The 57,210-nt window shown below is 71.4% G+C and carries 51 protein-coding genes and 3 pseudogenes (1 of these 54 only partly in view); 30 read left to right on the top strand and 24 right to left on the bottom strand.

Annotated features, from left to right (window positions below; all coding sequences use genetic code 11):
- Window positions 1–806, bottom strand: the 5' portion of a protein-coding gene (locus tag ABZ464_RS00270; protein WP_359268641.1) for an endonuclease/exonuclease/phosphatase family protein. Its footprint begins 151 nt before the window's first position; the window shows 806 of its 957 coding nt (coding positions 1–806); the start codon lies at window positions 804–806; its stop codon lies off the left edge, out of view.
- A 302-nt stretch (window positions 807–1,108) separates the two neighbouring features.
- Here ABZ464_RS00270 and ABZ464_RS00265 point away from each other — a divergent pair, with 302 nt between their 5' ends.
- Window positions 1,109–1,765, top strand: coding sequence for a DUF899 domain-containing protein (locus ABZ464_RS00265; protein WP_359268638.1), 657 nt, complete (start codon window positions 1,109–1,111; stop codon window positions 1,763–1,765).
- 154 nt (window positions 1,766–1,919) lie between these two features.
- Window positions 1,920–2,096, top strand: coding sequence for a hypothetical protein (locus ABZ464_RS00260; protein WP_359268636.1), 177 nt, complete (start codon window positions 1,920–1,922; stop codon window positions 2,094–2,096).
- 3 nt (window positions 2,097–2,099) lie between these two features.
- Here the strand turns inward: ABZ464_RS00260 and ABZ464_RS00255 are convergent, their stop codons facing one another.
- The 3 genes and pseudogenes from ABZ464_RS00255 to ABZ464_RS00245 form a co-directional block, all read right to left on the bottom strand.
- Window positions 2,100–3,962 (bottom strand): ABC transporter ATP-binding protein, encoded by a 1,863-nt coding sequence (locus ABZ464_RS00255; RefSeq protein ID WP_359269589.1) that lies wholly within the window; start codon window positions 3,960–3,962, stop codon window positions 2,100–2,102.
- 273 nt (window positions 3,963–4,235) lie between these two features.
- Window positions 4,236–4,676: a hypothetical protein gene (locus tag ABZ464_RS00250; protein ID WP_359268633.1), complete on the bottom strand. Its 441-nt coding sequence runs from the start codon at window positions 4,674–4,676 to the stop codon at window positions 4,236–4,238.
- 758 nt (window positions 4,677–5,434) lie between these two features.
- Window positions 5,435–6,127 (bottom strand): annotated as a pseudogene (locus tag ABZ464_RS00245) (ATP-binding protein); the annotation flags it as partial.
- A gap of 282 nt (window positions 6,128–6,409) precedes the next feature.
- Here ABZ464_RS00245 and ABZ464_RS00240 point away from each other — a divergent pair.
- The 3 genes from ABZ464_RS00240 (at window position 6,410) to ABZ464_RS00230 (ending at window position 8,429) form a co-directional block, all read left to right on the top strand.
- A complete protein-coding gene (locus tag ABZ464_RS00240) occupies window positions 6,410–7,270 on the top strand; it encodes a helix-turn-helix transcriptional regulator (protein WP_359268630.1) in 861 nt (286 codons plus the stop codon).
- Window positions 7,271–7,525: a DUF397 domain-containing protein gene (locus ABZ464_RS00235; protein ID WP_055638138.1), complete on the top strand. Its 255-nt coding sequence runs from the start codon at window positions 7,271–7,273 to the stop codon at window positions 7,523–7,525.
- Window positions 7,526–7,616: 91 nt separating this feature from the next.
- Complete coding sequence (locus ABZ464_RS00230; RefSeq protein WP_359268628.1) at window positions 7,617–8,429, top strand: SAM-dependent methyltransferase; 813 nt, start codon at window positions 7,617–7,619, stop codon at window positions 8,427–8,429.
- A gap of 39 nt (window positions 8,430–8,468) precedes the next feature.
- On the opposite strand, the gene ABZ464_RS00225 is transcribed toward ABZ464_RS00230, so the two are convergent.
- The 4 genes and pseudogenes from ABZ464_RS00225 to ABZ464_RS00210 all read right to left on the bottom strand — a co-directional run.
- Window positions 8,469–8,885 carry a hypothetical protein gene (locus ABZ464_RS00225; protein ID WP_359268625.1) on the bottom strand — a complete coding sequence of 139 codons (417 nt, stop codon included), beginning with the start codon at window positions 8,883–8,885 and terminating at the stop codon, window positions 8,469–8,471.
- Window positions 8,882–9,622 (bottom strand): hypothetical protein, encoded by a 741-nt coding sequence (locus ABZ464_RS00220; protein ID WP_359268622.1) that lies wholly within the window; start codon window positions 9,620–9,622, stop codon window positions 8,882–8,884. Before ABZ464_RS00220 ends, ABZ464_RS00225 begins: the two co-directional genes overlap by 4 nt.
- Entirely contained in the window at window positions 9,619–9,936 is a 318-nt protein-coding gene (locus tag ABZ464_RS00215) for a PEP-utilizing enzyme (RefSeq protein ID WP_359268619.1), read from the bottom strand. The genes ABZ464_RS00220 and ABZ464_RS00215 overlap by 4 nt, the downstream gene beginning before the upstream one ends.
- A gap of 591 nt (window positions 9,937–10,527) precedes the next feature.
- Window positions 10,528–10,724, bottom strand: a pseudogene (locus ABZ464_RS00210) (PLP-dependent aminotransferase family protein); the annotation flags it as partial.
- 33 nt (window positions 10,725–10,757) lie between these two features.
- Between ABZ464_RS00210 and ABZ464_RS00205 the strand changes: the two are divergent.
- Entirely contained in the window at window positions 10,758–11,228 is a 471-nt protein-coding gene (locus tag ABZ464_RS00205; RefSeq protein ID WP_359269587.1) for a carboxymuconolactone decarboxylase family protein, read from the top strand.
- 67 nt (window positions 11,229–11,295) lie between these two features.
- On the opposite strand, the gene ABZ464_RS00200 is transcribed toward ABZ464_RS00205, so the two are convergent.
- The 3 genes from ABZ464_RS00200 to ABZ464_RS00190 form a co-directional block, all read right to left on the bottom strand.
- The gene (locus ABZ464_RS00200) at window positions 11,296–12,783 is read right to left on the bottom strand and encodes a glutamate synthase subunit beta (RefSeq protein ID WP_359268616.1); all 1,488 of its coding nucleotides are present in this window, start codon (window positions 12,781–12,783) and stop codon (window positions 11,296–11,298) included.
- 126 nt (window positions 12,784–12,909) lie between these two features.
- Window positions 12,910–13,389 carry an anthrone oxygenase family protein gene (locus ABZ464_RS00195; RefSeq protein ID WP_359269584.1) on the bottom strand — a complete coding sequence of 160 codons (480 nt, stop codon included), beginning with the start codon at window positions 13,387–13,389 and terminating at the stop codon, window positions 12,910–12,912.
- Window positions 13,390–13,446: 57 nt separating this feature from the next.
- Window positions 13,447–14,193: a DUF2293 domain-containing protein gene (locus ABZ464_RS00190; protein ID WP_359268613.1), complete on the bottom strand. Its 747-nt coding sequence runs from the start codon at window positions 14,191–14,193 to the stop codon at window positions 13,447–13,449.
- 122 nt (window positions 14,194–14,315) lie between these two features.
- Here ABZ464_RS00190 and ABZ464_RS00185 point away from each other — a divergent pair, with 122 nt between their 5' ends.
- The gene (locus ABZ464_RS00185; RefSeq protein ID WP_359268610.1) at window positions 14,316–14,957 is read left to right on the top strand and encodes a uridine kinase; all 642 of its coding nucleotides are present in this window, start codon (window positions 14,316–14,318) and stop codon (window positions 14,955–14,957) included.
- A 121-nt stretch (window positions 14,958–15,078) separates the two neighbouring features.
- Window positions 15,079–15,513, top strand: coding sequence for a CBS domain-containing protein (locus ABZ464_RS00180; protein WP_359268608.1), 435 nt, complete (start codon window positions 15,079–15,081; stop codon window positions 15,511–15,513).
- A 39-nt stretch (window positions 15,514–15,552) separates the two neighbouring features.
- On the opposite strand, the gene ABZ464_RS00175 is transcribed toward ABZ464_RS00180, so the two are convergent.
- Entirely contained in the window at window positions 15,553–16,680 is a 1,128-nt protein-coding gene (locus ABZ464_RS00175) for a magnesium and cobalt transport protein CorA (protein WP_359268605.1), read from the bottom strand.
- 257 nt (window positions 16,681–16,937) lie between these two features.
- Here ABZ464_RS00175 and ABZ464_RS00170 point away from each other — a divergent pair, with 257 nt between their 5' ends.
- The gene (locus ABZ464_RS00170; RefSeq protein WP_359269581.1) at window positions 16,938–17,732 is read left to right on the top strand and encodes a methyltransferase domain-containing protein; all 795 of its coding nucleotides are present in this window, start codon (window positions 16,938–16,940) and stop codon (window positions 17,730–17,732) included.
- A 223-nt stretch (window positions 17,733–17,955) separates the two neighbouring features.
- Here the strand turns inward: ABZ464_RS00170 and ABZ464_RS00165 are convergent, their stop codons facing one another.
- The 4 genes from ABZ464_RS00165 to ABZ464_RS00150 form a co-directional block, all read right to left on the bottom strand.
- The gene (locus tag ABZ464_RS00165; protein ID WP_359268602.1) at window positions 17,956–18,966 is read right to left on the bottom strand and encodes a PfkB family carbohydrate kinase; all 1,011 of its coding nucleotides are present in this window, start codon (window positions 18,964–18,966) and stop codon (window positions 17,956–17,958) included.
- 26 nt (window positions 18,967–18,992) lie between these two features.
- Window positions 18,993–19,901 (bottom strand): pseudouridine-5'-phosphate glycosidase, encoded by a 909-nt coding sequence (locus ABZ464_RS00160; protein ID WP_359268599.1) that lies wholly within the window; start codon window positions 19,899–19,901, stop codon window positions 18,993–18,995.
- Between the two features lie 149 nt (window positions 19,902–20,050).
- Window positions 20,051–20,605: a methylated-DNA--[protein]-cysteine S-methyltransferase gene (locus tag ABZ464_RS00155; RefSeq protein WP_359268597.1), complete on the bottom strand. Its 555-nt coding sequence runs from the start codon at window positions 20,603–20,605 to the stop codon at window positions 20,051–20,053.
- A 36-nt stretch (window positions 20,606–20,641) separates the two neighbouring features.
- Window positions 20,642–21,514 carry a glycerophosphodiester phosphodiesterase family protein gene (locus ABZ464_RS00150; protein ID WP_359268594.1) on the bottom strand — a complete coding sequence of 291 codons (873 nt, stop codon included), beginning with the start codon at window positions 21,512–21,514 and terminating at the stop codon, window positions 20,642–20,644.
- A gap of 274 nt (window positions 21,515–21,788) precedes the next feature.
- On the opposite strand from ABZ464_RS00150, the gene ABZ464_RS00145 reads away from it, so the two are divergent.
- The 7 genes from ABZ464_RS00145 to ABZ464_RS00115 all read left to right on the top strand — a co-directional run bounded on the left by ABZ464_RS00145 (window position 21,789) and on the right by ABZ464_RS00115 (window position 30,587).
- Complete coding sequence (locus ABZ464_RS00145) at window positions 21,789–22,652, top strand: MHYT domain-containing protein (protein ID WP_359268591.1); 864 nt, start codon at window positions 21,789–21,791, stop codon at window positions 22,650–22,652.
- 82 nt (window positions 22,653–22,734) lie between these two features.
- Window positions 22,735–24,879, top strand: coding sequence for an excinuclease ABC subunit UvrB (gene uvrB / locus ABZ464_RS00140; protein WP_359268588.1), 2,145 nt, complete (start codon window positions 22,735–22,737; stop codon window positions 24,877–24,879).
- A 160-nt stretch (window positions 24,880–25,039) separates the two neighbouring features.
- Window positions 25,040–25,618, top strand: a complete 579-nt coding sequence (locus tag ABZ464_RS00135) for a TerD family protein (RefSeq protein ID WP_358987516.1) — start codon at window positions 25,040–25,042, stop codon at window positions 25,616–25,618.
- Window positions 25,619–25,672: 54 nt separating this feature from the next.
- Window positions 25,673–27,742 carry a TerD family protein gene (locus ABZ464_RS00130; protein WP_359268585.1) on the top strand — a complete coding sequence of 690 codons (2,070 nt, stop codon included), beginning with the start codon at window positions 25,673–25,675 and terminating at the stop codon, window positions 27,740–27,742.
- A 232-nt stretch (window positions 27,743–27,974) separates the two neighbouring features.
- The gene (locus ABZ464_RS00125; RefSeq protein WP_359268582.1) at window positions 27,975–28,976 is read left to right on the top strand and encodes a TerC/Alx family metal homeostasis membrane protein; all 1,002 of its coding nucleotides are present in this window, start codon (window positions 27,975–27,977) and stop codon (window positions 28,974–28,976) included.
- A gap of 126 nt (window positions 28,977–29,102) precedes the next feature.
- Complete coding sequence (locus ABZ464_RS00120) at window positions 29,103–29,420, top strand: hypothetical protein (RefSeq protein WP_359268579.1); 318 nt, start codon at window positions 29,103–29,105, stop codon at window positions 29,418–29,420.
- A gap of 66 nt (window positions 29,421–29,486) precedes the next feature.
- Window positions 29,487–30,587: an ionic transporter y4hA gene (locus ABZ464_RS00115; protein ID WP_359268576.1), complete on the top strand. Its 1,101-nt coding sequence runs from the start codon at window positions 29,487–29,489 to the stop codon at window positions 30,585–30,587.
- 14 nt (window positions 30,588–30,601) lie between these two features.
- Here ABZ464_RS00115 and ABZ464_RS00110 read toward each other — a convergent pair whose 3' ends face one another.
- Window positions 30,602–31,873: an MFS transporter gene (locus ABZ464_RS00110; protein ID WP_359268574.1), complete on the bottom strand. Its 1,272-nt coding sequence runs from the start codon at window positions 31,871–31,873 to the stop codon at window positions 30,602–30,604.
- Window positions 31,874–32,069: 196 nt separating this feature from the next.
- Here ABZ464_RS00110 and aroQ point away from each other — a divergent pair, with 196 nt between their 5' ends.
- Window positions 32,070–32,543 (top strand): type II 3-dehydroquinate dehydratase, encoded by a 474-nt coding sequence (aroQ, locus tag ABZ464_RS00105; RefSeq protein ID WP_359268571.1) that lies wholly within the window; start codon window positions 32,070–32,072, stop codon window positions 32,541–32,543.
- Between the two features lie 39 nt (window positions 32,544–32,582).
- On the opposite strand, the gene ABZ464_RS00100 is transcribed toward aroQ, so the two are convergent.
- The 5 genes from ABZ464_RS00100 to ABZ464_RS00080 all read right to left on the bottom strand — a co-directional run bounded on the left by ABZ464_RS00100 (window position 32,583) and on the right by ABZ464_RS00080 (window position 36,787).
- Window positions 32,583–33,335 carry an amino acid ABC transporter ATP-binding protein gene (locus ABZ464_RS00100; RefSeq protein WP_359268569.1) on the bottom strand — a complete coding sequence of 251 codons (753 nt, stop codon included), beginning with the start codon at window positions 33,333–33,335 and terminating at the stop codon, window positions 32,583–32,585.
- Entirely contained in the window at window positions 33,332–34,249 is a 918-nt protein-coding gene (locus tag ABZ464_RS00095) for an amino acid ABC transporter permease (RefSeq protein ID WP_359268566.1), read from the bottom strand. Before ABZ464_RS00095 ends, ABZ464_RS00100 begins: the two co-directional genes overlap by 4 nt.
- Entirely contained in the window at window positions 34,246–35,130 is an 885-nt protein-coding gene (locus ABZ464_RS00090; RefSeq protein ID WP_359268563.1) for an ABC transporter substrate-binding protein, read from the bottom strand. The genes ABZ464_RS00095 and ABZ464_RS00090 overlap by 4 nt, the downstream gene beginning before the upstream one ends.
- 303 nt (window positions 35,131–35,433) lie before the next feature.
- Complete coding sequence (locus ABZ464_RS00085; RefSeq protein WP_359268561.1) at window positions 35,434–36,090, bottom strand: MBL fold metallo-hydrolase; 657 nt, start codon at window positions 36,088–36,090, stop codon at window positions 35,434–35,436.
- Between the two features lie 10 nt (window positions 36,091–36,100).
- Window positions 36,101–36,787 (bottom strand): maleylpyruvate isomerase family mycothiol-dependent enzyme, encoded by a 687-nt coding sequence (locus ABZ464_RS00080; RefSeq protein ID WP_359268558.1) that lies wholly within the window; start codon window positions 36,785–36,787, stop codon window positions 36,101–36,103.
- A 227-nt stretch (window positions 36,788–37,014) separates the two neighbouring features.
- Here ABZ464_RS00080 and uvrA point away from each other — a divergent pair, with 227 nt between their 5' ends.
- The gene (gene uvrA / locus ABZ464_RS00075; RefSeq protein WP_359268555.1) at window positions 37,015–40,014 is read left to right on the top strand and encodes an excinuclease ABC subunit UvrA; all 3,000 of its coding nucleotides are present in this window, start codon (window positions 37,015–37,017) and stop codon (window positions 40,012–40,014) included.
- Between the two features lie 103 nt (window positions 40,015–40,117).
- On the opposite strand, the gene ABZ464_RS00070 is transcribed toward uvrA, so the two are convergent.
- Both ABZ464_RS00070 and ABZ464_RS00065 read right to left on the bottom strand, forming a co-directional pair.
- Window positions 40,118–41,029, bottom strand: coding sequence for a carbohydrate kinase (locus ABZ464_RS00070; protein WP_359268552.1), 912 nt, complete (start codon window positions 41,027–41,029; stop codon window positions 40,118–40,120).
- Window positions 41,030–41,130: 101 nt separating this feature from the next.
- Complete coding sequence (locus ABZ464_RS00065) at window positions 41,131–42,102, bottom strand: hypothetical protein (RefSeq protein WP_359268550.1); 972 nt, start codon at window positions 42,100–42,102, stop codon at window positions 41,131–41,133.
- A gap of 295 nt (window positions 42,103–42,397) precedes the next feature.
- On the opposite strand from ABZ464_RS00065, the gene uvrC reads away from it, so the two are divergent.
- From uvrC to ABZ464_RS00005, 12 genes and pseudogenes are all read left to right on the top strand, one after another.
- Entirely contained in the window at window positions 42,398–44,533 is a 2,136-nt protein-coding gene (uvrC, locus tag ABZ464_RS00060) for an excinuclease ABC subunit UvrC (RefSeq protein WP_359268548.1), read from the top strand.
- Complete coding sequence (gene rapZ, locus ABZ464_RS00055; protein ID WP_359268544.1) at window positions 44,530–45,531, top strand: RNase adapter RapZ; 1,002 nt, start codon at window positions 44,530–44,532, stop codon at window positions 45,529–45,531. Before uvrC ends, rapZ begins: the two co-directional genes overlap by 4 nt.
- On the top strand, window positions 45,528–46,595 hold the full coding sequence (gene yvcK / locus ABZ464_RS00050) for a uridine diphosphate-N-acetylglucosamine-binding protein YvcK (protein WP_359268541.1): 1,068 nt from the start codon (window positions 45,528–45,530) through the stop codon (window positions 46,593–46,595). Before rapZ ends, yvcK begins: the two co-directional genes overlap by 4 nt.
- Window positions 46,586–47,575, top strand: a complete 990-nt coding sequence (gene whiA / locus ABZ464_RS00045; protein ID WP_359268538.1) for a DNA-binding protein WhiA — start codon at window positions 46,586–46,588, stop codon at window positions 47,573–47,575. The genes yvcK and whiA overlap by 10 nt, the downstream gene beginning before the upstream one ends.
- A 165-nt stretch (window positions 47,576–47,740) precedes the next feature.
- Entirely contained in the window at window positions 47,741–50,695 is a 2,955-nt protein-coding gene (locus ABZ464_RS00040) for a M14 family zinc carboxypeptidase (RefSeq protein WP_359268535.1), read from the top strand.
- Window positions 50,696–50,923: 228 nt separating this feature from the next.
- Window positions 50,924–51,934: a type I glyceraldehyde-3-phosphate dehydrogenase gene (gene gap / locus ABZ464_RS00035; RefSeq protein ID WP_055634811.1), complete on the top strand. Its 1,011-nt coding sequence runs from the start codon at window positions 50,924–50,926 to the stop codon at window positions 51,932–51,934.
- Between the two features lie 133 nt (window positions 51,935–52,067).
- A complete protein-coding gene (locus ABZ464_RS00030) occupies window positions 52,068–53,279 on the top strand; it encodes a phosphoglycerate kinase (protein ID WP_359268533.1) in 1,212 nt (403 codons plus the stop codon).
- A 6-nt stretch (window positions 53,280–53,285) separates the two neighbouring features.
- The gene (tpiA, locus tag ABZ464_RS00025; protein WP_359268530.1) at window positions 53,286–54,062 is read left to right on the top strand and encodes a triose-phosphate isomerase; all 777 of its coding nucleotides are present in this window, start codon (window positions 53,286–53,288) and stop codon (window positions 54,060–54,062) included.
- Window positions 54,063–54,169: 107 nt separating this feature from the next.
- Window positions 54,170–54,406 (top strand): preprotein translocase subunit SecG, encoded by a 237-nt coding sequence (secG, locus tag ABZ464_RS00020; RefSeq protein ID WP_359268528.1) that lies wholly within the window; start codon window positions 54,170–54,172, stop codon window positions 54,404–54,406.
- 210 nt (window positions 54,407–54,616) lie between these two features.
- Complete coding sequence (locus ABZ464_RS00015) at window positions 54,617–54,952, top strand: RNA polymerase-binding protein RbpA (protein ID WP_003957010.1); 336 nt, start codon at window positions 54,617–54,619, stop codon at window positions 54,950–54,952.
- Window positions 54,953–55,074: 122 nt separating this feature from the next.
- Entirely contained in the window at window positions 55,075–56,331 is a 1,257-nt protein-coding gene (locus tag ABZ464_RS00010) for an MFS transporter (protein ID WP_359268525.1), read from the top strand.
- Window positions 56,332–56,404: 73 nt separating this feature from the next.
- A pseudogene (locus ABZ464_RS00005) lies at window positions 56,405–57,210 on the top strand (glucose-6-phosphate isomerase); the annotation flags it as partial.

Genomic DNA, 57,210 nt, shown 5'->3' with positions numbered 1-57,210 from the left:
TGGCTCGTCAGGATGTGGTCGATCAGCTCGCGGCGCCCCGCGTTGATCCGCGAGTGGCGCCGGTCGGCGGGGATCAGCGGCGCCACGTCCCACAGCCGGGCCGCGTCGCCCTTGTCCGGTGTCTCGAAGCCGGGCGTGCCGATCTCCGAGCCGGGCGGACCGAGCGGGATCTGCGTGGTCGCCGCCTGCACCTCGTCGTTCAGATCGCCCACCACCGCCACATCGCGCGCCCGGCCGTCACCGGCCAGCAGGACGTCGGCGAGCGCCCGCAGCGCCGTCGCCTCGGCGGCCCGGCGGTGCAGGGCGTACGCGCCGTAGCGGGCCCGTTCGCCCTCGTCGCGCGGGAAGAAACGATCCCCCGGGTACGACAGCAGCTTGGACTTCAGATGTGCCACCGCCACCCGCAGCGGCCCCGCCTCCGTCACCGTCTCCACCGCCAGGAACCCGCGCCCCGCCCCGTCCGAGACCGCGCCGGAGTCGTCCGACTGCACCGGCCGCACCTTCGGCGGGAACGCGCGCGTGTCCGCCAGCACCTCCAGCGGCGTACGGCTGATCACCCCGACCCGGATGCCCCGGCCGTCCGGGAGTGCGGAGAGCGCCACGTGCCAGGTGCCGCCCACCGTCTCCAGCAGGTCCGCCAACGCCTCCGGCTCCCCGACCTCCTGCACCCCGAGCACCCCCGGGTCGAGCGCGGTGACCACGGTGGCGAGCGCCGCGAGCTTCGCCTCGTACGCCGCCTTGTCCTTCGGGCCGAAGGGGCCGCCGGGCCGGTACAGGTTCTCCAGGTTCCAGGTGCCGAGGAGCATGCCGGGATCCCTCCGGGAGGTGTCGTGCCGTCAGGGTGCCCGGCCGCCGCGCACGGCGACAGGTTCGCGACACGATGCGGGCCACGGCTCACCCGCCGGCACGACACCGTCGTACGTCGACACGATGACGCCCTCTCCGACGCCCGCCCCGGATTCCGTCCGGGAGCCCGACGCATGGACCCCGTACGCCCTGCGGCTCCTGCGAAAAATGCCCCGCACGCGAGAAATTCCCGGCGCCGCCGATGAGTTCCGAACCGCCCGCGGGTCACCCCTTCGAGCCGACCGCTGCACAGGAGGGGCCCATGGCGCATCCGGAGCTTCCGGGACTGCCGGAGATCGTCTCGCGTGAGGAATGGCGCGCGGCACGCGAGGAACTGTCCGCCGAGGAGGAGGCGGTGGCCCGGGCACGGGACACGCTGACCGCCCGGCGGCGGCGCCTGCCCATGGTCGAGATCGGCGCGGAGTACGTCTTCGAGGGCGGCGACGGCAAGGCGACCCTGCTCGACCTCTTCGACGGGCGCGGGCAACTCGTGCTGTACCACTTCATGTTCGCCCCGGAGTCGGAGGCGGGCTGCCCCCGCTGCTCGGCCTTCCTCGACCAGCTCGGCCACCTCGCCCACCTCACGGCGCGCGGCGTGTCCTTCGCGGCCGTCTCCCGGGCGCCGTATCCGCGCCTGCTGCAGTTCAAGGCCCGTATGGGCTGGACGCTGCCCTGGTACTCGTCGTACACCAACGATTTCAACCGCGACTTCGAGGTCACGCGGGAGCAGGACGGCGGCCTCGTCGAGCGGCCCGGGCTGAGCTGCTTCCTGCGGGACGGCGACCGCGTCTTCCACACCTACTCGGTGTACGACCGCGGCCTCGACGGGCTCGGCTCCACCCCCGGCCTCCTGGACCTCACGGCCCTGGGCCCCCTGGCCGGCGAGCCCGTCCGCCCTCACGACGAGTACGAGTTCTGACACGTACGGTGCCGGAGATGTCCGTAACGTGACCGGATCCTCACGATCCGCGCCGAATCCGTGTCAACTACGTCTCAGTAACGCAACCGAGCGAGCTTCCCGGCCTCCGGAAGGCGTTAACTCCTACGAGTACGACGCTTTCTGGAGGTGCGAGATGGTGAACGGGCGAACCGTGCTCGAGTGCTTTCCCGCAGGCGGGCCGCGCGGATCGTGGCCCGCGGAGGAGTTCGCGCACGCGCGCCGCCTGGAGGGACTGGCCGCCGAGGTCGTCATGGACCTCGCGACCGACACCTTCCTGGTGATCGTCCGGGGCGGCAACGCCGCGGACTGACCCTCAGCCGACGCTCGACGTGGGCGCCGTCGGGCTGAACTGCTCCGCCTGGAGCGCGTACAGCTCCGCGTAGACGCCGCCGCAGGCCAGCAGCTCGTCCGGGGTCCCGGACTCCACCAGCCGGCCCTGGTCGAGGACGTGCACCAGGTCCGCGTGGCGCACCGACGCCAGCCGGTGGGTGATCAGGACGACCGTCTGGCCGCTGCCCGCCAGCGCCCGGATCTTGTCGAACACCTCCAGCTCCGCGCGGGCGTCCAGGGCCGCCGTCGGCTCGTCCACGATCAGGATGCGGCCCCGCCGGTACGCGGCCCGCGCGATGCCGAGCCGCTGCCACTGGCCGCCGGACAGCTCGTGCCCGCCGCTGAAGTTCCGGGCCAGCAGGGTGTCCAGACCGCGCGGCAGATCCCCGACCACCTCCTCGGCCCCCGCCTCCGCGATCGCGTCGGCCAGCCGCTCCTCCGTCAGCGGCGCCGACGAGCGCCCCACGGCCACGTTCACCCGCGCGGTGAACGGCCACCGCTTGAAGTCCTGCGCCACCATCGCGATCCGCTCGGCCAACTGGTGGCGGTCCGCCTCCGCCGCGTCCACGCCGTCCCACAGGATCCGCCCCCGGTCCGGCCGGTACAGCCCGGCTAGCAGCTTCACCAGGGTCGTCTTGCCGGAGCCGTTCTCCCCGACCAGCGCGATGATCCGGCCCAGCGGGAGGGAGAGCGTGACCTCTTCGAGAGCGGGCCTGGGCGACTCGCCCGGATAGCCGAACGTCACGTTCTCGAAGCGGATCTCCCGCGGATCCTCCGGCAGGGCCACCCCGCCCTCGGGGATGGCCCGTTCGGCCGCCTCGACGTACAGCCGCTGCAGATCGCCCACGAACAGGGCCTCCTCGTGCAGCTGGTTGACCTCCAGGACCAGCGTGTTCAGGCTCGCCGAGCCGCTGCGGATCGCGATCACCGCGGTGCCCGCGACCGCCAGCGCCATCGTCCCGGTGAGCAGCAGCCCGCCCAGCGTGGCGTACGTCGCCACCGTCGCCAGCCCCGTCCAGACGGCCGCGATCAGCCCCGTGCGGGCGGCGAGCCGGGCCAGCCGGGCCTGCTCCGCCTCCGCGGTCTCCGACATCGCCCGGAAGTGCCGCAGCAGGAACGGGCCGACTCCGTGCACCCGGATCTCGGGCGCCGCCTCCGGCTCGGTGAGCAGAGCGGCGATGAGATGACCCGCGCGCTCGTGCTGCACCCACGTGTGGAACGACTCGTAGCGGCGCCGTGCGTTCGTCAGCGCGCTCCAGGCGCTCGGCAGTGTCATCGTGATCAGCAGCGGCAGCAGCAGCGGATGCAGCACCGTCAGCACCCCGGCCGCCGCCACCAGCGAGATCATCGCGTTCACCACACGCGTGCCGTACATGATCATCCGCCGTGCGGACGAGGCGCCGTACTGCGCCGTGTCCAGCAGCTTGTGGAAGGCGTGGTCCTCGATCGCGGCCAGTTCGACCGCCGCGGCCCGTTCCAGGTACAGCTCGGTCGCCACCCGCGCCACCTTGGGCTCCAGCCGCCCGGTGGCGTACGTCGACGCTGCCCTCAGCAGCGCTCCGACGAGGAGTACGACGGCCATGACGACCAGCGCGGGAAGGGCGCCGTGCAGCCGGTCCTCGATCGGGCCGCCGCCGATCAGCCTGCTGAGCACCGAGTTCACCGCGAGCAGCCCCACCGCCTGGGCCACGCCCCGGCCGGCCTCGGCGGCCAGTACGGTACGGGCGGCCCGCGGGTCGGCCTGCCGGGCCAGCCGCAGGCTCACGGCCAGCAGGGAGGGCAGCCGGGTCACCATGGCGCGGAAGCTCAGTTCCAGGAAGGCGTCCCTGTGCTGGTTCCAGCCCATGTCGTAGCGGAGCGGGCCACCGAAGAGCAGCCGTTCCGACTCGGACACCTCGCGCTCGTCGGACCCCTTCGGATTGTGCGCCTCTCCCGCCTGCCCCAATGTCTCCGCCTCCCGCGATCGTGGACGAACGGCCACTATCCCGGGAGGCGACGGGTCAGGACAGGGCGCGGGACGTGGAAGAGGGATGCGCGGGGGCGTACGCCGGGGGTGGCGGATGCGGGCCGCCTGTGGAGGGGCGGGACGGTCGGCCGAGGAGCCCGGCGGAGCGGCCCGCTAGGCGCTGATCGGGCGTGACCAGGTGGGCGTCGTGCCCGTGAGGCGGCACAGGGCCAGGTAGAGCGGGATCGGCGGGGTGTACGGAAGCGTGCCGTCCGGCCGGTGGACGAGGTCAGGGACGGGCAGGGACTCCGGGACGATCGCACCCGGGGTGTAGCGCGCGGGGGCGGGCCACTCCAGGGCGTAGTCGGAGTCCGACGGGACGAGCCACCACCAGTGCGCCTCGTCGGCGTAGACGCAGCCCACGCGGGGCAGCCGGGGCATGAGCAGCGGGCCGATACCGGCCGGTACGGCCACGGCGTCACAGCCCAGCGGGGCGATCATGCCGTCCGGCACGGTGAGCCGGCGGGGAGGTTCCGGGACGGGGCCCAGGTCGCGCCGCAGCCGGACGAGTGTGTCGAGGGAGCGCACCGGCCTGCGGCCGGGCGCGCCGCTCATGCCCTCCCCCGCTCTCGGCTTCTCTCCAGCGGCGGGAGCCCCGTGCCGCCCCCGACACCGGGGAACGGCCGCGGGACGGAGGCCTCGCCGACCGGGGGGACCGGAGCGACGGGGGCGAGTGGCGCAAGCGGGGCGACGGGAGCGGGGGTGTGGCTCGTGGCCTGGTGGACCGCGGTGCGGTGATCCGGGCCGCGCTCGTCCGCGCGGTGGGCGTCGACGGTGCGGTGATCCGCTGCACGGTGATCCGCTGCACGGTGATCTGTCGTGCGGTGATCCGCCGTGCGGTGTTCCGGCGCGCGGTGGGTCAGCGGGCTGTGGGCCAGCGGGCTGTGGCCGTGGCTGTGGCCCACGGAGGTGTGGCCGAGAGGGGTGTGCCCGAAGGCGGTCTGGTCCAGGGCGTGATGGCTCGGGCCCTGGTGCTCCAGCACGCAGAGGTCGGACACCCGCTGTTCGGGGGTGCGGCGGTCCGGGCCGAAGGGGTTGGCCGCGCGCTGCTCCGGGCCGTGGTGCTCCTTGCCCGAGGGCCTGACCGGAGTGGCCGAGGGCTTGACCGGAGTGGCCGAGGGCTTGACCGGAGTGGCCGAGGGCTTGACCGGAGTCTGGCCGGGGGGCTTCGGCAGGCCGGCCGGTGCCCTGCGCATCAGCTCGGCCGCGTACGCCTCCGCAGCACCGCGCGAGGGTGCCGGACGCATCGCGCGTGAGTCGCCCCGCGGCCCGTGGTCGCGGGGGGTCCGGTCGCGGTGGGACTGCTCCACCGGCTCGTCCTCGTCCCCAGGGCCGTCGGCCGGGCCGGGCTTGGGGCGGACGCCCCAGCCGAGATCGTCGCGCGGCTCGGCGTGCTCCCCGGCGGCATGACCCTCGCCGGAGCGGCCCGCACCAGCACGGTCCCCACCAGCGCGCTCCGCACGGTGGTCCTCCGTGACTTCGGCGTCGGCACCGTCCCGCGGTTCGGCCGCCTCGGCCGGCCCGTCCGCGCCGCGCGGCAGGTCCGCCCAGACCAGCAGGCCGGAGCCGTGCTCCTGGGCGCCCCAGGAGTGACAGAGGGCCTCGACGAGGAGCAGTCCCCTCCCGTGCTCCTCCTCGGGACGCTGCGGGGAGGGATGCGGATCGTCGGGCGCGCAGCCCTGATCGCGCACGGCTATGCGCAGCACGTCGTCACCGTCGAGCAGCTCGCACACGACGACATCGCTGGCCGTGTGCACGATCGCGTTGGTGACCAGCTCGGATATGACGAGAGCCGCGGTGTCGCAGGTGTCCTCGCACACCGACCAGCCGGTCAGCCGGGCCCGTGCCAGGCGTCTGGCCTGGGCTGGGGAACCCGGATGGGCGGCCAGTTCGAATCGGAACCGGCGCTCGGCAGCGGCCTGGTCGGGGCCTGCTCCCGGGGCGGCACCGAGACCCTGGGGGCGGCCTGCGGCGGCGTCTGTTCCTAAGGGCGCGGACGGAATCACGCTTGCCACTATCGCCGCGCCGTGAACACTTGGCAAGTGTCACTCTGAAAAATGCAGAGTGCTGTGTGACGCGGTGGAGCGCCGTGGCACACTGCTCGCAACAGCATGTTGAGCGGCGCCAGTTGGGATCGCCGGAGATCCGTACGCGGTCGTACAGATCTTCGAATAGGTCTTCGAATGGCGCCGTAAGGCTGTCAGGATTCGTTCCGTCACCGGCCGGTCGGGGGCTGCTCAGCGCGGCCGAGACGACCGGGCGGCCGGGGCTCTTCGTGGAGGTGGAGCGTGAGCGAACCGCGGTCCGCGCCGACCGTCGGACAGGTCGTCCTCGGCCGGCGCCTGCTGGATCTGCGGGAACGCGCAGGGCTCAAGCGCGAGGAGGCCGCCAAGATCCTCCGGGTCGCCCCCGCCACGGTCCGCCGTATGGAGATGGCCGAGGTCGGCCTCAAAATCCCGTATCTCCAACTGCTGCTGAAGGCCTACGGCATCACCGACGAGGAGGCCGAGGGGTTCGTGCAGTTGGCCGAGGAGGCCAACAAGCCCGGCTGGTGGCAGCGTTTCCACGACGTCCTGCCCGGCTGGTTCTCGATGCACGTCAGCCTGGAGGGCGCGGCCGCCCTGATCCGCCAGTACGAACCGCACTTCGTCCCCGGTCTGCTCCAGACCGAGGACTACGCGCGCGGGGTCCTGAAGTCGGGCGCCATCGGCCAGACCCGGCCGGAGGACATCCAGCGTCTCGTCGACCTGCGCATGCAACGCCAGGAACTGCTCACTCGTCAGGACGCGCCCCGGTTGTGGGTCGTGATGGACGAGACGGTGCTGCGCCGCCCGGTGGGCGGTCCGGAGGTGATGCGCGCGCAGATCGACAAACTGCTCGAGGCGACGAAGCTGCCCCATGTGACGCTTCAGGTGGCCCCGTTCTCGAACGGGCCGCACCCCGGCACCTACGGGCCCTTCGTGCTGTTCCGATTCGCCATGCCGGAGCTTCCGGACATGGTCTACAGCGAGTACCTGACCGGCGCCGTCTATCTCGACGCGCGCACCGAGGTGGCGACCCATCTCGAGGTCATGGACCGCATGGCGGCGCAGGCCGCTACTGCACATCGCACGAAGGAGATCCTCAGGGATTTCCGCAAGGAGCTGTGAATGGATCGCATCAAGCCGCGCAAACGGGTCTACAACGGAATGCCCGCGCGGGACTTGGGCAGCGAAGGCTGGCACAAGCCCTGGAGCGGCGGCAACGGAGGCAACTGCCTCGAGGCGATGAAGCTCGCCGACGGCCGGATAGCCGTCCGTCAGTCGACCGACCCGGACGGTCCGGCGCTGATCTACACCACCGACGAGATGACGGCCTTCATCGAGGGGGCCAAGGCGGGGGATGCCGACTTCCTGCTTTCATGACCTGGGGATTTGCCGTTTGTCACCTTCTCGTTTCTCGACTTCCTTGATTTGGCACCGACTTGATTATTCATTGCGTCTTACGGAGCGTTTCATGACCGGGCAGGACCCCGCCCCCGTTATCGAGATCGACACCGGTAAGCCCCATCCCGCACGGATGTACGACTGGTATCTCGGCGGCAAGGACAACTACCCCGTCGACGAGGCCATGGGCCGCCAGATGCTCGCGCTCGACCCGCGCGTGCCGGTGATGGCACGAGTCAACCGCGCCTTCATGCACCGCGCCACGCGCTGGCTGGCCGGGAACGGCATACGCCAGTTCCTGGACATCGGCACGGGCATCCCCACCGAGCCCAATCTGCACCAGGTCGCCCAGGAGATCGCGCCGGACGCCCGCGTCGTCTACTGCGACAACGACCCGATCGTGCTGGCCCACGCGGCGGCGCTGCTGCGCAGCACGCCCGACGGCGTCACGGAGTATCTGCAGGCGGACGTCCGCGACCCGGCCACCATCGTCGAGGGGGCCAGGAAGATCCTGGACCTCACCCGGCCGGTGGCCCTGTCGCTGGTCGCGCTGCTGCACTTCGTCCCCGACGAGGACGGCGCGCACGAACTCGTCGACCGGCTGCTCGCCGAGCTCCCCTCGGGCAGCTACCTGATGATGACCCACGCCACCGCCGACTTCACCCCGGAGGAGTCCGCGGCGGCCACGGAGAAACTCAAGGCCGCGGGCGTCACACTGGCCCTGCGCTCCCGCGAGGAGTTCGGCCGCTTCTTCGACGGCCTCGAACTGGTCGACCCGGGCGTGGCGGTCGTACCCGACTGGCATCCCGAGCTCGGCGAGCCGGTCCCGGGCCAGGAGGACGGGGTCATCCCGGGGTACGGGGCGGTGGCCCGCAAGCCGTAGCAGGGACCCCCGGCATCCCCTGGGGACCGGCCCAGAAGGTCAGAACCAGGTCATCATGCGCCGTGGGGCGTCCACCAGACGGCTCACGGCGACGATCGCCGGCGGCGGCTGGTCGGCCTCGCTGTGTTCGAGATGCAGCCCGTAGTAGATCTGTTCGATCGACGGCGGTCCGACCGCGAGATTGCGCCGGACCGCCGCCGCGGGGGACTCCTGTCCGGTCTCCACCAGGTACGCCGCGGCCATCGTGCCGGTACGGCTGGTCAGCCGCAGCCGGTCGTGCTCGGTCAGCGCGGGCCGTACGGTCCCGGCGAACAGGCCGTCGCCGAGGTCGCCGAGGGCCGCGTGACGCAGCGGCACGGACGTGGAGTCCCGGCAGCGCTCCCAGACCTGCTGCGCGGCCAGCGACCGCCGCGCCGCCGTCATGTCCGGGCCCCGGATGTCGACCCGGACGATCACGGAGGTCGCCTCGTTCCGGTTCTCCTTCTCCTCGCGGGTCTGCGTGAGCCGCGCGATCCCCACGACCAGCCCGGCGAGCAGGGCGACGCAGATGACGTAGATCGCGGCCACGCGCGCGCGACGCCCACCGGAGGGCCGGGGCCGCCCGGCAGCGGAAGATCGTCCGGGTCGCGGCCGTCGCGGCCGTCCCGGTCATCGCCGTTGTCCAGGTCATAGCGGCTGTCCCGGTCGTAGCGGGTGTCCAGGCCGTAGTGGCCGTCCCGGTCATAGCGGGCGTCCGGACCGGGCGCGGCCAGGACGGCCAGCCGCCCCGCCAGTCGGCGTTCCGCCGGCCGCGCGGTGGCGGACGCGACCCGCTGGACCACCCAGGCCAGCCCGGACAGCAGGACACCGGTGACCATGAGGACCGGCACGAAGACATACGTACGGTCCGCCGGGTCCTCCAGCCAGCTGAACCGGGCCTCCTCCCGCTCGGCGGCGGGCCGCCGGAGCCGGGCGAGCACGTCCTCCTGCCGCGCGTCCAGCTCCCGCTGCCGCCGGTCGGTGTCGCGCAGCCGCTCCTCGATCCGGGCCAGCCGCCCCAGCAGGACGACACCGAGCAGCATCACCTCCACGACCAGCAGCAGCACTCCGCAGATCAGCGCCCGCTGCCACTGCCACCAGTACAGATAGACGACGAGATAGGTGGCCGCCCCGGCCGCGGCCAGGCCGGCGAGGACGTACGCGACCCTCCTCACGGCGCGTCCCCCAGCCGTACGTCCCCCGTCGTCCCGTCGACGGCAAGCCGGGAGCCGATCGGGAAGCGGCGTACGGCGTCGGTCGCGCCGACGACCGCCGGCAGCCCGAACTCCCTGGCCAGGACTGCCAGATGCGACAAGGGGCTGCCGGTCTGCGCGACCAGGCCCGTGAGCCCGGGCAGCAGCGGGGCCAGCGCGGGGTCCAGGGTGCGCACGACGAGCACCGGGTCGGCGGGCCGGGCGCCCGTCCAGTCCCAGACGGTCCCCACCGGGTGGCCGTTCGCCCCGGGCGGGATCACGAATCCGGGGAGCACGGGCAGTCCGGCGCGGGCCGCGCGGGCCAGGTGCGCGGCCTTGGATCCCGCCAGGCGGGGAATTTCGGCGCGGGTGCATCCAGGGGGACGGTGGCCGGGCCGTGGACCCCCACCGGGCCCAGGGCCCCCACCGGGCCGAGGGTGACCTCGCCCCGGGGGCCTTGCCCGCCGTGGGCACCATCTCCGTGACGTTCGTCGAGCGTCGTCATCGACACCCTCCAGGACCGACCGCCAACAGGGGGGACGCGCGGGATCGGCCCTGCGCCTGACGGCGGAACGAAGGATGGGGTGGGCCGCCGCCGATCCGGACCGGGGTGCCGCCCGGTTCCGGACACGGCGACAGCACACCTCCTGTTCCGATGATCCCACCGCTGGTCCGATCCCTGTAGCCCGTAAGCCACATTTCGGGCATCAAGGGATATCGGGGGTGTCTGGGAGGCCGGGGGACTGAGGAGGGGGCATCGCGGAGGCGGCCGCCGGGCCCGCCGGTCGGTTCGTCCGGCGGGCCCGGCGGCCCGCGGAGCCTCCTCCACAGACGGGAGACGGCCCCCGGCGCCTCCTCAGGGCCGCAGGGGCGGGTCCCGCGTCCGGCGGCGGCAGAACCTCGCACAGGGCCTCCAGCGCCGCCCCGTAGGCGTTGCGTATCCGACGACCAGGCCGTCCCCCCCCGCCGTCTCCGTCTCCGGGTGCCGGTAGTCGCCCAGCCCGTCCAGCGCGACCCCGTGCCAGGCGGCCGCCTTGACCGCCGACCGCTCGGTACCGGCCGGCAGGCGCAGCACCGCGCCGACGCTGCTCCCTCCGCCGCTCTCCCCTCCGAGGCGATCGCCGCGGCCGAGGCCGCACGGACCCGGCTCGACTTCGGGAAGTCCGCCCGGCCCGCCTTTTGCGCCCTCATCGGCCTCGACGCCGCCGCCCGCGAGGGCCTCGACCCCGCCCTCGTCGAACTGATCCAGATCCGCGCCTCGCTCCTCAACCACTGCGCGTACTGCCTGCACATGCACACCAACGACGCCCGCAAGGCCGGCGAGAGCGAGGACCGACTGCACCTGGTCGCCGTCTGGCGCGAGGCCCGCCACTTCTACACCGAGCGGGAACAGGCGGCCCTCGCCCTGACCGAGGCGGTCACCCTGGTCGCCGACGCAGGCGTCCCGGACGACGTCTACGCCGAGGCCGCCGCCGTCTTCGACGACCACGAACTGGCCCAGGTGCTCGCCCTCATCTGCACGATCAACACCTGGAACCGGGTGGCCCTCGCGACGGGCAAGGTGGCGGGCACGGACGAGCGCCGCTGACCCCACCGGTCACCGGTCACCGGTTGCCGATCACGTCGTACGGCGGGGCCGTCGGGCGGTCGGGCCGTCACACGCTCATGGGCCGGTCGTACGGCGATATGGGCGCCGGCAGCCGCGAACTCCCCGACAGCCGACGGTCGACCGCCGCCGCCACCGCACGCCCCTCCGCGATCGCCCACACGATCAGCGACTGGCCGCGGGCCGCGTCCCCGGCGGCGAACACGCCGGGCACGTTCGTCGCGAAGTCACGGTCCCGCGCGAGGGTGCCGCGCGGCTCCAGCCTCAGCCCCAGTTGGTCCACGAGCCCGTCCGTCCGGTCGGGCCCCGAGAAACCGAGCGCCAGCAGCACCAGGTCCACCGGCAGCTCCCGCCCGCTGCCCGCCACCGGCCGACGCCGCGCATCCACCTCGACGAGGTGCAGCGACCGCACCCGCCCGTCCTCGTCCCCGGTGAAGCGGAGCGTGGACGCCGCGAACAGACGCGCGTCCGCGTCGGCCGCCGGCGCACTGCGCAACTCGCGCGCCTCCTCGTGCGCGGCCGACAGCCGGTAGATCTTCGGGTACGTCGGCCAGGGATCCGTGTCCTCGTCGCGGTCCGCGCCGGGCTGGGCGTAGATGTCCAGCTGGGTCACCGACGCCGCGCCCTCACGGACCGCCGTCCCCAGGCAGTCCGCGCCGGTGTCCCCGCCGCCGACGATCACGACATGAAGACCGGCCGCCGACATCGGCGAGACCTCGAGATCGCCCTGGCACACCCGGTTGGCCAGCGGCAGATACTCCATCGCCTGATGTATCCCGGCCAGCTCCCGGCCCGGCACCTGAAGTTCCCGCCAGGCCGTCGCCCCGGTGGCGATCACCACGGCGTCGTAACGCGCCCGCAGCTCCGCCGCGCCCACATCCCGGCCGACCGCCGTCCCCGTACGGAACCGCGTCCCCTCGGCGATCATCTGCTCGATCCGCCGGTCCAGATGGTGCTTCTCCATCTTGAACTCGGGGATGCCGTACCGCATGAGACCGCCGATCCGGTCGTCCTTCTCGTACACGGCGACCGTGTGCCCGGCCCGGGTCAACTGCTGCGCGGCGGCCAGCCCGGTCGGTCCGGAACCGATCACCGCCACCGTCTTCCCCGACAGCCGGTCCGGCGGACTCGGCGGCGCGAACCCCTCGGCCCAGGCCCGGTCGGCGATCGCCACCTCGACGTTCTTGATGGTCACGGCAGGCTGGTTGATGGCGAGAACGCACCCCGCCTCGCACGGCGCCGGACACAACCGTCCCGTGAACTCGGGGAAGTTGTTCGTCGCGTGCAGCCGGTCGCTCGCCGCCCGCCAGTCCTCCCGCGACACCAGGTCGTTCCACTCCGGGATCAGGTTGCCGAGCGGACACGCGTCGTGACAGAAGGGGACACCGCAGTCCATGCAGCGGTCGGCCTGCTTGCTGACGATGGGCAGAAGCGCCCCGGGGACGTACACCTCGTCCCAGTCCCGGACCCGTTCCTCGACCGGCCGGCGGGGCCAGTCCTGGCGGGAGGTGGTCATGAATCCCTTGGGATCGGCCATGGGCGTCTTCCTTGCGTACGCGTGGGACGGGCCGAGCGTCATTCGGCGGCACTCTTTCGGCCACGATACGTCCCCTCCGCCACCCGCGCAGAGAGGCGGAACAGGGCCGAATCACACCGGTCCGGCTCAGACCAGCGACAGCGCGTACACGATCGCCGCCGCCGCCGAGGAGGCCGCCCGCACATGGTTCCAGCGCGTCCACTGGCGCACGTACGCCGGCCAGTACGCCGCCGCCTCCGGCGCTCCGGGCTCCAGCTTCATCAGCGTCTCGTTGCGCGGCACGTTCGCCATGACGGTCACCCCGAAGGCGCCGACCAGGTACAGCCCGCTGCCCAGCAGCAGCGGGAGCGCCCCCTCGTCCGGCCACAGCAGGAACGTCACCATGGCGATCCCCGCGCACAGCCCCGCCGCCCCCAGGAACAGCACCATGAACGCCGGCGTCATCGCCGAGGAGTTGATCGCGTTCATCGCGGCGACGCCCTGCGCGGCCGGCAGCTTGGCGAGCCCCCGCATCACCAGCACCGAAAACGCGCAGAACACCCCTGCCATCACCCCCGTCGTGACGGCGCCGAGCAGCGCGAGCATCGGATACGGCCCATCGATCACTGTCACCGTCAACTCCCCCTGTCGTCGGAAGATCCTGCCCGCCACGGTCCCGTCACCTCAAGTGATATCCCGGATGTGATCGGTGACCGGGGAGGGGCCCTCCCCCTCCCCTCCCACCCCCTCCCCACCCTCCCGCCACTCCCGCAGCCGCGCCTCCACACGCGCCGCGATCCGCCGTCTCGCCTCGTTGCGCGGCACGCCGCTCATCAGCAGTTCGTCGTACGGCGTCTCCAGATGCCGTACGGAGGCCGCGACCGCCGAGACCACCGCGCCCTCGGACAAGGCCCGCCCGGCCGCGCTACGGCCCACCCGCCCGCTGCCCCGCACCGAGGCGTGAGCCGCGATCTCCCCGGCCCGCGTCACCGGGCAGCCCGGCAGCAGGCGCAGGATCTCCGCCGCGAACACCTCCGTGAACCGCGCGTCCGCCACGGCCCGCCGCCGCGCGTCCCGCAGCCGGCGCCGCCGCCGCGCCTCCGCGTCGGCCAGGCACCGCTGCTCGGCCCGGGCGAGCCCCGCCTCCTCGACCAGGACGCCCTGCCGCTCGTAGCGCCCCTTGCGCCGGTTGAACCGCACCACCACCGCCGACAGCCCGCTCTCCTCCCGCGATCTGCGGGTCAGCGCCGTGTCCCCGCGCGGCAGGAACACCAGATGTCCGAGGTCCGCACAGTTCAGGCAGCGGGCCCCGCCCTCCTCCAGCACCAGCATCGGCTGCGGCCCCCGGCGGCAGCCCGCACAGTACTTCCGCCGGAGCGGCTGCACGACGAGAAGGCCGGTGCGGGACAGGGGAGTTGCGCGTGCTGCCATGCAGGCTTCATTCCCGCTGGTGGGCGCGGTAGCACCCGGCTGCCGCCTCGACCCGCGCCCGCACGGAGCGATCCGAGGCCGGACGCCGACCGCGACGCGTCGTGACCGGTGCCTGACGCATCATGGGCCGTGTGCGACTCGAAGCGATCACCTGGGAACGGCTCGGCGACCTCCTCGCCGAGCGGCTGCTCGACCTGAAGCCGGCGGACGGCAGCCCCTGGCCCCGCGTCGCCTTCGACGGCGCCCCGGCGGCCCGCCCCGGCGACCTCGCCGCCCGCGTCGCCGAGGCGCTGCGGATCCACGGCCGCGCCTCCCGCGTCGTGGACGCCCACGGCTTTCTGCGCCCCGCCTCCCTCCGCCTCGAGTACGGGCGTCATGACGTCGAGGCCTACTACAACGGCTGGTTCGACACCGGCGCGCTCTGGCGCGAGGTGTTCGGCCCCCTCGAACCCGGCGGCGACGGGCGGATCCTGCCGGACTTCTGGGACCCGGTCACGGACCGGGCCACCCGCAGTTCCTACGTCCACCTCCCGCCGGGCGGTTTCCTGCTGCTGCACGGTCCCCTCCTGCTGCGCCACTGGTTCCCCTTCGACCTCACCGTCCACGTCCAGCTCTCCCCGGCCGCCCTGCGCCGCCGCACCCCGGACGCGGACCGGTGGACACTGCCCGCCTTCGACACCTACGCCGCCGAGACCGACCCCGCCGCCACGGCCGACGTCCTGGTCCGTGCGGACGATCCGCGCCATCCGGCGTGGGGCGGGTGAGCCGGAGCGGAGCCGACGGCCCGGGAGATGCGGGTGCCCGCGGGCACGGCGAGAATGGAAGGGCGCCGGGACCAGCGGTGCCCCCCGCGCCGCGCCGGCCGTCCGGTACCGGGAGGCACCCATGACCACAGCCGGAGAGATCATGCACCGGGGAGCCCGCTGGATCCCCGCCCATGAAACCCTCGACCGCGCCGCACAGTTGATGCGCGAACTCAATGTCGGGGCCCTGCCCATCGGCGACGACAACGACCGGCTCTGCGGCATCCTCACCGACCGCGACATCGTCGTCGGCTGCGTGGCCATGGGCCGCGACCCGGCGAGGGTCACCGCCGGAGAGATGGCCCGCGGCACCCCGCGCTGGATCGACGCGAGCGCCGACGTCGGCGATGTGCTCGGCGAGATGCGGAACCATCAGATCCGCAGGCTGCCCGTCATCGAGAACAAGCGCCTGGTCGGCATGATCAGCGAGGCCGACCTCGCCCGGCATCTGAGCGAGGGCGAAATCGCCTCCTGGGCCGAGAGCGTCTACGCCAGGACCGGCCCCGGACCGCACTGACGCCGCCCCGGTCCCGCCGCCGCCCGGGCCCGGGCGCCCTCAGAGCCAGCCGTTGCGCCGGAAGCCCCGGTACAGCACCAGGCAGGCCACGGATATGACGCCGATGACCAGGGGATAGCCGAACCTCCAGTGCAGCTCCGGCATGTGATCGAAGTTCATGCCGTACACACCGCAGACCATCGTCGGCACCGCGATCACTGCGGCCCAGGCGGTGATCTTCCGCATGTCCTCGTTCTGCGCGACCGTGACCTGCGCCAGATGCGCCTGCAGGATCGAGTTCAGCAGTTCGTCGAACGCGGCGATCTGCTCCGTGGCCCGCAGCAGATGGTCGGAGACGTCCCGGAAGTACGCCTGTATCTCCGGCTCGATCACCCGCACCGGCCGGTCGGCGAGATCCAGGAGCGGGCGCTTCAGCGGGACCACCGCCCGCTTCAGCTCCAGGAGTTCACGCTTGAGCTGGTAGATGCGCCCCGGATCGGCCCGCGCACCGTTCTCCGCGAAGACGTCCGCCTCGACCTGGTCGATGTCCCCCTGCACCGCGTCCGTGACGTTCAGATAGTCGTCCACGACATGGTCCGCGATCGCGTGCAGCACCGCCGACGGGCCCTTGGCGAGCTGCGCCGGATCGGACTCCAGCTCCTCGCGCAGCGGCCCCAGCGAGCCGTGCCGCCCGTGCCGGACCGTGACGACGAAGTCCTGGCCGACGAACACCATGATCTCGCCGGTGTTCACCACCTCGCTCGTCGCGGTGAGCTCCTCGTGCTCGACGTAGCAGACCGTCTTGAACACCGCGAAGAGCGTCTCGCCGTACCGCTCGACCTTGGGGCGCTGATGAGCCTCGACGGCGTCCTCCACGGCCAGTGGATGCAGGTCGAAGAGTTCGGCGATGCCCGAGAACTCGGCGTTCGTCGGCTCGTGCAGCCCGAGCCAGACGAAGCCCTGGCCGCTCTTGCGCACCCGCTCGACCGTCTCGACCAGATCCTCGCAGACAGGGGCCCGCACACCCTCCCGGTAGGTCACGCAGTTCACCACCGAGGAGCCCAGCGGGGAGCGCGCGTGGTGACTGAGGTCGACCCGGGCACGACGCCGGGCCAACCGCGCCACCCCGCGCAGGCCGCCGACCCGGCCGAAGCCGGTGACCTTCCGCAGATTCCCTGCCATGGTCATCTGGATCTCCTTGCGTGGCTCTCCTCGCGCCGCACTCCCGCGCCCTGGTCGGCCAGTCTGCCAGGCTCGCGTATGCCGTGGGTAAGCCTGTGGAAAGGGCCGGTTCCGGTTTGTTCCCGCCTGTGGACAACGAGGCTCCGGGCCCCGACCGGTACGGATTCCCCGCCCTCGCCGACATGAACACCGCGCTGCCCCGCCGGGGATTCATGGCCGCGTCGACCGCCTGCGCCAAGCGGGACAACTGGGATGATCGGCACATGACGCGAACCGACGGGTACCTTCTCGACAACCAGCAGACCGAGGCGGCGGAACGCTTCGACGCCTTCGCCACCCTCTTCGACCCCACGACGTTCCGCCATCTCGAAGAGCTGGGCGTCGGCCCCGGCTGGCGCTGCTGGGAGGTCGGCGCCGGCGGGACCTCGGTGGTGACCTGGCTGGCGAAGAAGGTCGGCCCCACCGGCAAGGTCGTCGCGACCGACATCGACACCTCCCGCCTCGCCCCGGCCGCCCGCCCGCCGGTCGAGGTGCGCGTCCACGACGTGGGTGCCGAGGAACCCCCCGCCGAGGGCTTCGACCTGGTGCACGCCCGGCTCGTCCTGGTCCATGTCCCGGACCGGGAAAGGGCGTTGCGTTCCATGGTGAAGGCCCTGCGCCCCGGCGGACGCCTTCTGGTCGAGGACGGCGACCCCGCCCTGCAGCCCCTGCTCTGCCCCGACGAGCACGGCCCGGAACAGCAGCTGGCGAACCGACTGCGCCACGGCTTCCGCACGCTGCTCGCCGACCGGGGAGCCGACCTCTCCTACGGCCGCAAGCTCCCGCGTCTGCTCCGCGAGGCCGGGCTGCAGCGCGTCGAGGCCGACGCCTATTTCCCGGTCACCTCACCCGCCTGCGCGGCCCTGGAGTCGGCGACGGTCCGCCAGATCCGCGACAGACTCGTCGGCGCCGGTCTCGCGACCGCCGAGGAGATCGACCGCCACCTGACCAATGTGGCCTCCGGCGCCATGGACCTGGCCACGGCACCGATGATCTCGGCCTGGGGACGGAAGGCGTAGAGGCGGCGGGACCGCCCGTGGGCGATCGGGGCAGCCTCAAGGAGACAGCCGGGGGCCGGGGGCGCGGTGCGGCCGGGCGGCGGGCCGGGCGGCGGGCGGGCCGGCGCCGGGGCCCGCCCGCCCCGCCGGCCGTCCGCCGGCCGTCCGCCAGGTCCCTGGTTTCCGCTGGTTCCCGCTGGGTCGCTCGACGCGGACCGAGCCGGTGCGACCCGCTGAAGCGGCCTCAGCCGACGACACGGACCCCGTTCGTTCCGGTCGGTGTCGTCGCGTCCCCGGGCGTGGGGGGCCGGGCGCCCACCCGCTCCACCGCGCGGGCCCCTGCCCGGCACCCCTCGGCCGCCGCTGCGGCGGGCTCGTCGCCCCGGAGGAGGGAGGCGAGGAAGGCGCCCGTGAAGGCGTCGCCCGCGCCCGTGGTGTCCCGGGGCGTCGCCGGGACGGCCGGGACGGCGGCCACGACGGCGCCCGCGCGCGCGACCAGCGCCCCGCCCGCCCCCTGCTTGGCCACCACGAGCGGGACACGGCGGCTCAGCTCGGCCGCCGCCCCCGCCCCGTCCGGCAACCCGGTCAGCAGACATGACTCGTCCCGGCTGGGCAGCAGTACGTCCACCCCGTCGACGAGCGCCAGGAACCGCTCGGCCCCCAGCTCCACCAGGAAGCCCGCCGACGCCGGATCGAGGCTCGTCGGCACCCCCCGCGCGCGTGCCGCCGCCAACGCCGTACGCACCAGCGCCCGCCCGGACTCGGAGAACAGCAGATAGCCCGACAGATGCAGGCGGCCCACCCCGGTAAGCAGCGCGTCCGACCAGTCGCCGGGCCCCAGGCGCAGCGCGGCACCGCTGTCGGTGAGGAAGCTCCGCTCGGCCGCCGCCTCCGCGTCGACCAGACAGATCACCGTCCCGGTCGGCGCCTGCGGATCGACGACGAGCCGGGGCCGTACCCCGCACGCGGTCAGTTCCCGTTCGTGCCAGGCGGCCGAGTCCGCGCCCACCCGACCGAGCAGCCGTACGTCCGCACACCCCCGGTGCGCCGCCCAGCACGCCACGTTGGCGCCCGCGCCGCCCGGCAGGGTCCGGATCACGGCGGCCGTGTCCGTGCCCGACGCCAGCGGTCCCCGATGCCGGGCGACGACGTCCGTCACCACGTCCCCGACGACCAGCAGCGCCCCGCCCGACGGATGCCCGCCCTCGGCCGGGACCGGACCCGAAACCGGAGCCCGGCCCGGCTCACCGCGCATGTGCTCCGACCCGCTGGGGCGTCCGGTCACACCTCGGCCCAAGCCGCCGCGATCCGTGCCGCCAGCCGTACGTTGCCGCGCACCGCCGCCAGATTGGCGCTCAGCGACGCCCCGTCGGTGTGCCGGACGAGATGGTCGAGGAGGAACGGAGTGACCCCCTGGCCGGTGACGCCGGCCTCCTCGCACGCGTGGAGCGCTTCCGCGAGCACGCGCGCGTGCACCTCGGGATCCAACTGCTCCTCCTCGGGCACCGGATTGGCGACGATCAGCGCCGACTCCGGCCCGCCCAGCGTGTCCTGGGCCCGCATCACCTCGGCCACCTGCGCGGGTGTCTCCAGCGTCCAGTCCACCGGATGCCCCGAGTCGGAAAGGTAGAAGCCCGGGAACCGGTCCGTGCCGTAGCCGGCGACGGCCACGCCCAGTGTCTCCAGCCGCTGCAGGGTCGCCGGCACGTCCAGGATCGACTTCACGCCCGCGCACACCACCGTGATCCTGGTCCGCGCGAGCAGCCCCAGGTCGGCCGACTCGTCTTGGGTCACCGTCCACTCGCGGTGCACCCCGCCGAGCCCGCCCGTCGCGAACACCCGGACCCCCGCCAGCGCCGCCAGCAGCGCCGTCGCCGACACCGTGGTCGCCCCGCTCGCCCCCGAGGCCACCGCGAGCGGCAGGTCACGGTGGCCCAGCTTGCGGATGCCGTCCTCGTTGGCGACCCGCTCCAGCTGCTCCTTGTCGAGACCGACATGCGGCCGCCCGTCCAGCACGGCGATCGTCGCCGGAACGGCACCCTCCGCGCGGACGGCGGCCTCCAGCTCCCGCGCCACCTGAAGGTTGCGCGGGCGGGGCAGCCCATGAGCGATGATCGTGGACTCCAGAGCCACCACGGGTCGACGCGCGTCGACCGCCTCCCGCACCTCTTCCGACACCACCAGCACCATGCGCCTGTCTCCTGTCCTCGGGCCTTCCCTCATCCCTGGCGGGCGGCGCACCCGGCCAAACCCCGCACGCCTGTGGGGGACGCCACCGGCCCGGGACGCATGACGGACGCGACCCCGTCGGCGAGGAGCCCGGCGCTCCCGGAAGGCCGTCAGAACAGCGGCTCGGGCAGGACCCCTTCCAGCGCGAGCAGCTTCCGCTTGGTCTCCAGACCGCCCCCGAACCCACCGATGCCGCCGTCGCTCTCGACGACCCGATGACAGGGCACGACGACCGGCAGCGGATTGGCGCCCATCGCCGTCCCCACCGCCTGCGCCGCCCCCGGCTGTCCGACCCGCCGGGCCAGATCCCCGTAGCCGACGACCGCGCCATAGGGCACTCCGGAGGCGAGCTCGCGCAGGACCTGGCGGTTGAAGCCCGAGATCAGCGACCAGTCCAGGGGCAGCTCGAAAGTGTGCCGCTCGCCCGCGAAGTAGGCGTCGACCTGGCGTATCGCCTCGGCCAGCAGGGGAGAGCCGGGCGCCTCGACGGGCTGCGTGCCCAGCCGGTCCGCGAGCCGGCCGAGCGCCTTGGCCCGGACCGCCTCGGATGCGTGGAACACGACGTTGACGAGGCCCTCGTGGGTCGCGGCCAGCAGCAGCGGACCGATGTCGGTGCCGACGACGGCCCACACGACCTGCTGCCCGTTCCGCCCAGGACTGTTCATGCGACCCACCGTACGGCCCGCCACCGACAACGGGGGTCAGTACCGGTACAGGGCCCTGCGCACCACATCGGGCTTGTCGGTGATCACACCGTCGACCCCGTACCGGGCGACGGTCCTCGCCCTGGAGGCGTCGTCGACGGTCCAGACGAAGACCTTCATCTGCTTGCCGTGCGGTCCCTTCAGCGCGTGCACCGCGTCGACGTAGTCCCGGGACAGGGCGGTGTGCGAGGGGTTGATCAGGTCGGCGAAGACCGCGTACCGCGCCAGGTCCGCCCTGGCCGGCGCCCCCAGCAGTCCGGTCCGCACCGCCGGCTTCAGTGCGTGCACCGTGCGCAGACTGTCGGCGCTGAAGCTCTGCACGATCAGCCGGCCGGTCACATGCTGCTCGTCGAGCCAGCCCTCGTTGCTCAGCAGCTTCAGCGTCTGCTGCTCGATGCCCGGGTACAGCTCGGGGTTCTTGATCTCCAGAAGCAGCTTCTGGTGGTTGTGCTCCACCCGCTCCATGTACTGCTTCAGCGTCGGCACGCGCGCGCCCGTGTACGTCGCGCCGAACCAGCTTCCCGCGTCCAGCCGGGCGATCTCGGCCGCGGTGAAGTCCTTCACCTTCCAGGGGGCACGGCCGGGAAAGACCTCTTCCACGTTCGTCGTACGGCGCAGGCTGTCGTCGTGGATCACCACCAGCTCGCCGTCCTTCGTTCGCTGGACGTCGTTCTCCACCCAGACGATGCCCAGGGCGGCGGCCTCGTCGACGGCGCCCAGGGTGTTCTCCGGCGCGACCGCGGAGGCGCCCCTGTGGGCGACGACCGCGGCATGGGTGGCGATGCCCGCCCGGGCGTCGTGGACGGGGAGCAGCAGGGCGACGGCGCCCAGGAGCGCGGTGGTCGTTGCGGCTACTGTGCGCGCGTGCATGCGTACTCCTCGCGTCGAATGCTCACGTACAGCTCAACTGTGACAGCACAGAGTGGACGACGGAGGGGGTGCAGGATGACCACAGGATGAAAGGAGGCGCCCGAGGCCGCTCACCGCTGCCGCACATGTGCGGCAAGGACGTGTTTCTTTGCCGGAAAATCGTTCGACCATTCCGGTGGGAGTCATACTCTCTCTCAGCCTTGACCGCTCGCGCGGTCCTGGGAGGGGCGCGTAAAGGAAAAAAGCAAGCAACAGGGCGGAAGGGCAACCGCGCATGCAAGGCACGGTCGACGGATTCAGCTACGGAATCGTCACACCGCTGGTGGCCTACCTCATGGCCTGCCTCGGCGGTGCGCTCGGCCTGCGCTGCACCACGAGAGCCCTGCTCGTCGCCCATTCCTGGCGCCCCGGATGGCTGGCCCTCGGCTCGGCGGCGATCGGCTCCGGCATCTGGACCATGCACTTCATCGCGATGATGGGCTTCACGGTCACGGGTGCCCCGATCCACTACGACAAGCCGACGACCTACGCCAGCCTCGGCGTCGCCATCCTCATGGTGGGTGTGGGGATCTTCATCGTCGGCTACCGGGGCGCGACCGGAACCGCCCTGTTCACCGGCGGAACCATCACCGGCCTGGGCATCGCCTCGATGCACTACCTCGGCATGGCCGGGATGCGGTTCAACGGCAAACTGGAGTACAACACGTTCACCGTCGGCGTCTCCGTCGCGATAGCCATGGCCGCCGCCACCGCGGCCCTGTGGTCCGCCGGGCAGGTCAGAGGCTTCCTGTGGAGCGTGGGGGCCAGCCTCGTCATGGGGCTCGCCGTCACCGGCATGCACTACACGGGCATGGCCGCGCTGAGCGTCCACCTGCACGCGACCGGCAGCCCGACCGAGGGCGACTCACCCGCCGCCCTCCTCGCGCCCATGCTGATCGGCCCCCTCGCCTTCCTGCTGCTGGCCGGTGTCGTCGTGATGTTCGACCCGCTGATGGTGGGGAAGCCCCGCTGGACCCCCGTCGAACACAAACCCGGTGTCCCGGCGCACCCGAGCGTGCAGCACTCCGCCCGCCGCCCGGCGCTGCGCCCCCGCCGGAAGGTCTCCCACCGCGAGTCCCGCACCCCGCAGAACCGCTGATTCCGCCCCCGGACCGGGGCCCCGCCTGCACGAAACCGCTGATCCGGCCCCGTTGTCAGTGGGGGGTCGTACGGTGGATGGCATGCGGCCCGTCTCTCACATCGAACGCACGGTGGCGCCTTTCGAGGTCGTCAGCCCCTACCAGCCCAACGGCGACCAGCCGACGGCCATCGCCGAGCTCGCGCGGCGCGTCGAAGGCGGCGAGAAGGACGTCGTCCTCCTCGGCGCGACCGGCACCGGCAAGTCCGCCACCACCGCGTGGATGATCGAGAAGCTCCAGCGGCCCACCCTGGTGATGGCGCCGAACAAGACCCTGGCCGCCCAGCTGGCGAACGAATTCCGCGAACTGCTCCCGAACAACGCGGTCGAATACTTCGTCTCGTACTACGACTACTACCAGCCCGAGGCGTACGTACCGCAGTCGGACACCTACATCGAGAAGGACTCCTCGATCAACGAGGAGGTCGAGCGGCTGCGTCACTCCGCGACCAACTCGCTGCTCACCCGGCGTGACGTCGTGGTGGTCGCGTCGGTGTCCTGCATCTACGGCCTCGGAACACCGCAGGAGTACGTGGACCGGATGGTCCCGCTGAAGGTCGGCGAGGAGATCGACCGCGACGAGCTGCTGCGCCGCTTCGTGGACATCCAGTACACGCGCAACGACCTGGCGTTCACCCGCGGCACCTTCCGGGTCCGCGGCGACACCATCGAGATCTTCCCGGTCTACGAGGAGCTCGCCGTCCGCATCGAGATGTTCGGCGACGAGATCGAGGCCCTGTCCACGCTGCACCCCCTCACCGGCGAGATCATCAGCGACGACGATCAGCTGTACGTCTTCCCGGCCTCCCACTACGTCGCCGGCCCGGAGCGCATGGAGCGGGCCGTCAACGACATCGAGAAGGAGCTGGGGGAGCGCCTGGCCGAACTGGAGAAGCAGGGCAAGCTCCTGGAGGCCCAGCGGCTGCGCATGCGCACCACGTACGACATCGAGATGCTCCGCCAGATCGGCTCGTGCTCCGGCGTGGAGAACTACTCGATGCACTTCGACGGCCGTGAGCCCGGTTCCCCGCCGAACACCCTCCTCGACTACTTCCCGGACGACTTCCTGCTCGTCATCGACGAGTCGCATGTCACGGTGCCGCAGATCGGCGCGATGTACGAGGGCGACGCCTCCCGCAAGCGCACCCTCGTCGACCACGGCTTCCGGCTGCCCTCCGCCCTCGACAACCGTCCTCTGAAGTGGGAGGAGTTCCAGGAGCGCATCGGGCAGACCGTGTATCTGTCCGCGACGCCCGGCAAGTACGAGCTTTCCCGCGGGGACGGTGTCGTCGAGCAGATCATCCGCCCCACCGGCCTCGTCGACCCCGAGGTGGTCGTCAAGCCCACCGAGGGCCAGATCGACGACCTGGTGCACGAGATCCGCACACGCGTGGAGAAGGACGAGCGCGTCCTCGTCACCACGCTCACCAAGAAGATGGCCGAGGACCTCACGGACTACTTCCTGGAACTCGGCATCCAGGTGCGCTATCTGCACAGCGACGTCGACACCCTGCGCCGCATCGAACTGCTGCGCGAGCTGCGCGCCGGGGAGTTCGACGTCCTCGTCGGCATCAACCTCCTGCGGGAGGGCCTCGACCTGCCCGAGGTGTCTCTGGTGGCGATCCTCGACGCCGACAAGGAGGGCTTCCTGCGCTCCGGCACCTCGCTGATCCAGACCATCGGCCGCGCGGCGCGCAATGTCTCCGGCCAGGTGCACATGTACGCCGACAAGATCACCCCGGGCATGGAGCGGGCCATCGACGAGACCAACCGTCGCCGCGAGAAGCAGGTCGCCTACAACAAGGCGAACGGCATCGACCCGCAGCCCCTCCGCAAGAAGATCAACGACATCGTCGCGCAGATCGCTCGCGAGGAGGTCGACACCGAGCAGCTGCTCGGTACGGGCTACCGGGCGAAGAAGGACGGGCGCGGCACCAAGGCCCCCGTGCCCTCCCTCGGCGACAAGGCGGCCAAGGGCGCCGCGTCCAAGGCCGCGAAGGGCAAGGCCAAGGAGACGGTCCCCACCGACCGTCCGGCCGCCCAACTCGCCGAGCAGATCGAGGAGATGACGGAGCGCATGCGGGCCGCCGCCGCGGACCTGCAGTTCGAGGTCGCCGCCCGGATCCGCGACGAGGTGTCCGAGATGAAGAAGGAGCTGCGTCAGATGAGGGAGGCGGGTCTGGCCTGACGGACCCGGGCGGTGGCCGGACCCGGGCCGCGACGCGCAGTGTTGCAAGACCGACACAAAGTGCGTGCCCGGGTACGGCACTGTCAGTGCCTGTGCGTAGGGTTTTCGGCAACCGCGGAGTCCGCGGCAACAGGGGACAGTTCGAGAGGGGAATCAGCCCGTGACCGTCAACATGACCAAGGGCCAGGCCATCAGTCTGCAGAAGAACGACGGGGGCAGCCTGACCGCGGTCCGTATGGGTCTCGGTTGGCAGGCGGCCCCGCGGCGTGGCCTGTTCGGCTCCCGCACCCGGGAGATCGACCTCGACGCCTCCGCCGTCCTGTTCGCGGACAAGCAGCCCGTCGACGTCGTGTTCTTCCGTCACCTGGTGAGCGACGACGGCTCCGTCCGGCACACCGGTGACAACCTCGTCGGCGGCGTCGGTCAGGGCGGCGACGACGAGGCGATCCTCGTCGACCTCGCGCGCATCCCGGTCCACATCGACCAGATCGTCTTCACCGTCAACTCCTTCACGGGCCAGACCTTCCAGGAGGTGCAGAACGCCTTCTGCCGCCTGGTCGACGAGACCAACGGCCAGGAGCTGGCGCGCTACACGCTCGCCGGCGGCGGCGCCTACACGGCCCAGATCATGGCCAAGGTGCACCGCTCGGGCGCGGGCTGGACGATGACGGCCCTCGGCGCCCCGGCCAACGGCCGTACCTTCCAGGACCTGATGCCGGCCCTCGTGCCGCTCCTGTAACAGGCCCCGGCCGACCGACACCACAACACCACACGCGACACAGGGGGACAGGCGATGACGGCCGAGCTGGTGCGGGGGCAGAACCACCCGCTCTCCACGGTTCGCCTCGAGATCAGGATCTCGGCCGGCACGCCGGTCGTGGCCGCGGCCACGCTCAGCGACGAGAACGGCAGGGCGCAGGGCGTCGAATGGGTGGCCCACCCGGGCTCCCCGACCCTGCCCGGTCTGGAGGTCTCCCGGCAGGCGGCCGCCGATCACCGGCTCGCCGTGGACCTGGGCGCCATGCCGGCGAGCGTGCACCGGGTCAACGTCCTGCTCTCCCTGCCCACGGGCGACGGGGGAGGCCCGGCCAGCTTCGGCGCCGTGCCGCCCCCCGCCGTCAAGGTGACCGGCCTCGACGGCACCGAGGTCGCCGGGTACACCGTCACCGGTCTGAGCGCCGAGTCGGCGGTGGTCGCCCTGGAGCTCTACCGGCGCCAGGGCGCCTGGAAGGTGCGGGCGGTCGGCCAGGGGTACGCGGGCGGCCTCGCCGAACTCCTCACCGACCAGGGCCTGCCACAGGCGCAGCAGCTCGCGGCCGGTATCAACGAGGCGGTGGCCCAGGGCCTGGCCCGCTCGGTCCCGGCCCCGCCACCGCGTACGGCCGACGGCGACCGCTCCCGGCAGGCGGCCGCGTCCGCGCTAGGCCCGGACCAGAGTGGCTCCGTGTACGGCGCGCAGGGCGCCCAGGGCGCCACCGGTCCCTACGGGGCGGGCCAGAGCGCCCAGCCCGGCACAGGGAGCGGTTACCCGACCGGCGCGACACCGAACTCCGTACCGCCGCCCGGCCCGACAGGTGCCGTTCCGACGGGCCCGGTGCCTACGGACCCCGCCGCCACCCAGCCGCCCCCGCCGACCACCGGCGGCCCCGTCGACTACGTCCACCCCGGTCGGCGGAACGCCGCTCCGCCCCCACCCCCGCCCACCGCGCCGCCGGCCCGGCCGGGGCAGCCCGCCCCGCCCGTCGCGGGCGACGCGACCGGCTGGTCGATGGAGGAGCGGCTCTACAACCAGGTCTGGGGCATGTTCGAGGACCTGGCCCGCACCACGGCCGCCTACCGCAGCGCGGTCGACTTCGCGGACACGCGGATGGAGAAGGAGCTGGACCAGGTCCTGTCCGATCCGCGCAGCAGGATCGGCGGCCAGGGGGACGCGGCCCGCGAGGCGGCCCAGGCCCGGCACATCCAGCTCGTCGACCAGGCGCGGGAGGCCCTGGAGCGGGACCTCGCCCAGCTCGGCGCCGAGTCCGACGTCGTCGAGCCTGCGCTGCCCCCGGCCTACGCCCGCTGGGACAACCCCGTCTGGCACGCCTACCGCGTCCCGATGGAGATGCCCATGGCGCTGCGCCTCGGCGACCTCCACCTGCCCGAGAGCGACCCGCTGCGCATCCCGATGCTGGTCCGTCTCCCGCTGGAACGCGGGCTGTGGATCGACAGCGGCAGCACGGGATCGGCCGAGGAACCCTTCGTCGACTCCCACGAACTGCGGCACCTCGCCCTGGTGTCGGCCGTGGCGCACACCGCCCGGCTGCTGGCGGTGTATCCGGCGGGCGAGTTCACCGTGCACGTCGTCGACCCGGCCGGCTCCGGGGCGCAGGCACTCGCACCGCTCGTCCGGGCCGGGGTGCTCGCGACCCCGCCGGCCGGCGGCGCGGCGGGCGTGGCGGACGTCCTCGGCCGGCTGACCCAGCGCGTCGACCTGGTGCAGATGGCGGTCCGCGGCGGTGCCGCCGACTCCCTCCCGCCCGGCTTCGACACCTCCCAGCAGCTCCTCGTCGTCAACGACTTCCCGCACGGCTTCGACGACCGCGCCGTGAACCAGCTCCGGTACCTCGCGGACGAGGGTCCCTCCGTCGGCGTCCATCTGATGCTGGTCGCCGACCGGGAGGACGCCGCCGGTTACGGTCCGTTGCTGGATCCGCTGTGGCGGGGGCTGCTCCGGCTGACCCCGGTCCCCGACGACCACCTCGCGGACCCCTGGGTCGGGCACGCCTGGACGTATGAACCGGCGCTCGTGCCGCCCGGCAGCCAGGTGCTCCAGCAGGTGTTGAACCAGGTGGCGACCGCCCGCACCAAGGACGCGTAAAGGCTCTCTGACCAGCTAACTTGGTCTTTCTTTTGCCAATCGCTTTACCTTTCCTTGGTGATTGGGGTACTGTTTTCCGTACGGAGGGGAGTACTCCCTACTGCGGCGCACCCGTCAATACGGATCGAAGGTGATCCCGGGACGCCGGCCCGTCCCGTACGGACCGGGTGGAGGAGACCTCCGGCAGCGCGACGACGCTGATTACCTGCCGTTACGTACTGCCGGAGGCGCAGTGGATGTTTCCCTGAACCTATGGGTTCTGACCATCGTGGGTCTGGCCGCCCTGATCGCGGTCGACTTCTTCATCGGCCGCAAGCCGCATGACGTGTCCATCAAGGAAGCCGGCATCTGGACCGTCGTCTGGATCGCCCTGGCCGGACTCTTCGGCCTCGGCCTGCTCGTCTTCGGCGGCGGCCAGCCCGCCGGAGAGTTCTTCGCCGGCTTCATCACCGAGAAGTCCCTCAGCGTCGACAACCTCTTCGTCTTCGTCCTGATCATGGCGAAGTTCGCCGTCCCGTCGCAGTACCAGCAGCGGGTCCTGCTGGTGGGCGTCCTCATAGCCCTGGTCCTGCGGGCCGCCTTCATCGCCGCGGGCGCCGCGATCCTCGCCAGCTTCGCCTGGGTGTTCTACCTCTTCGGCGCCTTCCTCATCTGGACCGCCTGGAAGCTCATCCAGGAGGCCCGGGCCGACGAGGAGGACGAGGAGTTCGAGGAGAACAAGCTGCTCAAGGCGGCCGAGCGCAGGTTCGGCGTCGCCGACCGCTACCACGGCACCAAGCTGTGGATCGAGCAGAACGGCAAGCGGGTCATGACCCCGATGCTCGTCGTGATGCTCGCGATCGGCACCACCGACGTCCTGTTCGCGCTCGACTCCATCCCCGCGATCTTCGGCCTCACGCAGGACCCGTACATCGTCTTCACGGCCAACGCCTTCGCGCTGATGGGCCTCAGGCAGCTGTACTTCCTCATCGGCGGCCTGCTGAGGAAGCTGGTCCACCTCAGCTACGGCCTGTCGATCATCCTGGGCTTCATCGGCGTCAAGCTGGTGCTGCACGCCCTGCACGAGTCCGGCGTCCACGTCCCCGAGATCAGCATCCCGGTCTCGCTCGGCGTCATCTGCGCCGTCCTGATCGTCACCACGATCACCAGCCTGCGCGCCTCGAAGAAGCAGGCGGCGGCCGAGGCGGCGCAGACGGAGAGCGAAGGCGCTCCGAAGGACAGCATCCAGGCCTGACCACGCACGACGTAGGAACAACCAGCCCGGTCAGCGGTGCGTGGTGAATTGCCCACCGCCGCTGCCGGTGCTTCCTTGGGACACGGGCGTCTCCACCAGGAGGCGCCCGCTACGGGCGGAGGCACCATGGGCAGCAGTTCACAGAAGTTCGTCCAGATCATCGACTTCGAGACCGACCGTATCGACGAGATGCGGGCACTCGCCGAAGAGGGGGAACAGGGAATCAGGGACAGCGCCGACGGCCCCGTGCGGCGCCTCGTCCTCAAGGACAGGAACCGGCCGAACCGCTACCTGGTCGTGGTCGAGTTCGACTCCTACGAGGAGGCCATGCGCAACAGCGAATCCCCCGAGACGAGCAAGTTCGCCGAGGGGATGGCAGCACTCTGCACCAAGCCGCCGTCCTTCACCGACTGCGACGTCGAGGACGCCACCACGTTCGCGTGAGACGAGGGCCGCACCGGCCGTAGGGGCCGGAATGCGAAGCCCTGACAGCTCTGCGACGATCGCTGCATGATCGCTCGGCTCGGGACGCTCACCACACGGTGGACGAGCCTCGTGCCGGTGCTGGCAGTCGTGCTCCTGGTTCTGACCTGGGGCCGTGACCTGCCTGTGGCGGTCGTCGTGCTGGTCACCGTGGTCCTCGCCGGATCCGTCCTGGCCGCCGTGCACCACGCCGAGGTCGTCGCCCACCGGGTCGGCGAACCCTTCGGCTCCCTGGTCCTCGCGATCGCCGTGACGGTCATCGAGGTCGCCCTGATCGTGACCCTGATGGCGGACGGCGGCGCCAAGTCCTCGACCCTGGCACGGGACACGGTCTTCGCAGCCGTGATGATCACCTGCAACGGCGTGGTCGGCATCTGTCTCCTCGTCGCCTCGCTGCGGCACGGCACCGCCGTGTTCAACCCCGAGGGCACGGGCGCCGCCCTGGCCACCGTGGCCACCCTGGCCACGCTCAGCCTGGTCCTGCCGACGTTCACGACCAGCAAACCGGGCCCGGAGTTCTCCGCCGTCCAGCTGACCTTCGCCGCGCTCTCCTCCCTGATCCTCTACGGCCTGTTCGTGGCGACCCAGACCGTCCGGCACCGCGACTACTTCCTGCCGGTCACCCGGCAGGGACAAGTGATCACCGCCGACGACCACGCGGGAGTACCGTCCTCACGGGCCGCGCTGATCAGCCTCGGCCTCCTCGGCCTGGCCCTGATCGGGGTGGTGGGCCTGGCGAAGGGCGTCTCGCCCACGATCGAGTCCGGGGTGGAGGCGGCCGGCCTGCACCACGCCGTCGTCGGGGTCGTCATCGCGCTGCTGGTGCTGCTCCCCGAGACCATCGCCGCACTGCGCTCAGCCCGCCGCGACCGCGTCCAGACAAGCCTCAACCTCGCGCTCGGATCCGCCATGGCCAGCATCGGCCTGACGATCCCCGCGGTCGCCCTCGCCTCCGTCTGGCTCTCCGGCCCGCTCGTCCTGGGCCTCGGCGCCACGGACATGGTGCTGCTCGCGCTGACCATCGTGGTCAGCTCGCTGACCGTGGTGCCGGGACGGGCCACCCCGCTCCAAGGCGGTGTCCATCTCGTCCTGTTCACGGCCTACCTGGAACTGGCGATCAACCCCTGACCGCGGGACACAGGTCACTCCATGACCGGCCGCACGGCGGTCAGCCGCACCGGGCGGGTCTCCGGCAGCAGCGCGAAACAACCGAGGCTGACCACCGCGATACCCGTGAGGTACAGGCCCACGCCCCACGGGACCCGCCCCGAGTGCTCCGCCAGCGCCGTCGCCACGATCGGCGTGAGCGCGCCCCCGAGAACACCGCCGAGGTTGTAGCCGACCGCCGCGCCCGTACAGCGCACCCGCGGCTCGTACAACTCGGGCAGATAGGCCGCGATCACCCCGAACATCGTGACGAACGCGAGGAGCGCCCCCAGGAACCCGAGGAACATCGGCAGGGGAGCGCCGGTCGAGAGCAGCGCCACCATCGGCAGCATCCACAGGGCCGCCGCCGCGCAGCCCGCGAGGCACAGCGGCCGCCGTCCGAAACGGTCTCCCAGCATCGCCGTCACCGGCGTCAGCGCGCCCTTCACCACCACCGCGCCCATGATGCAGGACAGCATGACGGTACGGCTCACCCCGAGGCGTTCGGTGCCGTACGCGAGGGACCAGGTGGTCACGGCGTAGAAGATCGCGTAGCCGACGGCCAGCCCGCCGGCGGTCAGCAGGACCAGCCGCCAGTGGTCGCGCACGACCTCCGCGAGCGGCACACGCGCGTGGTCGCCGATCTCCAGGAACCGGGGGCTCTCCGGGAGCGACGACCTCAGCCACAGGCCGAGCACGGCCAGCACCCCGGCCGCCCAGAACGGCACCCGCCACCCCCACGCGGCGAACTGCGCCTCCGTCAGCGTCGCCGACAGCACCAGCACCACCCCGTTGGCCAGCACGAACCCGACCGCCGGTCCGACCTGCGGAAAGCTCGACCACAGCCCGCGCCGCTCGGCGGGCGCGTGCTCCGCCGTGAGCAGCACCGCGCCGCCCCATTCCCCGCCGAGCCCCAGCCCCTGCAGAAACCGCAGCACGAGCAGCAGCAGAGGCGCGGCCACCCCGATGCTGCCGTACGTCGGCAGGCAGCCGACCGCGACCGTCGACGCCCCGGTCAGCAGCAGGGAGGCGACGAGGACCGGGCGCCGGCCGCGCCGGTCCCCGACATGCCCGAAGAGCACCGAGCCGAGCGGCCTCGCCACGAAGCCCACGCCGAACGTCGCGAACGCGGCCAGCGTCCCGGCCAGCGGCGAGAACGTCGGGAAGAACAGCGGCCCGAGAATCAGCGCGGCCGCGGTGCCATAGACGAAGAAGTCGTAGAACTCGATGGCCGTCCCCGCGAGCGAGGCGGTGGCGAGCCGTGGCATGGAGGGCGCCCTTACGGTGCGTACGTCGTGCATGCCGCGTCAACTACCCATGGTGACGACCGGTTACGGGGGCGCACGGGGGTGACGAGAGGGGCGGCGGGCGACCGAGGCGGCCTCTCGGTGCGCCGTTTCACCGTGATAGACCGGGTCCGAGCGGCGGTCCCGGACGGACCGCCCCGAACGGACCGGAGGAACCGTGCCGCACACCCTGGCCACCGCCCCGATCATGATCCTGAACGGCCCCAACCTGAACCTTCTGGGTCAGCGTCAGCCGGAGATCTACGGGTCCGACACACTCGCCGACGTCGAGGCGCTGTGTGTGAAGGCGGCGGCGGCCCACGGCGGCACGGTGGACTTCCGGCAGTCCAACCACGAGGGGCAACTGGTCGACTGGATCCATGAGGCGCGCCTGAACCACTGCGGCATCGTGATCAACCCGGGCGCCTACTCGCACACGTCCGTCGCGATCCTGGACGCGCTCAACACCTGCGACGGCCTGCCGGTGCTGGAGGTCCACATCTCCAACATCCACCGGCGCGAGTCCTTCCGCCACCACTCCTACGTCTCCCTGCGCGCCGACGGGGTCATCGCTGGATGCGGGGTACAGGGATACGTGTTCGGGGTGGAGCGGGTCGCCGCGCTGGCGGGGACGGGGAAGGCCGACACGTAAGCACCGACCTCCGGGAACACGCCCCTTACACCCCTCTGGCTACAGCCGGCCGGCCTCCACGATCCGCCGCAGGAACCGCCGTGTGCGCTCCTGCTGCGGGTCGCCGAAGACCTGCTCGGCGGTGCCGCGCTCCAGCACGACCCCTCCGTCCAGAAAACAGACCTGGTCGGCGACCTCGCGGGCGAAGCCCATCTCGTGCGTCGCCAGCACCATGGTCATGCCGTCGCCCTTCAGATCGCGGACGACGTTCAGGACCTCGCCGACCAGCTCCGGGTCGAGGGCGGCGGTGATCTCGTCGAGGAGCAGCAGCCGGGGACGTACGGCGAGGGCGCGTGCGATCGCCACACGCTGCTGCTGGCCGCCGCTGAGCCGGTCGGGGTACTCGCCGGCCCTGCCGCCCAGTCCGAGCCGCTCCAGCAGCTCCCTGGCGTGTTCCTCGGCCTTCGCTCGGGCGACGCCGTGCACCCGGCGCGGGGCGAGCGTGATGTTCTCCAGCACGGTCATGTGCGGGAACAGGTTGTACGCCTGGAAGACCACGCCGATACGGCGGCGTACCGCGTCCTGGTCGGTGCGCGGGTCGGTGATCTCCTCGCCGTCCAGCCAGATCGCGCCGTCGTCGATGTCCTCCAGGAGGTTGGCGCAGCGCAGCAGGGTGGACTTGCCGGATCCGGAGGCGCCGATCAGCGCGGTCACGGTGTGCGGGGCGACCTCCAGGTCGACGTCCCGCAGGACGACCGAGCCGCCGAAGGTCTTGCGGACGGACTCCATCCGCAGCACCGGGGCGTCGCTCATGTCGTTCCTCCTTGGGCCCGTCGGCCGTCCATACGGGCCGTCACCCAGTCCGTGAAGCGGGTCATCGGGATGGTCAGCGCGACGAAGACCAGCCCCGCCACGATGTACGGCGTGTAGTTGAGACTGCGGCCCACGATGATGTCCGCCGCGCGCACGGCGTCGATGGCGCCGCCGATCGACACCAGACCGGTGTCCTTCTGCAGGGACACCAGGTCGTTCAGCAACGGGGGCACCTGGCGGCGCACCGCCTGGGGGAGCACGACGTACCGCAGCGCCTGACGGTTGGACAGGCCGAGGGAGCGGGCCGCCGCGCGCTGCGAGGGGTGCACGGACTCGATGCCGGCGCGGAACACCTCGGCGACGTACGCCGAGTACGTCAGTGTCAGCGCCGTACCGCCGAGCAGCACCGGGTCGACCGTCACGCCCTGCAGACGCAGCGCGGGAACGCCGAGGACCACGATCATCAGGTTGATGATCAGCGGCAGTCCGCGGAAGAAGTCCGTGTACGCGGCCGCCAGCACCCGCAGCGGGAAGAACACCGGACCGCGCAGGGTGCGGGCCACGGCGATGAGCATGCCGAGGACGAGAACGGCAACGCCGCAGACGAACAGCAGCCGGACGTTCAGCCAGAGCCCCTCCAGGACCTTGGGGAACGCCTCGCGCGCGTACTGCCCGCTGAAGAACGTCTCCTTGGTGCGCGGCCAGCCGGGCGCGCCGACGACGACCAGATAGAGGACGACGCCCGTGACCAGGGTCGACAGCGCGGCGATCGCCGTGGCGCGACGGGCACGCGTGCGCCGGTAGCGCTCACGCTCCAGCCGCCGCTGCGACGGCACGTACGCGTCGCCGCCCCCGGACATGTCACCCTTGTCGTCGGCCCCCTCCTGGCCGGACTCCTCCTTCGTGACCGTCACTTGAGCACCGGGGCGTCGACGGCGTCGGAGAGCCACTGCTGCTCGATCTTCGCCAGGGTGCCGTCCTTGCGGAGCGCGTCCACGGCGTCCGTCACGCACGAGGTGAGGGCGCTGCCCTTGTCGAGGACGAGCCCGAACTGCTCGGGCGTACCGCCCTGGTTCTCGAACTGGCCGACGATCTCGGCGTTCGTCACCTCGGCGGAGGTGATGTAGAACGCGGTGGGCAGGTCGACCACGATCGCGTCCACCTGACCGTTCTTCAGGGCGGACTTGGCCTGGTCGTTCTTGGCGTAGACGGCGGCCTGCCGACTCGGCTTCACCAGGTCGTCGATGTAGTCGAGGCTCGTCGTGCCGACCTGGGCGCCCAGCTTGAGGCCCTTGAGGTCCGCGATGCTCGTCGCCTTCGCGGCCTTGCTGCCCTTCAGCGCGATGACGGCCTGGCGGACGTCGTAGTAGCCGGAGGAGAAGTCCACGGCCTTCTTGCGCTCGGCGCTGACGGACACCTGGTTGATGTCGAAGTCGAAGGTCTTCTCACCCGGCGCGAAGGCCTTGTTGAAGGGCACGCTCTGCCAGACGACGGCGCTCTTGTCGTACCCGAGCTGCTTCGCCACGGCGTACGCCACCGCCGACTCGAAGCCCTCGCCGTTGGCCGGCTTGTCGTCCTTGAACCAGGGCTCGTACGCCGGTTCGTCGGTGGCGATCGTCAGCTTTCCGGAGGTCTTGGTCGCCAACTCGCCCTTGGCGCAGCTCTTTCCGGCCGAAGCGGAGGACGGGGCGGACGCGTCGGCCTCGGGCTGCGGGGCGCAGCCGACCGCGGTCGCGAGCAGGGCGACGGTGGCGCCGGCGGCGGCGCGGCGCAGAACACGAGGGGCGAGGTGCATGGCGGGAGAGTGGCAGCGAAATCCGCGTCTGTCCAGGTCACACCCCTGTTTGTCCGCATGGTGGGAACGGGTGTTGCGTTCTCGTGAACAGGTTCGCGAGGTCTGCGCCTGGGCCGCCGGCCGAGGGCGGGGATCGAAGACCGGCGGCCCATTCCGCGCCGGAGCCGTCATCCCGCGCGGGGCTGAGACCAGTTGACCGCGCAACCACGTGTGAGGGGAGCGCGCGCGAGGCACCGACGCGTGCGCACGATTCACACGGGGCGCGTGAATGGCTTCACGCGCCCCGGTGTTCACGTCCGCAGCTCACCACCCGCGCGCGTGCCACTCCGGCAGATGCGGCCGCTCCGCGCCCAGCGTGGTGTCGTTGCCGTGGCCCGGGTAGACCCAGGTCTCGTCCGGGAGCACGGCGAAGATCTTCGTCTCGACGTCGTGGATCAGGCTGGCGAACGCCTCCGGATCCTTCCAGGTGTTGCCCACGCCGCCCGGGAACAGGCAGTCGCCCGTGAAGACATGGGGATGCCCGTGCGGGTCGTCGTAGACGAGCGCGATCGAGCCCGGCGTGTGCCCGACCAGATGCCGCGCGGTGAGCTCCACGTTCCCCACCCGGACGGTGTCGCCGTCGTCGAGCAGGACGTCGGTCGCCACCGGGATGCCCCCGGCGTCCTCCCGGCCCGCGTACGTGCGCGCGCCCGTGGCCGCCACGACCTCGGCGAGCGCCTGCCAGTGGTCGCCGTGCTGATGGGTGGTGACGACGGACGCGATGCCGTCGTCACCGATCGTCCCGAGCAGCGCCTGCGCGTCGTTGGCCGCGTCGATCAGCATCTGCTCGTCCGTGGCCCGGCAGCGCAGCAGATAGGCGTTGTTGTTCATCGGGCCGACCGCGATCTTGGTGATCATCAGGTCCTTGAGCTCGTGCACGTCCGCCGGGCCGCCGACCGTCACCTCTCCGCTGTACGTCATGACGGCCAGCCTATAGCGGGGGCAGGGCCGGGAGCGGACCGCCGGACACGGTCAGCCCGGATCCGTCGCGGCGTCCGGCGAGCCAGCCCAGGAGGTCGGCCGGGGGCCCGCTGACGGTCACCTCGGGGGTGTCCGCCTCCCCTCCGGTGCGCCACGCGCGCGTGCCGTCCGTCAGGCGGGTGGGCGGCACGTCGGGGTGCCCCGCGAAGCGGTCCGCGAGGAAGTCGGTCTCCCGCTCGGTGAACTCCTCCGGCAGGTCCTCCAGCGCGTAGCCGATCCCGAGATCCACATGGTGCAGCTCCACCTCCGCCCAGCGCCGGAAGGGGACGCGGGCGGCCTCGTCGGTGACGCCGTTGCGCAGCTCCACCGTGCGCGACCAGTCGGCGGGCACGGCCCCGGCCGCCTGGAAGCGGGCCGCGCTCTCCCGCAGATCGGCGAGGTGGACGTCCAGGGGCCGCGGGGCGTCCCGGTCGATGTCGGCGTCGCGGACGGCCGCGTCGGCGTACATGGGACGGCCCTCGAAGACGTTCACGAGGGCGTCCGCGTTGCGGGCGAGATGGGCGAGGACATGACCCCGGCTCCAGCCGGGCAGGAGCGACGGCGCTGTCACCGCCGCGTCCTCCAGTTTGCCGACTGCGGTGAGCAGCCGATCGGTAGCTTCACGTACAGACACCAGGTCATGAGCGTGATCAATCATGCTGCTGACCTTAGCCCCACCACTCCTTCGGGTGAAGATGGCCGACCGTGGCCCAAAATCGAATGTGCGTGCTATATGGTCGGTGGCGGCATCGGGCATGCTGGAGGGCCGGGGACTGTTGTCGACCGGTGCATCCGAACCGGCGCTGTCAGTGGCTCCCCCTAGTCTGGGAACGACGGGGGCCCCGCCCCTGTCACTCCTCTCAAGCAAGAAAGGTGCGGACCGGCGTGGCCGACCGTCTCATCGTCCGTGGCGCGCGCGAGCACAACCTCAAGAATGTCTCGCTCGACCTGCCGCGCGACTCGCTCATCGTCTTCACGGGCCTGTCGGGGTCGGGCAAGTCCTCGCTGGCCTTCGACACCATCTTCGCCGAGGGGCAGCGGCGCTACGTGGAGTCGCTCTCCTCGTACGCCCGCCAGTTCCTCGGCCAGATGGACAAGCCGGACGTCGACTTCATCGAAGGTCTCTCGCCGGCCGTCTCCATCGACCAGAAGTCGACCTCGCGCAACCCGCGCTCGACGGTCGGCACCATCACCGAGGTCTACGACTACCTGCGTCTGCTCTTCGCGCGCATCGGCAAGCCGCACTGTCCCGAGTGCGGCCGCCCGATCTCCCGCCAGTCGCCGCAGGCCATCGTCGACCGGGTCCTGGAGCTGCCCGAGGGCAGCCGCTTCCAGGTGCTCTCGCCGCTGGTGCGCGAGCGCAAGGGGGAGTTCGTCGACCTCTTCGCCGACCTCCAGACCAAGGGCTACTCCCGCGCGCGCGTGGACGGCGAGACGATCCAGCTGTCCAGCCCGCCCACGCTGAAGAAGCAGGAGAAGCACACCATCGAGGTGGTCGTCGACCGCCTCACGGTCAAGGACTCCGCCAAGCGCCGCCTCACCGACTCCGTGGAGACCGCCCTCGGTCTCTCCGGCGGCATGGTCGTGCTCGACTTCGTCGACCTCCCCGATGACGATCCCGAGCGCGAGCGCATGTTCTCGGAGCACCTCTACTGCCCGTACGACGACCTGTCCTTCGAGGAGCTGGAGCCCCGCTCCTTCTCCTTCAACTCGCCCTTCGGCGCCTGCCCCGAGTGCACCGGCATCGGCACGCGCATGGAGGTCGACCCCGAGCTGATCGTCCCGGACGAGGACAAGTCCCTCGACGAGGGCGCCATCCACCCCTGGTCGCACGGCCACACCAAGGACTACTTCGGCCGGCTGATCGGCGCCCTCGCGGACGCGCTGGGCTTCAGGACCGACATCCCCTTCGCGGGCCTGCCGCAGCGCGCCAAGAAGGCCCTGCTGTACGGCCACAAGACGCAGATCGAGGTCCGCTACCGCAACCGCTACGGCCGCGAGCGCGTGTACACCACGCCCTTCGAGGGAGCCGTCCCGTTCGTCAAGCGCCGGCACGGCGAGGCCGAGAGCGACGCCAGCCGCGAGCGCTTCGAGGGCTATATGCGCGAGGTGCCCTGCCCCACCTGTGAGGGCACGCGCCTGAAGCCGATCGTCCTAGCGGTCACCATCATGGAGAAGTCGATCGCCGAGGTCTCCGCGATGTCCATCAGCGACTGCGCGGACTTCCTGGGCGAGCTGAGGCTCAACCCCCGCGACAAGAAGATCGCCGAACGCGTCCTGAAGGAGGTCAACGAACGGCTGCGCTTCCTGGTCGACGTCGGCCTCGACTACCTCTCCCTCAACCGCGCGGCCGGCACCCTCTCCGGCGGCGAGGCCCAGCGCATCCGCCTGGCCACCCAGATCGGCTCCGGACTCGTCGGCGTGCTCTACGTCCTCGACGAGCCGTCCATCGGCCTGCACCAGCGCGACAACCACCGGCTGATCGAGACCCTGGTCCGGCTGCGCGACATGGGCAACACGCTCATCGTCGTCGAGCACGACGAGGACACCATCAAGGTCGCCGACTGGATCGTCGACATCGGCCCCGGCGCCGGAGAGCACGGCGGCAAGGTCGTGCACAGCGGCTCCCTGAAGGAGCTGCTCGCCAACGCGGAGTCGCAGACCGGTCAGTACCTGGCCGGCACGAAGTCGATCCCGCTGCCGGACATCCGGCGCCCGCGCGACCCGTCCCGGCAGCTCACCGTGCACGGCGCCCGCGAGAACAACCTCCAGGACATCGACGTGTCCTTCCCGCTGGGCGTGTTCACGGCCGTCACCGGTGTCTCCGGCTCCGGCAAGTCGACCCTGGTCAACGACATCCTGTACACGCACCTGGCCCGCGAGCTCAACGGCGCGAGGAGCGTCCCGGGACGGCACACGCGCGTGGACGGCGACGACCTCGTCGACAAGGTCGTGCACGTCGACCAGTCGCCCATCGGCCGCACCCCCCGCTCCAACCCGGCCACGTACACCGGTGTCTTCGACCACGTCCGCAAGCTGTTCGCCGAGACCACCGAGGCGAAGGTCCGCGGCTATCTGCCCGGCCGGTTCTCCTTCAACGTCAAGGGCGGCCGCTGCGAGAACTGCGCGGGCGACGGCACCATCAAGATCGAGATGAACTTCCTCCCGGACGTCTACGTCCCGTGCGAGGTCTGCCACGGCGCCCGGTACAACCGGGAGACCCTGGAGGTCCACTACAAGGGCAAGTCCATCGCCGACGTGCTGAACATGCCGATCGAGGAGGCCACGGACTTCTTCGAGGCCGTCCCGGCGATCGCCCGTCACCTCAACACGCTGAAGGACGTCGGGCTCGGCTACGTCCGGCTCGGGCAGTCCGCGACCACCCTCTCCGGCGGTGAGGCCCAGCGCGTCAAGCTCGCCAGCGAGCTCCAGCGCCGCTCCACCGGCCGCACGGTCTACGTCCTGGACGAGCCGACCACGGGCCTGCACTTCGAGGACATCAGCAAGCTCCTCAAGGTCCTCGCCGGCCTCGTCGACAAGGGCAACACGGTCATCGTCATCGAACACAACCTCGATGTGATCAAGACCGCCGACTGGGTCGTCGACATGGGCCCCGAGGGCGGCGCGGGCGGCGGCCTGGTCGTCGCCGAGGGCACACCGGAGGAGGTCGCCGGGGTCCCGGCGAGCCACACCGGCAAGTTCCTGCGCGAGATCCTCGACGCCGACCGCATCAGCGACGCGGCCCCGGTGAAGGCCCCGCGCAAGACGGCGGCGAGAAAGACGGCCGCGGCCAGGACCGCCAACAACACCGTGACCAAGAAGGTCCCCGCGGCCGCCAAGAAGGCCGCCCCCGCGAAGAAGACGACACGGGCCCGCAAGGCCTGAGCCGAACGGCGGGCCGGCCCCGCCCCACCGCCGAGACGGCGCCCCCGGGACCTCCCGCGGGGCGCCGCGTGGGCATCGGGCCGTGGCCTCGGCCCCGTGCCGCCTACAGGTCGCCCAGCTCCGAGGCGTACGGCGGTTCCGCGCCCGCCCGGGAGCAGGTCACCGCCGCCGCGCGGGCGGCGAACCCCAGCAGTCGCTGCCAGCCCTCGGCACCCAGCCCCGCGAGGCCGGCCGGGGACAGGGTGTCGCGCACCGCCAGACCGTGCAGCAGAGCCGCGTTCACGGTGTCCCCGGCCCCGATGGTGTCCACGACGTCCACCGGCTCGCCCGGGACGGCGTACACGGCGTGATCCCCGGTGATGACGCTCAGCCCGGCGGCGCCATGCGTGATCACGACGGCCGAAGGACCGGCCGACAGCCACTCGTGCGGGGTGCCGCCCAGCCACAGGGCGTCCTCCTCCGAGAGCTTGAGCAGGTTCACCGAGGGCAGCCAGCTCTTGAAACGGGCCCGGTAGGCGTCGGCGTCGGGGATCAGCCCCGGCCGGATGTTCGGGTCGAGCGCGGTGAACACGCCCTGCCCGGCCGCGGTCCGCAGCACCTCCTCGTACGCGCTCGCACCCGGTTCCAGCACCAGCGAGCAGGTGCCGAAGGACACCGCGCGCGTCCCCTCCGGGAGAGCGGCCGGGGTGGCGAACAGACGGTCGGCAGTGCCTTCGACGTAGAAGGAATACGCAGCGGAGCCGTCGTCGCCGACCGTGGCGACCGCCAGGGTGGTCGGCTCCGGGCCCCGCTGCACGGCGGAGACGTCCACGCCCGATTCCCGCAGCCTGCCGAGCAGCGCCTCCCCGAAGGCGTCGTACGAGACCCGGGAGCAGAACGTGGTCGGCGAGCCCAGACGGCCGAGGGCGACCGCCGTGTTGAAGGGCCCGCCGCCGAGCGCCGGCTGCAGAGCCGAGAGGGCACCCGTGCCCCGCGGTACCAGGTCGATGAGGGCCTCACCGGCGACGACGATCACGGGGCGGTTCCTTTCGCGGACGCTTCGGACTGCTCATGCCGAGTCTGCCCGCTCCCCGAGGCGGCGTGGGACGGAACGGACTGGTCCGGCAGCCCCCCCGCTCACTCCCAGTCCCAGCCGATGCCCACCATCCCCGACCGCACCCGCGGCTCCACGAGGTGGACCGAGCAGTGCCGGAAGCTGAGCGGCAGCTCCTGACGGCCGCCGCGCGGCGCAGCCGCCGAGTGCTGGGTGAACCGGTGGCAGCGCACGGGCAGCGCGTGCTCGGCGAACCGGATCTGCAGCGCGTACTGGCCGCCCGCCGCACCGAAACCGCGGACGTACTCACGGCAGACGTCGGCGGTGCCGTCCTCGACGGCGTAGCGGAAGAGGAAGGTCTCACCGGCCCGCAGCCGGGTGTCGAACAGCAGTTCGGCCACCAGGACGCCGGTGTCGTGGTGGCGGCGGACCCGTCCGGCGCGGCAGTTCTCCAGGGCGTGCACGGTCATCCGCTCGGGCGCGCAGCCGGCATCCCCCTGGTGGACGGCGAGGAAGCGGTCGACGCCGTCGCGGTGGGCGCGCACGATGTGCTGCGACTCGCGGCCCAGCAGCTCGCGGCGCGCCCCGATGCGGACCCGCTCGTGATGGCCCAGGGTGTGCAGCCCGCTGTCGAGTGGGTACTCCAGTTCGGCGTGCAGACGTTCAAGGACGCCGGAGGCCTCCAGGACGGCCCGGTAGGACCGGCCCGTGGGCTGCCCGGCGGCGGATGCCACGCCGGTCCTCGCGTCGGTGTCCTCCAGCAGCCGGATCAGGGACTCGTCCGGCAGGCGAAGGATCTCCTCCAGCGCGCGGACCGCCCGCAGCGACTCCGGACGCTGTGGACGCCGGGCACCCTGCTGCCAGTAACTCAGACTCGTGACGCCGACCTTGACCCCGTGACGCGACAGATGGTGCTGGACGCGCTGCAGGGGCAGTCCACGGGCGGCGATCGCGGCACGCAGCGCGACATGGAACGGGCCGCCCCGCAGGACCGTGTCCAGTTCCGCGACGGCGACGTCCTCGGCGGCGTCCGCGTGCTGTGTGGCGTGCGGCATGCAGGGGCCTTTCTGTGAAAGCTCGCGACGGCTGGTCGGACCGCGCGTGAGGGGTCGGGGCTTCCCCGCTGACGCCGGGGGCTCCTTCACATCCGTAAGGCGTCCTTCAGGGCCCCGAGTTCCCACGCATTGAAGCGTGTTGACCAAGTCCCGACAACACCTGATGCCTGAGTGGCACATGCGCTTGGCCGGTCCACGAGGTCCGGAAACGGGGTTTTCCACAGGGGTGCCGAGCACGGCCGTCGTTGTCCACAGGCCCGTCGGAGTGTCACTCCGCGCCAGTAGGGTGTGAGACATGGCCGACCCCTCCAGCTACCGCCCCAAGCCGGGACAGATCCCGGACTCTCCCGGGGTGTACAGGTTCCGCGACGAGCACCGCCGGGTGATCTACGTCGGAAAGGCGAAGAGCCTGCGCCAGCGCCTGGCGAACTACTTCCAGGACCTCGCGGGCCTCCACCCGCGCACCCGCACGATGGTCACCACGGCCGCGTCGGTGGAGTGGACGGTCGTGTCCACGGAGGTCGAGGCGCTGCAGCTGGAGTACTCCTGGATCAAGGAGTACGACCCCCGGTTCAACGTGAAGTACCGCGACGACAAGAGCTACCCCTACCTCGCGGTCACGATGAACGAGGAGTTCCCGCGCGTGCAGGTCATGCGCGGCCACAAGAAGAAGGGCGTCCGGTACTTCGGGCCGTACGCGCACGCGTGGGCGATCCGCGACACCGTCGACCTGCTGCTGCGCGTCTTCCCCGTGCGCACCTGCTCCGCCGGCGTCTTCAAGAACGCCTCCCGCACCGGCCGGCCCTGTCTGCTCGGCTACATCGGCAAGTGCTCCGCGCCCTGCGTCGACCGGATCTCTGCCGACGACCACTGGGAACTGGCCGACGAGTTCTGCGACTTCATGGCCGGCCGCACCGGCACCCACCTCCGCCGCCTGGAGAAGCAGATGAGGGAGGCGGCCGAGGAGATGGAGTACGAGCGGGCCGCCCGCCTGCGCGACGACATCGAGGCCCTGAAGAAGGCCATGGAGAAGAACGCCGTCGTGCTCGCGGACGCGACCGACGCCGATGTGATCGCGGTCGCCGAGGACGAGCTGGAGGCGGCCGTCCAGATCTTCCACGTCCGCGGCGGACGGGTGCGCGGCCAGCGCGGCTGGGTCACCGACAAGGTCGAGGAGATCACCACCGGCGCCCTCGTCGAGCACGCCCTGCAGCAGCTGTACGGCGAGGAGACCGGCGACGCCGTCCCCAAGGAGGTGCTCGTCCCCGCCCTGCCCGATCCGGTCGAACCCGTCCAGGAGTGGCTCACCGTCCGCCGCGGCTCGGGCGTCTCGCTGCGCATCCCGCAGCGCGGCGACAAGCGGGCCCTGATGGAGACCGTGGAGCGCAACGCCCAGCAGGCGCTCGTCCTGCACAAGACCAAGCGCGCCTCGGACCTGACCACGCGCTCGCGTGCCCTGGAGGAGATCGCCGAGGCCCTCGACCTGGACAGCGCCCCGCTGCGCATCGAGTGCTACGACATCTCGCACCTCCAGGGTGACGACGTCGTGGCCTCCATGGTCGTCTTCGAGGACGGGCTGGCCCGCAAGAACGAGTACCGGCGCTTCCAGATCAAGGGCTTCGAGGGCCAGGACGACGTCCGCTCCATGCACGAGGTGATCACCCGCCGCTTCCGCCGCTACCTCGCCGAGAAGGAGCGCACGGGGGAGTGGACCGACGCCGAGAGCGCCCTTCCCGACGGTGACGACCCCGCCGACAACCCCGCCGGCGACCCCGTCACCGACGGCGCCGTCCTTGCCAACGGCAAGGAAGCCCCCCTCGCCACCGGCCTCAAGGACGACGAGGGCCGCCCCAAGCGCTTCGCCTACCCGCCCCAGCTCGTCGTCGTCGACGGCGGCCGGCCCCAGGTCGCGGCCGCCCGCCGCGCCCTCGACGAGCTCGGCATCGACGACATCGCCGTCTGCGGCCTCGCCAAGCGCCTGGAGGAGGTCTGGCTGCCGCACGACGACGACCCGGTCGTCCTGCCCCGCACCAGCGAGGGCCTCTACCTCCTCCAGCGCGTCCGCGACGAGGCCCACCGCTTCGCGATCACCTACCAGCGCACCAAGCGGGCCAAGCGACTGCGCTCCGGCCCCCTGGACGACGTACCGGGCCTGGGCGAGACGCGCAAACAGGCCCTCATCAAGCACTTCGGCTCGGTGAAGAAGCTGCGCGCCGCGACCCTCGACCAGATCTGCGAGGTCCCGGGCATAGGCCGCAAGACGGCCGAGACCATCGCCGCGGCCCTCGCGCAGGCGGCTCCGCCCGCCCCCGCCGTGAACACGGCGACCGGAGAGATCATTGAAGACGAGGAACCCGGCACGACGGCGGGTTCCCCCGGAGATCCCGTGACCGCGGGCGCCCCGGAAGAACGACGGGGGCAGGAGACATGAGCGAGCACGAGCACGACGCGCATCCCACGGACGAGCGAGACCAGGCGCCGAGCACAGCGCCCCATGAACACGACACAGGTCACGAAGACGGAGCACAGGTGAGTACGGACAGCACGCCGCCCGGGATCCCCGAGGCGGCCATCCCCGAGCTGGTGATCATCTCCGGCATGTCCGGGGCGGGCCGCTCGACGGCAGCCAAGTGTCTGGAGGACCTCGGCTGGTTCGTCGTCGACAACCTCCCGCCCGCCCTGATCCCCACCATGGTGGAGCTGGGCGCCCGCTCCCAGGGCAACGTGGCGCGGATCGCGGTCGTCGTCGACGTCCGCGGCCGGCGCTTCTTCGACAACCTCAGAGAGTCCCTCGCCGACCTGGCGTCGAAGAACGTCACCCGGCGCATCGTCTTCCTGGAGTCCTCCGACGACGCCCTGGTGCGCCGCTTCGAGTCCGTGCGCCGCCCGCACCCCCTGCAGGGCGACGGCCGGATCGTCGACGGCATCGCCGCCGAGCGCGAACTGCTGCGCGAGCTGCGCGGCGACGCCGACCTGGTGATCGACACCTCCAGCCTCAACGTGCACGAGCTGCGCGCCAAGATGGACGCCCAGTTCGCGGGCGAGGAGGAGCCCGAGCTGCGGGCCACCGTCATGTCCTTCGGCTTCAAGTACGGCCTCCCGGTCGACGCCGACCTGGTGGTGGACATGCGCTTCCTGCCCAACCCGCACTGGGTCCCGGAGCTGCGCCCCTACACCGGTCTCAACGACGAGGTCGCCACCTACGTCCTCAACCAGCCCGGCGCGAAGGAGTTCCTCGACCGGTACGCGGAGCTCCTCCAGCTGATCGCCGCGGGCTACCGCCGGGAGGGCAAGCGCTATGTGACCATCGCGGTCGGCTGTACGGGCGGCAAGCACCGTTCGGTCGCGATGTCGGAGAAGCTCGCCGCGCGTCTCGCGGCCGAGGGCGTGGAGACGGTGGTCGTGCACCGGGACATGGGACGGGAATGACAGGACGTACACCGCGGCTGGGCCGGCTGCGCAGGGTGACCCCCGAGGGGCGCGCGAGCCGGCCGGTCGAGGCCCGGGGCGCGCGGCCGCGCCGCCGTGGCACCCAGCCCAAGGTCGTCGCGCTCGGCGGCGGCATGGGCCTGTCCGCCTCGCTCGCCGCACTGCGCCGGATCACCGGTGACCTCACCGCCGTGGTCACCGTCGCCGACGACGGCGGCTCCAGCGGGCGGCTCAGGGACGAGCTGGGCGTGCTGCCGCCCGGCGATCTGCGCAAGGCGCTGGCCGCGCTGTGCGGGGACGACGACTGGGGCCAGACCTGGTCCCGGGTCATCCAGCACCGCTTCCAGTCGCAGGGCGAGATCAACGGACACGCGGTCGGCAATCTGCTGATCGTCGCCCTGTGGGAGCAGCTCGGCGACCACGTCCAGGCCCTGGACCTGGTCGGCAAGCTGCTGGGCGCGCACGGCCGGGTGCTGCCCATGTCCGCCGTACCGCTGGAGCTGCAGGCCCTGGTCAAGGGGCACGATCCGCGCCGGCCGGAGGACGTCGACACCGTGCGCGGACAGGCGACCGTGGCCCTCACGCCCGGCGAGGTGCAGTCCGTGCACCTCGTGCCGCACGACCCGCCGGCCGTCCCCGAGGCGGTGGCGGCGGTCCTGGACGCGGACTGGGTGGTCCTCGGCCCCGGATCCTGGTTCTCCTCGGTCATCCCGCACCTCCTCGTGCCCGAACTGCTGGACGCCCTCATCGAGACCAAGGCGCGCCGGGTACTCTCGCTGAACCTCGCGCCGCAGCCCGGAGAAACCGAGGGCTTCTCCCCGCAGCGTCATTTGGAGGTTTTGGGACGACACGCCCCTAAACTCGCCCTGGACGTGGTGCTGGCCGACGAGGCCGCCGTGCCCGACCGCGACTCCCTGACCGACGCCGCCACCCGGTTCGGGGCCGCTGTCGAGCTGGCGAAGGTGGCCCGGACCGACGGAACGCCCCGGCACGACCCGGAGCTCCTCGCCGCCGCGTACGACCGTATTTTTCGGATGCATGGAAGGATCGGCCCATGGCGATGACGGCAGCGGTGAAGGACGAGATCTCCCGGCTCCCCGTCACCCGGACCTGCTGCAGAAAGGCGGAGGTCTCCGCCGTGCTGCGGTTCGCCGGCGGCCTGCACCTGGTGAGCGGCCGCATCGTGATCGAGGCGGAGCTGGACACGGCGATGGCGGCCCGCCGCCTCAAGCGGGACATCCTGGAGATCTTCGGCCACAGCTCCGAACTGATCGTGATGGCCCCGGGCGGTCTGCGCCGCGGCTCGCGCTATGTCGTGCGCGTGGTCGCCGGCGGGGACCAGCTGGCCCGCCAGACCGGGCTGGTCGACGGGCGCGGGCGGCCCATCCGGGGCCTTCCCCCGCAGGTGGTCTCCGGCGCGACCTGTGACGCCGAGGCGGCCTGGCGCGGGGCGTTCCTGGCGCACGGCTCGCTCACCGAGCCCGGCCGCTCCTCCTCCCTGGAGGTGACCTGCCCGGGCCCCGAGGCCGCGCTCGCGCTGGTCGGCGCCGCCCGCCGGCTGTCGATCGCGGCGAAGGCCCGCGAGGTGCGCGGCGTGGACCGGGTGGTCGTACGCGACGGCGACGCGATCGGCGCGCTGCTGACCCGGCTCGGCGCGCACGAGTCGGTGCTGGCCTGGGAGGAGCGCCGGATGCGCCGCGAGGTGCGGGCCACGGCGAACCGGCTCGCCAACTTCGACGACGCGAACCTGCGTCGTTCCGCCCGCGCGGCCGTGGCCGCCGGGGCCCGGGTCCAGCGCGCCCTGGAGATCCTCGGCGACGAGGTGCCCGAGCACCTCGCGGCGGCCGGCCGGCTGCGCATGGATCACAAGCAGGCCTCGCTGGAGGAGCTGGGCGCGCTCGCCGACCCGCCGCTGACCAAGGACGCGGTCGCCGGCCGGATCCGCCGTCTGCTGGCGATGGCCGACAAGCGCGCCTCCGACCTCGGTATTCCGGGCACGGAGGCCAACCTCTCCGAGGAGCTGGCCGACAACCTCGTGGGCTGACGGACGCTCAGAACGCTTTCGGGTGTTCTCAGGACGCCGGTGGTGTGACCCAATAGGGTGATATCACCGGCGTTTTGCTGTCCTTGAACCGCCCTTGACTGGATCATGAACTGTCATGAGCCTGGCAGAGTTCGCTGCTGTGGCGAACCTACGCAAGGGGGGTACATGAGACGTAGAGCGAGATCGGTCCTCGCCGTCGGCGCGCTCCTGCTCGGCGGAGCGGCACTCGCACCCATCGCCCAGGCACAACCCGCACAGGCCCCGAAGCCCGACCCCGACGAGGTCAAGGTGTTCCGGGCCGAGGTCACCAAGAAGCAGGTACCCCTGCTGCTGGCGGCCGGCCAGGACGGGCACGAACTCAGTGAGCAGGCACCCGAGAAGGGCACCGCCACCGTCGAGGTCTACCTCACCGACCGGCAGGCGGCCAAGCTCGAGAAGCAGGGCGTCGAGCTCACCGAGCACACACTTTCGGCCAAGGCCGAGGACCGCGTGGAGGCGGCCTCCGACGGAGTGTTCCGCCCCTACAGCGGCAGCGGCGGCCTGAAGGAGGAGATCCTCCGCACCGGGCAGCAGAACCCGGGCCTGACCAAGGTCGTCTCCATCGGAAAGACGGTGAACGGCCAGGACATCCTCGCGCTCAAACTGACCAAGGACGCGAAGAAGTCGAAGGACGGCGCCAAGCCCTCGGTGCTGTACATGTCCAACCAGCACGCCCGTGAGTGGATCACGCCGGAGATGACCCGCCGGCTGATGCACTACTACCTGGACAACTACAAGACCGACCAGCGCATCAGGAAGATCGTCGACTCCACCGAGCTGTGGTTCGTCCTGTCGGCCAACCCCGACGGCTACGACTACACCTTCCAGAACACCGACAACCGCCTGTGGCGCAAGAACCTGCGGGACGTCAACGGCGACGGCGTGATCTCCACCGGTGACGGCGTCGACCTCAACCGCAACTTCCCCTACAAGTGGGGCTACGACGACGAGGGTTCGTCCCCCAACCCCACCAGCCAGACCTACCGCGGCACGAGCGCCGGGTCCGAGCCCGAGACCAAGGCGCTCGACGCCTTCGAGAAGCGGATCGGGTTCACGTACGGCATCAACTACCACTCCGCCGCCGAGCTGCTGCTCTACGGCGTCGGCTGGCAGGTCGCCACCGACACCCCGGACGACGTCCTCTACAAGTCGCTCGCCGGCACCCCCGACAACTCCGCGATCCCGGGCTACCACCCGCAGGTGTCCTCGGAGCTGTACACCACCAACGGCGAGGCGGACGGCCACGCGGCGAACGTCAACGGCACGGCGATGTTCACCCCGGAGATGTCGACCTGTCAGACCGCGTCGAACATCGACCCGAACGACCAGTGGAACGCCTCCGACTGCCAGTCGGTCTTCAACTTCCCCGACGACGAGAAGCTGATCCAGCAGGAGTTCACCAAGAACATCCCGTTCGCGCTCTCCGTCGCCGACTCCGCCGCCCGCCCCGACCAGCCGAAGTCCTCGGTGGGGCTGAGCGCCGCCGACTTCACCCCGGCGCCGTTCACCACCTCGTACGCGCGCGGCGCGGACCAGCAGGTCTCCGTCGTCGTACGCAAGGCGCTCCGCGACAAGAAGCTCATGTACCGCGTCAACGGCGGCCGTACGCAGGACCGGGCGCTCAAGGCCTGGAAGGGCGGCGAGACCTACGGCGGGGACGACAACCTGTACTTCGACGAGTACCGGGCCAAGGTGCGGGGCGCCAAGCCGGGCGACAAGGTCGAGGTGTGGTTCACCGGTGGGACGAAGGCCGGCAAGAAGGTCTCCAGCGCGCACTTCACCTACACGGTCGCCGCACGGCCCCAGGCCGACACCCTGGTCGTCGCGGAGGAGGGCGCGGCCGCCACACAGGCGCAGACCTACGTCGACGCGCTGAAGGCCAACGGCCGCAAGGCGATCGTCTGGGACGTCGCCACCCAGGGCGTGCCCGACGTGCTCGGCGTGCTGAGCCACTTCGGGACCGTCGTCCACTACACGGGCGCGAGCACACCCGGCAACCCGACCCAGCTCGAACTGCGTGCCTTCCTCAACGAGGGCGGCAAGCTGATCGAGGCGGGCGAGCTGGCCGGCGGCACCGTCGACCTCGGCGACGGCACCCCCTCGGACGACTTCAGCCAGTACTACCTGGGCGCCTACTCCCGTACGTCGACCCCCGGCGCCACCGGCTTCACCGGCTCCGGCGCGCTCGCGGGCGCCGGCGGGGCCCTCGGTGCCGCCCCCGGCAACCCGCTGGACAAGGCGGGCACCTACGGCGTCACCTCCGACGAGCTGCCGGCCGCCACGTACCCGCAGTTCAAGAGCGCGGGCGCGGGCCAGTTCTCCGGGACGGTCAACCCGTACGGCCCGTACGCGGGCTCGTACATGGCCGCCGCGGTGCACACCGACGACGCCTACAAGCGCCTCACCCGCACCATCGACCTCAGCGGTGTCACCGCGGCGAACCAGCCGACCCTGCGCACCCGGCTGCTGTGGGACACCGAGCCCGGCTACGACAACGCGATCGTCGAGGTCCACACCGTCGGCGCCGACGACTGGACCACGCTCCCCGAGAAGGGCGGCGCGACCGGCACCGCCGTCCCCGCGGAGTGCGGCGCCGGCTTCTACATCGCCGACCACCCGTGGCTCAAGCACTACCTGACCCTCGGGGCGAACGACTGCACCGCGACCGGCACCACCGGCGCCTGGAACGCCCTCACCGGCGCCTCCAGCGGCTGGCAGCAGGTCTCCTTCGACCTCGGCGCCTACGCGGGCAAGAACATCGAGGTCTCGATCAGCTACGTCACCGACCCCGGCAGCGGCGGCCACGGCGTCCTCGCCGACGACGCCTCGCTCGTGACCGACGGCACGGCCACCGAGACCGAGGGCTTCGAGACCTCGCTCGGCGCCTGGCGGGCCGCCGGTCCGCCCGCCGGCAGCCCCGCCGTCCTGAAGGACTGGACGCGCACCGGAGCGCTGTTCCAGACGTACGGCGCGGTCACCACCGACGACACCGTGCTGCTCGGCTTCGGACTGGAGCACGTGACGTCCGCGGCGGACCGGAAAGCGCTCATCGGAAAGGCCCTCGCATCACTTGATCAGTGACACACCGGTCAACAGTGATTGACGCACCGTGACGAAATAAAGGCACAAAACGCCTCAGGCCCGGGCGGTCCGTACCCCTACTGGTGGGTACGGACCGTCCTGCCGTGTATGGGCGAAGTCGATGTCACCGACGGGGCCTCGGAGAGGTAGGGTCATGGGTGGTCGGGGACATCCCAAATACAGCTCGCCGGCACCGCATGGCCGGCGTACCAACGAGGAGATCGGTTCGTGACGATCCGCGTAGGCATCAACGGCTTTGGCCGCATCGGTCGTAACTACTTCCGCGCGCTGCTGGAGCAGGGTGCTGACATCGAGATCGTGGCTGTCAACGACCTGGGTGACACCGCGACCACCGCTCACCTGCTCAAGTACGACACCATCCTGGGCCGCCTCAAGGCCGAGGTGTCGCACACCGCCGACACGATCACCGTGGACGGCCACACCATCAAGGTCCTGTCCGAGCGCAACCCCGCCGACATCCCGTGGGGCGAGCTCGGCGTCGACATCGTCATCGAGTCGACCGGCATCTTCACGAAGAAGGCCGACGCCGCGAAGCACCTCGCCGGCGGCGCCAAGAAGGTCCTCATCTCGGCTCCGGCCAAGGACGAGGACATCACCATCGTGATGGGCGTCAACCAGGACAAGTACGACCCGGCGAACCACCACGTCATCTCCAACGCCTCCTGCACCACCAACTGTGTGGCGCCGATGGCCAAGGTCCTCGACGAGAACTTCGGCATCGTCAAGGGTCTGATGACGACGGTCCACGCGTACACCAACGACCAGCGCATCCTGGACTTCCCGCACTCGGACCTGCGCCGCGCCCGCGCCGCCGCCGAGAACATCATCCCGACCACGACGGGTGCCGCGAAGGCCACCGCCCTGGTCCTCCCGCAGCTCAAGGGCAAGCTGGACGGCATCGCCATGCGCGTCCCGGTCCCGACCGGCTCGGCCACCGACCTCGTGGTCACCCTCCAGCGCGAGGTCACCAAGGACGAGGTCAACGCCGCGTTCAAGAAGGCGTCCGAGGACGGCGACCTCAAGGGTTACCTGGCCTACACCGAGGACGAGATCGTCTCCTCGGACATCGTCAGCGACCCGGCCTCCTGCACCTTCGACTCCTCCCTGACCATGGTCCAGGAGGGCAACACGGTGAAGATCCTCGGCTGGTACGACAACGAGTGGGGCTACTCCAACCGCCTCGTCGACCTGACGGTCTTCGTCGGCGGCCAGCTCTGATCGTCGGATCAGGCACCACGGTGTGAACGCAGGGCCCGGGCGGCGCAGGGACGCGCCGCCCGGGCCCTGAGTCACGTGCAGAACCGCCCTGTCTACGATCACGGAGCACCACCAGCCCTCGGGAGCCCATTTCATGAAGACGATCGACGAACTCCTCGCCGAAGGAGTGGCCGGCCGGCGGGTCTTCGTCCGCGCCGACCTCAACGTGCCGCTGGACGGCACCACCATCACCGACGACGGCCGGATCCGCGCCGTCCTGCCGACCGTCAAGGCCCTCGCCGGTGCGGGCGCCAAGGTGGTCGTCGCCTCCCACCTGGGCCGCCCCAAGGGCGCCCCGGACCCGGCGTTCTCCCTCGCCCCCGCCGCCACCCGGCTCGGTGAACTCCTCGGCTCCGCCGTGGCCTTCGCGACCGACACGGTCGGCGCCTCCGCCCGGGAGACGGTCGCCGGCCTCGCCGACGGCCAGGTCGCGGTCGTCGAGAACCTGCGCTTCAACGCGGGCGAGACCTCCAAGGACGACGTCGAGCGCGGCGCCTTCGCCGACGAGCTCGCCCGCCTCGCCGACGTCTACGTCGGCGACGGCTTCGGCGCCGTGCACCGCAAGCACGCCTCCGTCTACGACCTCCCGGCCCGGCTGCCGCACTACGCCGGCCACCTCATCGCCACCGAGGTCGGCGTCCTGAAGAAGCTCACCGAGGACGTCAAGCGCCCCTACGTCGTCGCCCTCGGCGGCGCCAAGGTCTCCGACAAGCTCGCCGTCATCGACGAACTCCTCGGCAAGGCCGACCGCATCCTCATCGGCGGCGGCATGGCCTACACCTTCCTCAAGGCCAAGGGCTACGAGATCGGCACGTCCCTCCTCCAGGAGGACCAGATCCCGGCCGTCCAGGAGTACGTCGAGCGCGCGGAGAAGACCGGCGTCGAGCTGGTCCTCCCCGTCGACGTGGTGGTCGCCCCCGGGTTCCCGGACCTGGCCACCAAGGCCCCGGCCGACGCCACCACCGTCACCGCGGACGGCATCCCCGCCGACCGCATGGGCCTGGACATCGGTCCCGAGACCCGCAAGCTGTACGCCTCGAAGATCACCGACGCCGCCACCGTCTTCTGGAACGGCCCGATGGGCGTCTTCGAGCACCCCGATTTCGCCGAGGGCACCAAGGCGGTCGCCCAGGCCCTCCTCGACTCCCCGGCCTTCACGGTCGTCGGCGGCGGCGACTCCGCCGCGGCCGTGCGCCTCCTGGGCTTCGACGAGAACGCATTCGGCCACATCTCGACCGGCGGCGGCGCCTCCCTCGAATACCTCGAGGGCAAGACGCTCCCCGGCCTTGCCGCACTGGAGGACTGACCGCTCATGAGCACCCGTACGCCGCTGATGGCGGGCAACTGGAAGATGAACCTCAACCACCTCGAGGCCATCGCCCACACCCAGAAGCTCGCCTTCGCCCTGTCCGACAAGGACTACGAGGCCGTCGAGGTCGCCGTCCTGCCGCCCTTCACCGACCTGCGCTCCGTGCAGACCCTGGTCGAGGGCGACAAGCTCGCCATCAAGTACGGCGCCCAGGACATCTCGGCCCATGAGTCCGGCGCCTACACCGGCGAGATCTCCGGACCCATGCTCGCCAAGCTGAAGTGCGCCTACGTGGCGATCGGCCACTCCGAGCGCCGCCAGTACCACGCCGAGACCGACGAGCAGGTCAACGCCAAGGCCAAGGCCGCATTCAAGCACGGCCTCACCCCGATCCTGTGCGTCGGCGAGGAACTGGAGGTCCGCGAGGCGGGCAACCACGTCTCCCACACCCTCGCCCAGGTCGAGGGCGGTCTGAAGGACATCCCGGCCGACCAGGCCGAGACCGTCGTGATCGCCTACGAGCCCGTCTGGGCCATCGGCACCGGGAAGGTCTGCGGCGCCGCGGACGCCCAGGAGGTCTGCGCCGCCATCCGCGGCAAGCTCGCCGAGCTGTACGACCAGGAGCTGGCCGACAAGGTCCGCATCCAGTACGGCGGCTCCGTCAAGGCCGGCAACGTCGCCGAGATCATGGCGCAGGCCGACATCGACGGCGCCCTGGTCGGTGGCGCGTCCCTGGACGCCGACGAGTTCGTCAAGATCGTGCGTTTCCGCGATCAGTGAGCCGGGCTGCGAGTAGGCGGTAGCGGCGATCCGTCGTACCCTTGCGGGGGCATGGCCACGGTGCCGTGCCCCCGTCGTTATCCGAATCCGAGGAAGTTGGTCCAGCCGTGGTTCTGGGGTTCTCGATCGCCCTGATCGTCTTCAGCCTGCTGATGATGCTGCTGGTGCTGATGCACAAGGGGAAGGGCGGCGGCCTCTCCGACATGTTCGGAGGCGGCATGCAGTCCTCCGTCGGCGGCTCCTCGGTCGCCGAGCGCAACCTCGACCGCATCACCATCGTCGTCGGTGTGTGCTGGTTCGCGTGCATCATCGTCCTCGGCATGCTCATGAAGTCGAGCAACTGACAAGCCTCTCACAGGCACGCACAATCCGTACGTAAGGCCCCATGTTCGGTACGCGCAGCTGAGCGCGGCCTATCATGGGGCTTGCGTCTAGGTGCGGGAGCTGTAACTCCAATCACTGGACGCGCGTTGGGCCTTACGTAGACTGAGGCGCTCGCAGCGAAGCGAAACGCCGACTCGCTTTGCGGCACCATCACGCAGGGAGTTACGACCGTGGCAAGTGGCAACGCGATCCGAGGAAGCCGGGTCGGGGCGGGGCCGATGGGCGAGGCCGAGCGGGGCGAGTCCGCGCCCCGTCTGCGCATCTCCTTCTGGTGCTCCAACGGGCACGAGACGCAGCCCAGCTTCGCCAGCGATGCGCAGGTACCCGACACCTGGGACTGCCCGCGCTGCGGCTTCCCGGCCGGACAGGACCGGGACAACCCCCCGGACCCGCCGCGCACCGAGCCCTACAAGACGCATCTCGCCTATGTGCGGGAGCGGCGCAGCGACGCGGACGGTGAGGCGATCCTCGCCGAGGCGCTCGCCAAACTGCGGGGCGAGATCTAGGAGTTGAGACCGGCCGGGTACCCGACAGGCACCTGGCCGGACCCGTTGTCAGTGGTCTCCGCTACGGTTTTCGTGTGGGTTCCCGCTTTCGCGGAAACCGGAGAACCGGGCGGAGGGGAGCCGTGACGGGGGAGACGCGGGCGCCCGCGTGGCGCGGGGGTTTCGGACGGCTGTGGAGCGCCGCCGTGCTCTCCCGCTTCGGGGACGCGCTGCGGACCACCGCCCTGCCGCTGCTCGCCGTGCGGCTCACGGACGAGCCGCTGGCCGTCGCCTCCGTGACCGCGTGCGCCCATCTCCCCTGGCTGCTGTTCGGCCTGCTCGGCGGGGCCGTCGCCGACCGGGTGGACCAGCGGCGCGCGATGTGGGCCGTCGACACCGTACGGGCACTGCTCGTCGCCGCCTTCGCCCTCGCCGTGGGCCTCGGCCATGCCTCCGTCCCGCTGCTGATCGCCCTCGCCTTCCTGCTGACCACCCTGCAGACCCTCTTCGACAACGCCGCCACGGCCCTGCTGCCCTCCCTGGTGCCCCGCGCGGCCCTCGGCGGCGCCAACGCCCGGCTGCTGACCGGCCAGCAACTGGCCGGCGGCCTGCTGGCCGGACCGTTCGTCCCCCTGCTGCTGGGCATCGGCGCCTTCCTGCCGTTCGCCGTCGACGCGGGCACCTATCTGCTGGCCGCCGCCCTGGTCGCCTCCCTGCGGACCCGGCCGCCCGAGCGCGGGCCGCGCCCCTCCGGCAGCACCCTGCGCAAGGAGATCGGCGACGGACTGCGCCACCTCTGGCAGGACCGCGTCCTGCGCGCGATCTGCTCGGCCACCCTCCTGTGCAACATCGGCATGGGCGCCCTCATCGCCACCCTGGTCCTGCACGTGACGCGCTGGCTGCAGGCGGCCCCCAGCGGATACGCCGCCGCCATGACGGCGTACGCCCTCGGCAGCCTGGCCGGAGGCCTGGTCGCCCAGCGCCTCGCGCAGCGCACCGGCCGGGCCCGGGCCTTGCTGCTCGGCGGCGCCGTCCAGACCGCCGCCCTGCTGCTCATGGGCACCGTCCGAAGCCTCGGCGCGCTCCTCGCCGGCATGCTGCTGCTCGGAATCATGAACATGGTGTGGAACGTCAACCAGGTCACGCTGATCCAGCAGCGCAGCCCCGAACCCATGGTCGGCCGGATCGCCGCCGCGTTCCGTACCGCGTCCACGTCCGGAGCGCCGACCGGCGCCCTCCTCGGCGGAGCGGCCGCCGACACCCTCGGGCTGAACGCGCCCGCGCTGCTGGCGGCCGCGCTCTTCGCCCTGGCCGTCGCCGCGTTGATACCCGCGGGCCGGGCGGACGTACCTGTTGTTGCCCCGCAGGACGGTTCCGCGTCCGCTCGCGTGACGCGCTGATCAACTAGGTTGGGACCGGCGGGGCAAGGCGTGCACAGCAGCACGGACAGGTGAGGAAGGGCTGAAGTCCGACATGAACGCAGACGGCCGTACGAGGCTCAACCAGACGCCCGAGTGGACGGCTCTGGCCAAGCATCGGGAGGAACTCGGCGAGGTACAGCTGCGCGAGCTGTTCGCCGCCGACCCCGAGCGCGGCAGCGGATACACCCTGCAGGTCGGCGACCTGCACATCGACTACTCCAAGCACCTCGTCACCGACGAGACGCTGAGGCTGCTGCGGGAGCTGGCCGAGGCGGCCGACGTCTTCGGCCTCCGGGACGCCATGTTCCGCGGCGAGAAGATCAACACCACCGAGGACCGCGCGGTCCTGCACACCGCCCTGCGCGCCCCGGCCGACGCGGTGATCGAGGTCGACGGGGAGAACGTGGTCCCCGCCGTCCACGCCGTCCTGGACAAGATGGCCGGCTTCGCCGACCGCGTCCGCTCCGGCGCCTGGACCGGCCACACCGGCCGGCGCATCCGCAATGTCGTCAACATCGGCATCGGCGGCTCCGACCTCGGCCCGGCCATGGCCTTCGAGGTGCTGCGCAGCTACACCGACCGCGACCTCACGGTCCGCTTCGTGTCGAACGTGGACGGCGCCGACCTGCACGAGGCCACCCGCGACCTGGACCCGGCCGAGACGCTGTTCATCATCGCGTCCAAGACCTTCACCACCATCGAGACGATCACCAACGCCACCTCGGCCCGCACCTGGCTGCTGGCCGCCCTGGGCGACGACGCCGCGGTCGCGCGGCACTTCGTGGCGCTGTCGACGAACGCGGAGAAGGTCGCGGACTTCGGCATCGACACGGCCAACATGTTCGAGTTCTGGGACTG

The sequence above is a fragment of the Streptomyces sp. NPDC005820 genome (assembly GCF_040630255.1).
Taxonomy (GTDB): domain Bacteria; phylum Actinomycetota; class Actinomycetes; order Streptomycetales; family Streptomycetaceae; genus Streptomyces.
The sequence above is the reverse complement of the archived record's forward strand: the minus strand, read 5'-3'. Positions and strand labels throughout refer to the sequence as shown.

Coding starts and splice junctions, on each gene's coding strand:
- ABZ464_RS00255 (WP_359269589.1), bottom strand. CDS start 3,962: ATGGGCTGGAACCAGCACAGGGACGCCTTCCTGGAACTGAGCTTCCGC.
- ABZ464_RS00160 (WP_359268599.1), bottom strand. CDS start 19,901: ATGGTGCTGGTGGTGTCGGAAGAGGTGCGGGAGGCGGTCGACGCGCGT.
- ABZ464_RS00090 (WP_359268563.1), bottom strand. CDS start 35,130: ATGCACCTCGCCCCTCGTGTTCTGCGCCGCGCCGCCGCCGGCGCCACC.
- ABZ464_RS00265 (WP_359268638.1), top strand. CDS start 1,109: ATGGCGCATCCGGAGCTTCCGGGACTGCCGGAGATCGTCTCGCGTGAG.
- ABZ464_RS00175 (WP_359268605.1), bottom strand. CDS start 16,680: ATGACCATGGCAGGGAATCTGCGGAAGGTCACCGGCTTCGGCCGGGTC.
- ABZ464_RS00250 (WP_359268633.1), bottom strand. CDS start 4,676: ATGAGCGGCGCGCCCGGCCGCAGGCCGGTGCGCTCCCTCGACACACTC.
- uvrB (WP_359268588.1), top strand. CDS start 22,735: ATGCGGCCCGTCTCTCACATCGAACGCACGGTGGCGCCTTTCGAGGTC.
- ABZ464_RS00110 (WP_359268574.1), bottom strand. CDS start 31,873: ATGCCACGGCTCGCCACCGCCTCGCTCGCGGGGACGGCCATCGAGTTC.
- ABZ464_RS00200 (WP_359268616.1), bottom strand. CDS start 12,783: ATGGCCGATCCCAAGGGATTCATGACCACCTCCCGCCAGGACTGGCCC.
- ABZ464_RS00130 (WP_359268585.1), top strand. CDS start 25,673: ATGACGGCCGAGCTGGTGCGGGGGCAGAACCACCCGCTCTCCACGGTT.
- ABZ464_RS00115 (WP_359268576.1), top strand. CDS start 29,487: ATGATCGCTCGGCTCGGGACGCTCACCACACGGTGGACGAGCCTCGTG.
- ABZ464_RS00040 (WP_359268535.1), top strand. CDS start 47,741: ATGAGACGTAGAGCGAGATCGGTCCTCGCCGTCGGCGCGCTCCTGCTC.
- ABZ464_RS00230 (WP_359268628.1), top strand. CDS start 7,617: ATGACCGGGCAGGACCCCGCCCCCGTTATCGAGATCGACACCGGTAAG.
- ABZ464_RS00155 (WP_359268597.1), bottom strand. CDS start 20,605: ATGAACAGTCCTGGGCGGAACGGGCAGCAGGTCGTGTGGGCCGTCGTC.
- ABZ464_RS00260 (WP_359268636.1), top strand. CDS start 1,920: ATGGTGAACGGGCGAACCGTGCTCGAGTGCTTTCCCGCAGGCGGGCCG.
- ABZ464_RS00185 (WP_359268610.1), top strand. CDS start 14,316: ATGGGCCGTGTGCGACTCGAAGCGATCACCTGGGAACGGCTCGGCGAC.
- ABZ464_RS00100 (WP_359268569.1), bottom strand. CDS start 33,335: ATGAGCGACGCCCCGGTGCTGCGGATGGAGTCCGTCCGCAAGACCTTC.
- ABZ464_RS00165 (WP_359268602.1), bottom strand. CDS start 18,966: ATGCGCGGTGAGCCGGGCCGGGCTCCGGTTTCGGGTCCGGTCCCGGCC.
- uvrC (WP_359268548.1), top strand. CDS start 42,398: ATGGCCGACCCCTCCAGCTACCGCCCCAAGCCGGGACAGATCCCGGAC.
- ABZ464_RS00085 (WP_359268561.1), bottom strand. CDS start 36,090: ATGACGTACAGCGGAGAGGTGACGGTCGGCGGCCCGGCGGACGTGCAC.
- ABZ464_RS00235 (WP_055638138.1), top strand. CDS start 7,271: ATGGATCGCATCAAGCCGCGCAAACGGGTCTACAACGGAATGCCCGCG.
- ABZ464_RS00180 (WP_359268608.1), top strand. CDS start 15,079: ATGACCACAGCCGGAGAGATCATGCACCGGGGAGCCCGCTGGATCCCC.
- ABZ464_RS00030 (WP_359268533.1), top strand. CDS start 52,068: ATGAAGACGATCGACGAACTCCTCGCCGAAGGAGTGGCCGGCCGGCGG.
- ABZ464_RS00150 (WP_359268594.1), bottom strand. CDS start 21,514: ATGCACGCGCGCACAGTAGCCGCAACGACCACCGCGCTCCTGGGCGCC.
- ABZ464_RS00170 (WP_359269581.1), top strand. CDS start 16,938: ATGACGCGAACCGACGGGTACCTTCTCGACAACCAGCAGACCGAGGCG.
- ABZ464_RS00120 (WP_359268579.1), top strand. CDS start 29,103: ATGGGCAGCAGTTCACAGAAGTTCGTCCAGATCATCGACTTCGAGACC.
- ABZ464_RS00190 (WP_359268613.1), bottom strand. CDS start 14,193: ATGGCAGCACGCGCAACTCCCCTGTCCCGCACCGGCCTTCTCGTCGTG.
- ABZ464_RS00080 (WP_359268558.1), bottom strand. CDS start 36,787: ATGATTGATCACGCTCATGACCTGGTGTCTGTACGTGAAGCTACCGAT.
- whiA (WP_359268538.1), top strand. CDS start 46,586: ATGGCGATGACGGCAGCGGTGAAGGACGAGATCTCCCGGCTCCCCGTC.
- ABZ464_RS00065 (WP_359268550.1), bottom strand. CDS start 42,102: ATGCCGCACGCCACACAGCACGCGGACGCCGCCGAGGACGTCGCCGTC.
- ABZ464_RS00145 (WP_359268591.1), top strand. CDS start 21,789: ATGCAAGGCACGGTCGACGGATTCAGCTACGGAATCGTCACACCGCTG.
- yvcK (WP_359268541.1), top strand. CDS start 45,528: ATGACAGGACGTACACCGCGGCTGGGCCGGCTGCGCAGGGTGACCCCC.
- tpiA (WP_359268530.1), top strand. CDS start 53,286: ATGAGCACCCGTACGCCGCTGATGGCGGGCAACTGGAAGATGAACCTC.
- rapZ (WP_359268544.1), top strand. CDS start 44,530: ATGAGCGAGCACGAGCACGACGCGCATCCCACGGACGAGCGAGACCAG.